We start from the raw sequence: 57,671 nt of genomic DNA, 5'->3' as shown, positions 1-57,671 counted from the left end.
GGAATGATGGCAGCAAGAAGAATGTGCGTCACCACGGCGGCGATTGCACTGCTGCTGGGAGCTAGCGCTTGCGGTGATTCCGATGTCCAGCTGAGCCAGGAGCAAACCACCGCGCCGGAGAGCTCGGTGGAACCGTCTGAAACTTCTGCCAGTGAAGTCAGCTCAAGTGCTCAGGAGAGTTCCGAGCCCACACCTTCTGAAGCAGAGTCGGCAACGCCAAGGGCCGCAGAACGCCCGAACCGCTCCCGAACGCTGTCACCGTTCAAGAAGCCGGTTACGGAGGGCCAGCCCGCTTCCATTGCGGTTCCCTGCCCTGACCCGGTGGACGGTCACGGGTTGGTGGTCTTGGCGGGGGAGATCTCTTGCGGAGAAGCCGCGCAGCAAATGGAAGAGTACCTCGCAGCGCCCGTGGGCGGGAACGGCAATGCGAACCACCATCAGATCAACGGGTATGACTGCTCGATGCCCACGTATGCAGCGTCAATGCAACGTGGCTATTCCGCTGGGTGCATAACCAGAGACGAGAGTCGCGCCATCGCTCTGACTCGTGGGGAAGCCGTGGAACCCCACGAGGGGATTCGCGTGGATGCTGCTCCCTACAAAGCGGAACGGGGCATGTACCGATTTGCAGCTCAAACCGGTCCCGCCCAGTGCGTGGTGTTCATCTCCGAAGAGGTCATCCTGGGCATGCCTACCGCGGTGCACTGCATTGGAAAATCGACCCAGGTGGATGGGGAAACTCATACGAGCGCTACTCTCACTTCAGACCAAGCCCAGTCACAGTGGGAGCCCTCAATGCCCGGTGCACCGCAGATCTTCGCCAAGGACCCTCCCACGTTGGCTCCCGGCGAGGTCATTGTCCTGGGCGAGTTCTCCTGTACCTCCGAACGCCCGGATCAATTGCGCTGCGGCAACAACACGCACTGGTTGGGGGTTTCAGACATCAAGGTCAACGCGGGGTAGCCCTTTAAAAGCCTGATGTATGAATCCAAAGGTGGAAGGCGGGGTGCGGATCATGACATCTCGGGCAGAGGTTAACAGGGCTGTACATCTGGGGTAGAGGTTCGCAGCGAAACCGGGGATGAATCTACGTCCCTCTGCCAATAATGTTCAGGGCACCGATAACGGCGCTAACCTCTACCCCAGATGTTCACCTGGAAGCCAGGAGCGCTAACCTCTGCCCCGGATGTTCACGGGCCGATACGTGGGGACTTGTACGCGAGCTCGGAACCCGGCGACCCGGTGCCAGAGGTTCCAAGCCCCATGGCTGGCCCCCTACACCATGCCCCATCCCCCGAGGCCGCCCCCGCCTCACCCACTTGACCAACGTCACTCGGCATGGTTCGGCGAGTTTCTGTATTCTTTTCTCCGTGACATCTCAACTCTCCCGGCACGCGGCGTACTTCGGTGTACCCGCCTCCGCCGATGACAAGGAGTCGGACAGTCCGAAGAGGCTCAGTCCTCTTCCCCGATCCGGCACAGCCCCCAGCCCGCGCTGCATTGCAGCACCCATGTCGAGTGAGGTGGGCTGGTGCTGACAGCCTGGTTCCTCCTTCTCGTTTTCCTTCTCTTGGTTCTGGCCAACGCATTGTTCGTGGCCGTGGAGTTCTCGTTCCTCACCGTCGATCGGCAAGCGGTTCAGCGCGCCGAAGCGGAAGGTGACAAGCGCGCCGTCGTCATCGAACGCAGCCTCAAGAAGACGTCGACCAACCTTTCCGGTGCCCAATTGGGTATTACCGTGACGAGTTTGATGGCCGGTTTCATCACCGGCCCCGGCATCGGTGAGCTCTTACGTGGTGGTCTCGGCTGGGCCGGTATGCCCGACGCCGCGGCCACCGGTGTCGCCACCACGGCCGCGTTCATCGTGGCAACCTTCACGCAGATGGTGTTCGGTGAGCTGGTCCCCAAGAACTGGGCCATTGCGGACCCGATGCGCGTGACCCACGTGGTGGTGTACCCGCAGAAAATCTTCATGGTCCTGTTCGGCTGGTTGGTCAAGGTCCTGAACGGATCCGCGAACGCCGTGTTGCGCTTCCTGGGCTTCACACCCACGGAAGAAGTGGCCAACGCCCGTACCGCCGCCGAGCTGGCAGCCGTGGTGAACCGCTCTGGCCGCGAAGGCACCCTGGAAGCCGGAACCGCCGAATTGGTGGCCCGCTCCATCGAGTTCGGTGAGCGCACCGCTGCTGACGTGATGCGCCCGCGCCCGCGAGTGACGTTCTTAGAATCCGATGACACCGTGGAGCACATGCTGCTCACCGCAGCGGAGACCGGTCACTCCCGTTTCCCCGTGATGGGTGAGTCAGTGGACGACATCGTGGGGATCGTGCACTACACCCACGCCTTGGCCGTGCCGTTCGAGGAGCGCTCGACCAAGCGCGTGGCCGATATTGCCGCCCCGGCGGATGTCGTCTCGGAGTCCATGACCCTGGACCCCCTCATGCGCAAGCTGCGCGGCAAGGGTCTGCAAATGGCCATCGTGGTGGACGAATACGGCGGCACCGCCGGCATCGTGACCCTGGAGGACCTCATCGAGGAAATCGTGGGCGAGATCGATGACGAGCAGGACACCCGGATCCAGCGCTTCCGGCGCACCCGTGACGGCGGCCTGGTGGTTTCCGGTCTGCTGCGCCCCGACGAACTCGGCGACGTGCTGCGGCTGGACATGCCCGAAGGTGAAGAGTCGGACACCCTGGGCGGGCTCATGGCCGAAGAGTTGGACCGGCTGCCTCACGTGGGGGACACCCTGACCTTGGAAGCTGTCGACCACACACACCGTGACGAGGACGACCTGCCCACCAAGGCCAACATCCATCTGGAAGTGGTCCGCATGGATCAGCACCGCGTGGACCGGATCCTGGTGCGCCGTGAAGGTGGCGACCCGGACGAGCAAGGTGGCTCCACAACCTCCACCGAGTGGAAACCCCCGGCGGGCAGGAATGATCCTCTGGGTGGCGAACCGCGGCAGCCCGAAACCGCCGAGGAATTCCAGGCGGCGCAGGCCGGACTGCAAGGCAACCCCTCGTTCCGTCGCGATGACGACGTCTCGGTCGAGGATCCCCGAGAGGAGCAGCAGCGATGACCACCAGCACCGCCATTATCGTTCTCATCCTGTTGCTCGCGGGCAACGCATTCTTCGTGGCCAGTGAGTTCGCCATGGTCTCGGCCCGCCGCGACCAGCTGGAACCCAAGGCCGCGGAAGGCTCCAAGACCGCTAAATATGCCCTCAAGGGCATTGAAAACGTGTCGACGGCGCTCGCGGCCACCCAGCTCGGCATCACCGCGTGTTCACTGCTGATCGGTGCCGTGGGCGAGCCCGCGATCGCGCACCTCATCGAGCAACCGCTCGAGTACTTCGGTGTGCCCGAAGCGTTGCTGCACCCGATTGCCCTGGTGATCGCGCTGTTGATCGTGACGTTCCTGCACATGGTGCTGGGAGAGATGGTTCCCAAGAACATCGCGATTGCTGTACCGGGCCGCTCGGCCATGGTGCTCGGGCCCATCCTGCACGGGTTCGTCATGGTGTTCCGCCCGTTTATCTGGATCATGAACGAGACGGCCAACCACCTGGTTCGTTGGTTCTTCCGCGTGGAGCCCAAGGACGAGGTCGCGTCGTCGTTCACGTCCGAGGAAGTTCGCGGGTTCGTGGCCGAATCCGGCCGCGAGGGTCTGCTCGACAACGACGAGATCCAACTGCTCACCGGCGCGTTGAACTTCGAGAACATGACCGCCAAGGATGTCGCGCTGCCCCTGAGCGGCATGCGCACCGTTCCGAGCGACATCACCGCCGCGGGTATCGAGTTGATGTGCGCGGAGACCGGCTTCTCGCGATTCCCGGTGCAGGACCAGAACGAGCGCCTCATGGGCTACATCCACACCAAGGACATTCTGGGATTGCCGGAGCAGATGCGTCACGTACCCATCCCGGCCGCATCGATCCGTCGGTTTGCGCGCGTGGCCCCGCAGGACAAGTTGCGCAAGGTCACCCGCACCATGCAGGCCGACGGCGCTCACTTCGCCCTGGTGGGCGAGGTCGCCAGGGATTCCCGCACCACGGACGAGTCGGTTGACATCGTGGCCCTCGAGGACGTGTTGGAGGAGCTCGTGGGTGAAGTCCGAGATGCCACGAGCAAGCCGGTCGCGGACTGACCTGCCACTCGAGAGCAATCCGAGCAACCGGGGCAGTCGAATCAATCGATCGGTGGATGACCCGTCCGCAACCGCACTTCCATAATGGTGTGACATCAGTTCTGTGATCCCAGGGAGAAACATGCCCAGCCAGTCAGCTTCAGCAGCATCCGGAGAGCGCGTGAACAACGCCGCGAATCCGAACACCAGCACGTCTCCGACCGACACGCCGCGCGTGAGCCCCCGGGGTCTCTACCGCGTGGTGGCCACCTCGGAGATGATCACGTGGGCGTTGCTGATCGCGGCCATGATCGGCAAGTACGCACTGGGTGCACCGGACTGGACCATGCGGATCGCAGGCAGCATCCACGGCTTCGTGTTCCTGTCCTACTGCGTGTCCACCGTGGTCGTGTGGACGGATCAGCGCTGGCCTGCGCCCAAGGGAATTCTGGGCCTGCTCCTGGCGGCCGTTCCGTTCGCAACGGTTCCCTTCGAACGTCACGTGGACCGTAAGGGTCTGCTGTCGTCGCAGTGGCGTGTGGCTCCGGCCGGTGGCGCACCGCAGAACGGCCAGGAACCCGCTCGCACTGCTGCCGAGCGGCTCCTGGCCGTGATCCTGCGCTGGCCGATTCTCTCGGCCGTGATCTTGGTGGTGTTCGTGGCCCTGTTGTTCACGATCTTGCTGAACGCAGGCCCGCCCACCGAGTGGTTCAACTAGGGATTACCCCGCCAGAGCTGCTGAGCGGCCCGGCACACTCCACGACTTGCCGTTGAGCGACACGCTGCGGTGGGTGTTGGTCGGGTTCACCAGTACGTAGCGGTTGTTGGACAGCTTGCGCACGAGCACCTGGTTCGAGGTGGAGCGCGCACCCGTTCCGTAGACCCCGTTGTTCACGGCGTCCCGCAGCTCACGGACGCCAGCGGCATTGGGGTTCACGGAGCGGTCCGTGACCCTCTCGGCCAGGCCGGTGTTGCGAGCGATCTGGTCCTGGCAGTTCTCGACCTGCGGGATCACGGCCTTCACGCCGCGCGCGCCCGAGTCGCGGGTCAGCAGGGTCTGCCCCAGCAGCATCCGGTAGTCGCGTTCGCGGCGAGTATCGGCTGCCCTGGCCACCGCGGTATTTCCCGCCTTGAGGCACTGTGCGCCACCGTTGATGGCCTTGCCCTGGCCGTAACCTGCGGCACCCACGGCCCGCTTCGAGACTGCGTAGTCATGGTTCAGGATCGGCATGCCCGCGGCGGTGAGTTGGCGATTCACGTCCGCGGACTTCCTCAGGTATGCGGTGGACAGGGGAGAGCCATTGCGGTCCTGCGTGCTGAACTCGCGCATCGCAAAGTCCACCGCACCGGTGCGCGCCAGTTCATTGGCGCGGGCCACGTTGGAGGGCTTCTCAGGGTAGATGCCGAGGTTCACGGCCAGGGGAACATCGCGCTTGAGGCGGTTGTCCAGCTGGCGATTGACGCTGTCGACCACGGCGGTTGCACGGCGCGCGTAAGCATTGTCATCCGCCCACGGACCCCACTTACCCACGTAATCCATGTCCTGGCCGTGTCCGGCGGTCATCGCGACGTCGTCGAAGAACACACCGTCGAACTTGGCCGGGCGCGCCTTGGTCACACGACCGGGCAACGACGGCGCTTGGAGCAGCTTGGCCGCGGCGGTTGCGCACGCGTCCGCGTACCCATTCGAGAGGTTGGAAATGGTCGAGTAGTTCCAACCGGGGTAGGTGGCCATACCCATCGAGTTGGTGGCCACGCGGGAGTTCCGGGGAATAACGCCGAACTTGCGGCCGTCCGACGAGGGGTCCGCACACGTGCGTTGGAAGGCGCCGTTCTCGGGACTGCGCTCGGACATGGCGCCCAGGTTCATGTAGGCGTAGAACGTGGTGCCGGGGTTGGCGGCCTTCATATCGGCCAGCGTGCACTCGCCGCGGCCACCGGCCACCGCAACGGTGGGATCGACGATGGCGTCGGAGACCTTGCCGACGAGCTGGCCACCGGGGCACAGCTGCTGTGGCTGTTGGAAACCGTGCAGATAGGCCGGCGCGGTGCCGGAGGGCGGTGTCGGCGCGGTGGGTGTGGTCGGAACCGGAGCGGCCTGAGCGGGCATGGTGGTTGCCACCAACGTGAGCAGGGCGGTCATGGTTCCGGCAATGGACAGGGATCGGCGCGAAGTACGCGAATGTTGGGATCTGAATCGCATGCCAAAAATGTAACGAAACAGTAACGAATGGGTGTGACTAGCAGGTATGTTGCGGATGTCTCTTTAGTACGCATTCTGATGAAAGCTCAATGAGCCCTTCATCAAGTCACTCATACTCGAGCACGACGACCCTTGGCACGAAAGCTCGCTACCCTCGGATCGATGGCACTCCACGTACGGCTCGCGCGCTGGGCAGAAGAACACCCCCACCTCAGTAATGCCCTGCTGATGGGTGGTGGGATCATCTTTTCGCTGTTCTTCATGACTGCCGGAGCGCTGGACGCAGGCAAGAGTTTTTGGTGTGCCGCGGTGGTGGCACTTCCGTTGTTCTTCCGGCGAGCGGCACCCGTGGCAACGGCCTTCGCCGTGGGGGTTCTGGCCCTCGGCGTGCTGGTGTTGTTCAATGTCGCCGCCATCGGGCTCTGCATGTGGGCCGTCCCGTGCCTGATGTACACGGTGGCGGTGCGTGCGTCCAAGAAGAAGCGACGCACGGTCCTGATCGCCGCGCTGTTGGGGTGCTTGGTGTTCGCCCTCATGTGCCGCAGATGGTTCTTCGTGTTCTTCGAAGACGGCACGGTCCTGGAATGGGTGCTGGCGTCCTTGATGTTCTTCGTGGTGAGTGCGTTGTTCGTGATCGTCGCGTTCCTCGCGGGAGATTTGGCGCGAAACCGCTGGCGCCGTCGTGAACAACTCGAGGACCGGGCCCGCCGCCTCGAGGTGGAGCGCGAGCAAGAAGTACGGATCGCCGCCCAGGATGAACGCACGCGCATCGCCCGGGAAATGCACGATGTGGTCGCGCACTCGCTGTCCGTGGTGATTGCGCAGGCGGACGGCGCGCGGTACGCGGCGGCGTCGAACCCGGACGTGGCCGCGCAGACTCTGGAGACGATCGCCGAAACTGCACGCGGGTCGTTGACCGAGATGCGCAAATTGCTGGGCGTGCTGCGTACCGATGACGAGACCGAGACCAAACCCGTGCCGCAGCTCGGCGACATTCCCGAACTGGTTCAGTCGGTGAAGGCCGCGGGTCTCCCCGTGCAGTTCGCTGAGAAGGGCACGCCCGCACTCAGCACCGGAGCGCAGCTGAGCCTCTACCGTGTGGTGCAAGAGGGGCTCACCAACGTCCTGAAGCACGCGTGGCAGGCTTCGTCCGTGCGCGTGTCCATTGAGCACCGCCCGGATTTTTCGTGGGTGGAAATCATCAATGACGGCGCGGGGGGTAACGATTCACCCCGCGCGCCGGGCGCCGGTCACGGGTTGCAGGGCTTGCGTGAGCGTGTGGCTCTGTACGGTGGGGAGATGACGGCGGGTCCACACGCGACTCGATCGGACGTATTCGTCGTTCAGGCCACCATTCCCACGGACATCCCCACGGAGGACGCGTGAGTTCCACCCCCGCAGAGCCCACCGCCGCATCGCGAGTGCTCATCGTTGACGACCAACCTCTCGTGCGCGGCGGTTTCCGCATGCTCGTGGATTCCCAGCCGGATCTCACGGTCATTGGCGAGGCCGGTGACGGTCAGGAAGCCGTGGACTTCGTCGCGGCTGCTCTGGGGACGGACCGCGTGCCGGACGTGGTGCTCATGGACGTACGCATGCCCCGGCTCAACGGCATCGAGGCCACTCAGGCCATCCTTGCGGCGCACTCACAGACCAAGGTCATCGTGCTCACAACGTTCGATCTGGACGAATACGCCCTGGACGGCATTCGTGCCGGGGCCAGCGGGTTTCTCCTCAAGGACGCTCGCCCCGAGGAGTTGCTCGAAGCCATTCGCACCGTCGCCCGCGGGGATGCGGTGATCGCGCCCTCCACCACGCGTCGCTTGCTCGACCATTTGATTGCCGATTCCTCCAACGACGACGCCGCTCCCGCAGACGCCGCGCATGCGTCACCTACGGGGGTGGCCGGGAACGCAACGAGCCCGGGGCAGGTGCCCGCGGCGGCGTCGAATCCGTGGGAGAACCCGCGACTGGCATCGCTGACCGCGCGCGAGCGAGAAGTCTTCGAGCTCGTGGGGCGGGGGCTGTCCAACGCGGAGATCATGTCCGAACTGTTCCTCTCCGAGCCGACCGTGAAAACGCACGTGTCCCACATCCTGGCCAAGCTGGGTGCCCGCGACCGGGTGCAGGCCGTGGTGATTACCTACGAAACCGGAGTGGTCACTGCCTGACGGTGCCGCCTGAAACGCTCATGTGAAACGCCCCGCAAATTCGAGATTCGCGGGGCGTTTCGTGGAGCTATGGGTTTAGTGCTCGTAGGTGTGCAGGTCGATGTTCTTGGACTCCTTGGTCAGCAGGATGGCGATGCCACTGATGGCCGTGAGGATGCCCAGGTAGAGCAGCACGCGGCTGATCTGACCGTCGGCGCCGTACAGGGTGGCCAGGATCGAGGGCGTGAAGCCCGCACCCAGCAGGGTGGCCATCTGGTAACCCACGGAGGCGCCGGTGTAGCGAGCCGCGGTGCCGAACTGTTCGGAGATGAACGCCGCCAGCGGACCGTAGATGGTGCTGTGGCAAGTGAGGCCCACCATGAAGGCGAAGAAGATCAACAGGATGTTGGAGGATGCAAGCCAGTTGAAGATGGGGAGCAGCAGGGCGATGAAGGCAACCATGCCGATCAACATCACCGGGCGGCGACCCAAGCGGTCGGACACCTTGCCCATCACGACCACCACGGCAACGGACAACAGTGAAGCGGTGGCAAACGCGTAGAGGACGGGCTGACGCTCGGCACCGTGGGACACCGCGTAGGTCACGGCGAACGAGGCCATGACCACCTGCAGGGCGAAACCGGCCGCACCGCCGAACATCACCAGCAGCAAGTTCTTGGGGCGGCGGATGACACTCCAAATGGGGAGAGCGGCCTTCTTAGGCGAGTTCTCATCTGCCTCAACGGCTGCGGCGAAAATGGGGCTCTCGGAGATCTTGGCGCGGATCACGAGGCCCACGATCAGCAGGGCGGCCGAAAGCAGGAACGGTACGCGCCAACCCCACGAGAGGAACTGATCTTCGGGGAGAGAGGCGAAGAGGCCCATGACAAAGGTTCCCAGTGCGGAACCGGTCGGTGCGCCGGCGTTGACGAAGGACGCCGCGAATCCGCGTTTCTTGGGCTCTGCGTGCTCCAGGGCCATGAGCGCGGCACCGCCCCACTCGCCACCGATGGCAACGCCCTGCATGAGGCGCAGCGTCACCAGGATGATGGCGCCCCACGAGCCGATGACGGCACCGGACGGGATCAGGCCGATCAACGTGGACGCCACACCCATGATCAGCATGGACAGGATCAGCATCTTTTTACGACCCAGGCGATCGCCGAAGTGACCGAAGATGACGCCACCGAGAGGGCGGGCGATGTAACCCGCGGCAAAGGTGCCGTAGGAGGCAACGGTTGCGGCCAGCGGATCCAGGCCGGCGAAGAAGACGTGCGGGAAGACCAGTGCGGCGGCGGTGGCGTACAGCAGGAAGTCGTAGAACTCGATGGTGCTGCCCAGGTAGCTGGACAGGACCACGCGGCGCGCTTCCTTGCGCTTTTCCTGCACGCTCAGCTGGTTCAGCTGAGGGGTGACTGTTGCGGACATGTGAACTCCTAGAAGGCGGCAAATGCGCCACGGCAGCGGGAACTGGAAAAGGTCTGCGGATCGAGCCATGACTGACGCAATCTGTGGTGCGCATCACGTTAGACAACTATCGTCCGTTAAGTCAATCAATTGTCAAAAGTCGTGAAATGGATATGCTTGATTCCGCACGAACGTGGGCGTTCATCTGTCCTCGGGAATGCCCGCCCCCGCTGCCAGAAGGACTTCATGAGCACTGACACCGCGCCCTCGGACCTCCCGGAGTTCGAAGGACCCACGGCGCAGACCGCCATCATGGCGCTGTTCGGCATGTACGTGGCGGTCGAGGACTTGTGGCTTACGACCAAGGGGATCATCGAAGTACTCAAACCTCTGGGCGTTTCCGAGGACGCAACCCGCATGACCTTGGCTCGGATGTCCAAGAAGGGGTTCATGACCAAGCAGCGTCTGGGCCGGGAAACGGTGTACTCCATTGGCGCTCGAGGCATGCCGGTTCTGCAGGAGGGATACGTGCGCGTGCACGACCCGGATGTGCTGATGCAGGATTGGGACGGTCAATGGACCCATGTGTTCTACTCGCTCCCCGAAAAGGCCAGAAATCTGCGGCGGCAATTGCAATCCGCGCTCGAATGGGGCGGGTTTGGACGCTTGCAGAACGGCGTGTGGGTCGCACCGGGTGTCCTGGACGTGGACCGCTTGGTGAGTGCCATCGAGGGCAGCGAGTGCGTCCGTGCGTTCACCAGTGTTCCGGCCGGTTCCACGACCCATGACCAGATCCTGCGGGAAGCTTTCGATCTGGCCGAGATCTCGCGCGGTTACGAAGAGTTCATCGAACGCTGGAGTCCCTTCGTCATGGACCACAACGCATCATTGCACCGCCGGTTGTTGGTGAACACGGAATGGTTGGAGATCACCCGGCGAACCCCCATGCTTCCCGCGGCGCTCGTACCCACAGACTGGCCGGCGCGCACAGCGCAGGATGTCTTCACCGAAGTGGACCGAGTGACGTCCGTAGACATCAAGTCCGCGGTCTCCTGACTGCTGCGAGGCTGAATTCTCATTCCCGAGCATGGTTTGGCGCGGCTGTCTCAGACCCCAGGATGAGGGGATGACCTGCGGGTTCGGTACCCCCGCCCGATGTGCTCGTGTCTTGAATTGGACAGAGTTGAAGCATGAACACGACTCGCACCGAAACCCAGCACTCGAAGGGCCTGCCGTGGGGGCAGCAGACCCAGCAGCCGACCGGCCAGACACAGGCAGGCTCCACCGCATCGTCACCCACGGACCAGAATTCTGCGCGGCACACGCAAGGCCAGCACCAGCAACACCGCTCGCTGGCCGTGGTCGCCGCGAACGTCTCCCGCACCTACGGAACCGGTGAGGCCTCCGTCAAGGCGTTGGACCGAGTGAGCATTGAAATCCCCGCGGGCACCCTGGTGGCCGTAATGGGTCCCTCCGGATCGGGTAAATCGACCCTGGTGCACTGCTTGGCCGGCTTGGACGTTCCGGACAAGGACCCCAACACGCGCATCGTGGTGGGCGGCCAGGACATCACCGGCCTGTCGGACGATCAGCTCACCCGCTTCCGCCGCGATCACGTGGGTTTCGTGTTCCAAGCATTCAACCTGGTGCCCACGCTCACCGCGCGGCAGAACATCGAACTTCCCCTGTCACTCGCCGGCAAGAAGGTCAACGCGCAACGGCTCGAGGCACTGGCTGACACACTGGGCATCCGCTCCCGGTTGGAGCATCGACCGGACGAGATGTCCGGAGGTCAGCAACAGCGCGTGGCGATCGCGCGTGCGCTGTTTCCCGAACCGTCGGTGATCATCGCGGACGAACCCACCGGCGCTCTCGACAGCACCACCTCCCACGAGGTCCTGGGCATGCTGCGCCGCAGCGTGGACGAGTTCAACCAGACCGTGGTCATCGTGACGCACGATCCCGAGGTCGCCAAGGCCGCCGACCGCGTGGTCCGGGTCAGGGACGGCCGCATCCAGGCCGACGACGCCGCGACGGGTGATCACTGATGCGCGCCGTCGTCCTGTCCAGACTCCGCCTGCAGTGGACTCGCTACCTGATGGTTCTTGCTGTGGTGGCGGTGTCCGCCGGATTCATGACTGCCGCACTCGGCCTGTCGAGCACGCTGACCGCCAGCATGACCAATGATGTGGTGGCTCAATACAAGAACGCGGATGCCGTAGTCACCACCAAGACAGACGCGACTTCCAGCTTCAGCGCCACCCCCCAGCAGATTGATGAAATCTCCCGCGTGGACGGGGTGGACTCCGTGTGGGCCCAGTACTCGACGATCGCCATCCCCAGCTCCTCCACCGTTGCCGCTGACGGTTCGGCCGCGCCGGTGGCCAACCTGCCGGATGACCCGTCGCTACTCCCGGCAAAGATCGAGCAGGGAACCTTTCCGAACTCAGCTGACCAGGCGCTGGTTTCGGAGTCCCTCGCGGAAAAGCTCAAGGTGGGAGTGGGGGACACCGTTTCCCTCCAGGAACTGGCCGGCGCACCCGCTGGGGACGGTGAGGCGGCCGGCCAAGGTGTGGGAGCGCCGTCGGCGGCCAAGAAATATTCGGTGAGCGGCCTGAGCGAAAATTCGGCCACGGGAGCGTTCGCGAGCCTGTGGCTCACCAACGACGGCCTGACCCGTTTCTCGCCCGGTCAGATGATGGGGGACCGCCCGTTGCAGGCAATCCAACTCACGCTGGATGGTTCCGCTAACGACGCCCGAATCCAGGGACTGAACACCGATGTGGCCAGGATTCTGGCGGCCGGTCAGGGGGAACAGCCAGAGCTCCGGGTGATTACCCCCGAGCAGTTGACCGAAGAAACCATCGATCAACTCGCGGCAGGATCCAACGTTCTGACCATGTTCTTGCTGGCTTTCGCGGGGCTGTCGATCCTGGTCGCCCTGCTGGTCGTGACCAACACGCTCTCGGTGCTGACCGCCCAGCGTGCCCGTGAACTCGCACTGCTGCGGTGCGTGGGTGCCACGAGCAAGCAGGTGCGTCGCTCGGTGCTCACCGAAGGACTGGTCCTGGGGATCGTGGGTGCCCTGATCGGCGTGGCCGTCGTCTGGGGGCTCGCCGTGGTTCTGAAAGCATCCGGTCTGATCAGCGTGGTGACCGTGACGGTGGCTCCTCGTGACCTCCTGGTGGGTTTCCTCACGGGCATCGTGCTCACCATGATTGCCTCGCTCGGTCCCGCCCGCCGCGCCCACGGGGCCTCGCCACTGGACGGCTTGCGTGGTTCTCGTGCCGCCGACGGCGTTCCCCGCGTTCGCGTGGTCCTGGGCGCCTTGATTCTCGTGGCCGGCGCCGGGACCCTGGTACTCGGGGTGGCTGTGCATGAACCCCTTCTAGGCATCGCCGGCGGTCTGGCGAGCTTCCTGGGCGTAGTGATGACCGCGCGGTTGTACCTACCCCCGCTCGTGCAGGGGGTGGGACGAATCCTTCCCGGTGGCCAGCCCTCCCGCCTGGCCGCGGTGAACGCCGCCCGCTATCCGGCGCGCACCGCAACCACAGCCACCGCGTTGTTGATCGGCGTGCTGCTGGTGGCCACCGTACTCACCGGCCAACACGTAGCCAGGGCCAACCTGCTCAGCGAACTGGATCAGCAACGTCCCGTGGACATCTCCGTTCCCGCAGGGGCGGGACAGGTGAGCCCGGATCAGATTCGTGAGATCTCGGAGTTGGACGGCGTGCTGGGCGTCAAGACCACCGACCCGGCCGCCGCGGACGGTGCAGTCGCCCAGATCGACGCTGTTCAGTCCCTGAATACGTCTGCCGCCGCGCAGTTGCAGGAAAAGGTCGCCGGCATCCTGAACGTGACCCCGGGCGATCTCCAGGGCGCGCTCCTAGAAAAGGCCAGTTACGTATCCATCCTGGAAGTGATGCTCGCGGTCACCCTGGGACTGCTGGCCGCAGCGGTGGTCGTGTCCGTGCTCGGTATCGCCTCGACCATGTCCCTGTCGGTGCTCGAACGCGTCCGCGAGAACTCCCTGTTGCGGGCGCTGGGCCTGACCCGCCGACAGTTGGCCGCCATGATCCGCCGCGAGGCACTCGTGATCTCACTGGTGGCCACGATCGTGGGCCTGGTGATCGGTTGGGCCTTCGGAACACTGGGCGTGATGTCCCTGGTGACCGAGGACATGACCGTGGAACTGACGGTTCCGTGGGCCGGCTTCCTGGCGATCATCCTGGCCGCCGTGGTGGTGGCGGTGCTGGCCTCGGCCGCCCCGGTGCGCCGGGCCACCCGAGTCTCTCCGGTGGAGGGTATGGCCCGGGTGGACTAGCCGCTCCCGTCGCCCCGGTTCGTCTCTCGCCGGCAACGGACTCACCGATTCATTTCAGCCGGTTCGTCCTCGGCTGTGACCGGCGGCGACCGGCCGTGACTGGCCGCGAAGAACAAGGGCCCGTCATCCGACCGACCATCGGATGACGGGCCCTGCTCCCCATCTGGTGGGGTGTTGGCGGCAGCGTGTGTACCGGCACCGCCGCGGAGCACACTACTCCTGTATCTGGATGATTTGGAAGGATGCCCCCTGGGGGTCTTGGACAGTTGCCAGGCGGCCGAAAGGTGAGTCCTCGGGGCCGTCCAGCACGGTGCCACCGAGCTCCTTGAGCTTCTCCAGCGACTCGTCAGTGTTGTCCACGCCGATGTACAGGCGCCAGTAGGAGGGCATATCGCCCCACGGGGAGGCGTCGCACAAACCGGCGGTGGCAGCGCGGTCCTCACCGTTGGTCACGTATCGGAACTCCTCGTCCCCGCCCATGGCGTGCGTATCCCAGCCGAGGGCCTCGCGGTAGAAAGGCAGGGCGGCGTCGAAATCGCTAACCATGGCTTCGAACCACACGGGCGAACCGTGCTTGCCCGTGAACTCGAAACCGTCGAACTGATTGGGCTGCCACAGTCCAAAGGCGGCGCCTGACGGATCCTCGGCGATCGCCATGGAGCCCAATTCGCCCACGGGCATGGCGGGGTAGTAAATCTTGCCACCCTGCTCCGTGATCTTGTTCAGGGTCGATTCGATGTCGTCCGAGTGCAGATAGACGGTCCAGGCGGTGGGGTTCTGGGGCTCCTCGGTGGGACCCTCCGGACCCATCAGGCTGCTCATGGCGCCGCCCACCGGGGCGCCGTTGTTGGTGATCATGTTGTAGTGGCCGAAGTCTTCACCCTGGTCGTCGAAACTCCAGCCGAACATTTCGCCGTAGAACGCTGCGGCACCGTCCAGGTCGTGGGTTCCCAGGTCCATCCACGTGGGTGAACCAGCGGGTTGAGTGCTCATAACCGTACTTCTTTCACGTGGGGCGCTTGGCGCGCCCGTGCACTGCCGAGCCTAGGACCACTTGAAAGTTGCCACCAGGGTGATTGAGTAGATTCCGAGCAAGCTAACGGCAACGCGGCGCGATGGCGCGCCCAGGAGGTTCATCATGGAAGTTCGACCCAACGACCAGTTGTCGTTCACGGTTCCCAACGAGCAGATCATCGAGTGGCGGCGTCAGATGCATGCCCATCCGGAGCTGTCGTTCAAGGAGGTCAACACATCCCAGTGGGTCGAGGACCTGCTCCAAGGTATGGGCATTGAGACCTCCCGTCCCACACCGACTTCCGTGCTGGGTGTGCTCAAGGGCACCGGTCAGGGTCCAGCCAAGAACATCGGGCTTCGCGCGGACATGGATGCGCTGCCCGTTCAGGAGGAAACCGGCGAGGAATTCTCATCCACGGTCGACGGCGTGATGCACGCCTGCGGCCACGACACCCACACCGCCATGCAGTTGGGCGCGGCCAAGGTGCTGTCCGAGAACACGGACCTGTTCGGCGGCACGGTGACTTTCGTGTTCCAGCACGCGGAAGAACTCAATCCCGGCGGCGCACAGGAAATGGTCAGGGCCGGTGCCATGGAGGGCTTGGACGGGATCTTCGCCCTGCACGTGATGAACGCTCCCGTGGGAACCGTGCAGGTGCGCCCGGGCCCCGCGACGTCGCTGGCCGGTGGCGGTTGGATCACCATCAAGGGCCAGGGCTCGCACGGTTCCATGCCGCAGAACAGTATTGATCCCGTTCTCGTCGCGGCACAGGTGGTCGTGGGGCTCAACACGATCGTGTCCCGCAGCGTGGACCCCTCGCACTTCATGGTGATCAACCCCGGCATGATCCAGGCGGGTCAGGCACCCAACGTAATTCCGGACAGCGCGACCATTGGCGTCTCGGTCCGCACCCGCACCGCCGAAGACACCGACCTCGCCTTCCGTCGCATTGAGGAACTCACCAACGGCATCTGCGCCGCGTACGGCGCCTCGGTCGAGTACGAGTGGGTGGACGCCTACGACATCGTCTACAACGACGCCGCTCTGGCCGCCCAGGCGCTCGAGTCCGCCAAGAAGGTGGCCGGGGACGACAACGCCTGGGAGGGCGAGATCTCCTCCGGCTCCGAAGACTTTACGGCCTTCGCCAACGAGGTGCCGGGCTGCTTCATCATCCTGGGCGGCGGCGACGCGGAGCAGGGCTTCCCCTTCCAGAACCACCATCCCAAGTTCAACGTGCGGGAGGACTGCCTGGCCATCGGTACGGCCCTGGAGGTCCAGCTGATCCTGGACCTACTGGGTCCCGACACCGCGGAGTGAGTCGGCCGCGCCACTGACCCGCCGGAGGGGTGGCGGGCGAGCGGCCCTACATCTCAGGCAGCGAGTCACGGCCGCGAACATTATTGGCACGGGGTTGCTGCGAACGAGGGGGTTCAGGCGCAATCCTGTGCCAGATATGTCCGTGGGGCCAGGCAGTTACGCAGTCAAGCGCTCCAGCGCGGCCATCAGTTGCTCGAGCGTCTTCTGTTTCTCCGCCGAGCTCTCCGGCAGCAGACCCATGGACGCCTGCTGATACAGCCCATCGCCCATGCACACCACTGCAGTAGCGACTACGGGGTCGCCAACATCCTCAAGGACCGCGGCCAACCAGTTTTTCTCGATGCGCGCATAGGCGGCGCGAGCGGCGTCGTCGCCGGCCTGGATGAGGCGAGAGGCGACGATCAGGGCGCGGTCCAGCGCGCTGTCCTCGTAGAGCGAGGTGGCGAGGAACTCGCGCGCGGCACCCCGGGGCGAGGCGGTTAGACGCTCGAGGTCCTCGGTCGCGAGTGACTCGAGGTTGACCAGCATGGCGTCCACCAGGGCCTGCCGGTGCGGGAAATGGTAGAGCAGGCCGCCCTTGGAGACCCCGGCGGCCGCGGCGACGGCGTCGAGGGTCGCGGCGCGCTCGCCGTCCGTGAGGACGATGCGCTCGAAGGCCTCGAGCAGCTTGTCCCGAGCCAGTGGTTTGCGTGGCATGTGAGCAAAACCTCTCCCCAACGGATCCGGGGAATATTGCCCCGCTTTCATTGTTAACTGTACCGTCTAGTCGGTACAGTAAGTAAATGGCCCGTGCCCACTACGGCACCGCCCGCGCAGTACGACGAAGTACTTTTCGCGAATCAATGTCGAACATTCGGCAGCAGAGAACCGAGGAGGTCTTCATCGTGTCCACCATGATCGATCAGCGACAGAAAGCTGGTGCCCGAGAGTGGGGCGCCCTGGCCGTCCTCATGTTGCCGGTGCTACTGGTATCCGTGAACAACACGGCACTCAGCTTCGCGCTGCCGGCCATTTCCCGGGCCCTGCACCCCACGGCTTCGCAATTGTTGTGGATCGTGGATGTGTATCCGCTGATCCTGGCGGCCCTTTTGATTCCCATGGGCAGCCTGGGGGACCGGATCGGACGGCGCAAGATCCTCATGATTGGTTCCACGGGTTTCGGGGTCATCTCTGCCTTGGCCGCCTTCGCGCCCACCGCCGGGTGGTTGGTGGTCGCCCGCGTGGGGATCGCCGTGTTCGGCTCCATGTTGTTGCCGGCCACTTTGTCCTTGATGCGCACTGTGTTCCGCGATGACCACCAACGACGCCTGGCCATTGCGATCTGGACCGCCGGCTTCAGCGCGGGTGCCGCCCTGGGCCCCATTGCCGGTGGCTTCCTGCTGAATCACTTCTGGTGGGGCTCGGTGTTCCTGCTGGCCATTCCGGTTCTCGTGGCGTTCTTGGTCGCGGGGCCCTTGCTGCTGCCGGAATCCCGTGACCCCAACCCGGGGCCGGTGGACCCGCTGTCCATCGTTCTCGCCATCCTCGCCATGGCCCCGGTCGTCTACGCCATCAAGTCCATGGCCACCGGAGGTTCCGTACTGCAGGGGCTGTTGATCATGGCGTTCGGTGTGCTCAGCGGACTGCTGTTCGCCCGCCGCCAGGTGGCCAAGAACTACCCGATGCTCGACCTCCGGTTCTTCCGCAGTTCGCGCTTCTCCGGTGGTCTCACCGTCAATGTGATGGCCAGCATCGCGCTGTTCGGTTTCCTGTTCTTCCTGACCCAGCACCTTCAGCTGGTGGGCGGTAAGGACCCCATGACCGCGGGTCTGTTGATGGTTCCCGGGCTGTTGCTGGCCATCGTGACCGGTATGGCTGCCGCGAAACTGGCCGTGAGGTTCGGTGTTCGCGCGGCGATCGTCGCGGGACTGTTGCTGATCGCGGGCGGTTTCATGATCGTGGCCTTCACCGATCAGCAAAGCTCTGCGGTTCCGGTGTTGGTGGGCTTTGCAGCCATGAGCGCCGGTGGCGGACTGGCCACCACGCTGTCGACCGACCTGGTCGTGTCTTCGGTACCCGAGTCCAAGAGTGGTGCGGCATCGGCCGTGTCCGAAACCGGCTACGAAGTGGGCGCCGTTCTGGGCACCGCCGTGCTCGGCGGTCTGACCACAGCTTTCTACCAATCGCGCTTGGACCTTCCCCAGGCACTCAACCCCGAGCAGGCCGACGCCGCTCACCAGACCTTGGGCGGCGCCGTGGAGGTGGCCCAGAGCGGACCGTGGGCGGAAAGCGTCATGGAAAGCGCGACCGCGGCTTTCTCCTACGGCATGCAGGGCAGCAGCCTGGTGGGAGGCATTGCGATGGTACTGGTCGCTGTCGTGATCTTCCGGGTCCTTCGCGCGGACCGAAAGGTCCGATTCCACGAACCCCTGCCCACGGACCGCATCGAGTTCAACTGATCTGGATTCGTTGGGTCCGGCCGACCTGCCCCGACTGTCACGGGACCGAAACCCCTTACGGGGCGAGCGGCGTCGTCGTAAAGTGACCAGCGGAAACGTCGAGGGAAAGGCAGCGAATTATGAGCGCGAACGAACTGTTGGTGGATGCGGCGCAGCGACCCGCGCAGGTGGCAGGCGAGGTACTGGACGGCATCACGGATGACGTGCTCAATTGCATGCCGGAGGGTAAACACAACTCGATTGCCTGGCTGATCTGGCATGCCGCTCGGCAGCAGGATATGCAGATCGCTCACCTTTTCGGGGCAGAGCAGGTCTGGACCGCGCAGGGTTGGGAGCGGAAGTTCGAGCTGGACCGGGGCGCGGACGATTTCGGCTTCGGTGACACCCCGGAGGACGTCGCGCGCGTCCACGTGACCGACCCAGATCTGCTGCAGGGTTATCTGGACTCCGTCACCGCGGCAACGGTCGACTATCTGCGTCTCCTGAGTGACGCGGACTTGGACGAAATCATCGACGAATCCTGGGATCCGCCCGTCACGCGCGGGGTGCGGATCGTCTCCACGATCGACGACGCCGCACAGCACCTCGGCCAGGCTGCGTACGTTCGCGGGCTGGTGCAGGACACCTGGCACGGAAAGTACTGAAATGTCGCGGAATTAAGCGGTTAAGTGGGCAAGGCGACACTGTTTATCAACCCTGGATTCATCTAGGATTGCTGTACTGACTATCGGTGTCGAGGGCAAACGTCATCGAGGTCAAGAATCTGGGGAGATTACAACTGATTATGGCTCGTTCACGTGCACGTCACACGGCGGCCAAGCGCCCATCCATGGCCTTGACCGCTTTCGCTTCGTTCTCTGCCTTGGTGGCGGTCAGCGTTGCGCTGAGCAACGGCTCAGCGCCGGCACCGTGGGAATCCGCGTACGCCAACGAGTCCTCGGGCGAGTCGTCCGAAAACCCGCAAGATCGCGGTACGTTCGGCCAGCCCCAGGCCGATGAACAGGGCGAATCCCGGCCCTCCTTGTTTGCCGCCGTGCCCGATGACGCACTCATTTCGGACGTTCAGGACACCCCCCAGGATTACGTGGCCAGCCAGGTGCATAACGTGTCCGACCGCGGAACCGGTTCCGCGCCGTCGTCGGTGGCTCCTGCCAAACGGGCCCCCGCCACGTTCGAGGGCGAACTTCCTTTCAACACGATCATTGCCCCTGCCCAGCCGCCCACGGTGCTGGACGGCGGTCAGTTCGGCTGGCGCGTAGCCCCGGACACCAAGGAACGCGAGTTCCACAACGGCACGGACATCTCCACCTCTGAGGGCACCCCGGTCGTCGCTGCCCTGGAAGGCACCGTCACCGCGGTGTTCTGGGACGAATGGGGTGGTAACCGCGTTGAGGTTTCCCATGCGGACGGAGTGAAGACCACTTACAACCACCTCAAAGACGTGATGGTTCAGGTGGGCGACCCTTTGAAGGCATCCGAGCAGCTCGGCACCATTGGTCAGACCGGCCTGCGGGTGACCGGCCCGCACCTGCACTTCGAGACCTGGGTCGAGGGTAAGGCAGTGGACGCACAGTCCTTCGATTGGGAGACCGGAGAAGGCATCATCCCCGCCTCCCGACCCAAGTATTCCCTGGAAGATCAGGCCCAGACCGATCAGGCCACCACCGACAACGGTTCCGTACCCGGCACCGACAACGGCCCCATGTCCGATGTCCCCGAGGATGAGCAGGAACGAATCATCGCGCTGAGCCGGGAAACGGCTCCGGCGGAGGATGTGCCGGCAGAGTCATCTGTCTCTGATTCCGGCGATGGCGACGGCGCGGGTGCCGGTTCCGGCGACGGTGCTGGTGCTGAGCCTGGTCCGGTCGCGGAGCGGCGCGCGGCAGAGGCACAGCCGAGTCAGTCACGTGAACCGGGGGATTCGGCCACTCAATCCCATTCCGCACGACCCGATCAGAGTGGCGGCTCGCAGTCTCCCTCGACTGAGTCCCGTTCCGCTCAGCCCAGCCCGTCTCGGAGCTCCTCCAGCTCCAACGACGACGCCGAGGGTCGGGTGAACGCGGGCAGCCCGTCCGGCGCTACCTCCGATGCCACGAAGTCCCGCCCGAGCGGCGGTCCGTCGCAGGGAAGCGGCTCCGGCGCGTCGTCGAACACGGCTGAAAAGGACAACGGTAAGAAGCCCGACGCGACCAAGAAGCCGAAGCCGAGTCAGCCTGCCACGACCTCCGAGCCCAGCGAACCTGCGTCAACGGGCGACCCGGTCAAGCCCGCTCCCGCCAACACCGGCAAGCCGAAGCCTCAGCCGACGCCGACTGAGACTGGCAAGCCCAAGCCCCAGCCGGTTCCTACTGAGACTGGCAAGCCCAAGCCCCAGCCGGTTCCTACTGAGACTGGCAAGCCGAAGCCTCAGCCGACGCCTACTGACACTGGCAAGCCCAAGCCGCAGCCGACGCCTACTGACACGAAGAAGCCGGCGCCGGTCGAACCCACTAAGCCTGCAGAACCGACCCAACCGGCCGATCCGCCGAAGGCTCCGAAGCCCGAGACCACCAAGCCGGCCGTCCCCGGTGCGCCGGTCGAACCGGGAACCCCGCCGGAAGACCCCAAGGGCGATACTCCGTCAAACGACAAGCCCGCAAAGCCCACGGTCAACCCGTACGAAGCAGATATCACCACGCTCACCACACTCGAGCAGCTTCAGCAGCGCACTCAGGTGTTCGTGAATCAGCAGCTAAGGCTGACTCCGGAGCAGCAGTTCGGCACGGGTTCGCAGTTAAACGCTCAGCTGCCGTTGTTGTCGCAGCAATTGGTCACTGTCAAGGTGGATCAGCAGGATCCGAAGTTCACGGCCCAGCTGACTGCAACGCAGGAGGCGGTCGAGAAGGCCGCAGCCGCCCCGAAGGACAAGAAGCTCACGGACGCGGCCACAGTGGAACTCACCAAGTTGCAGACGATGCTCGCTAAGGTCCCCACCTACGTGGACCCCGCCTCATCACCGGCTCGCTGACCCACCCGACTGGCACGCTCAGCTGATCGGCCTGACCGACCCACGTAGTGGATTTATGGTTCCCTATTCCCTTTTTGTACATGAAAATCGGGGATAGGGAACCTTAAAACTTTCGGGTAGGCGGGCCCAGGTTCCTGGCCAGGAAGTTGAGCCATGTTCGACGCCGCTCGGGCTCCCAAAGATCGCGCCAGACAAGCACTTGCACGTCCCAGCCGGAGTCGCGGATGAGCTGGATCCGGTAGTTTTCGTCCTCGTAATGAGATCGCTTCTTGTAGTGGACTTCCCCGTTGTACTCGATCGCGGTCAGTGAATCGGGCCAGGCCAGATCGATGTAGAAATGTCGTCCTTGCGGCGTCACATGGTAGTTCGTCCTGGGTGGTGGGAACCCGTGGCGTAGCGCGATGAGCCGGGTGAGCGTTTCGTTGGGTGACCACACCTGGTCGTATGCAGCTCGAAGAGCGGCGCGGACGCGACGTACCGACGGTGAAGTGGGTGGGAACAACTCGAGTGCATCCTCGATCACGTCCGCAGTGAAATCTCGCAGGGTCACTTTTTCATCGACAACGATTCTGCGTGACAGTAAAGCGTCAACACACGCAATGAGTCTCCACATCGACAGATAGGGAGCCGCCACGACCAGAGCCTCGACCGGATGCGCGACAAAACATCCCCAAGGGCCGTAATAACGGCTGAGACCGCGGGACTTGGTCATCCGAAGCTGACCGGCGAAAGTCCGAACGCGGGTTCCGCGCCACGACAGATGGGGAGTCAACTTTGCCGTCTCAAACTCAGACTCCCTCTCTCCCGCCCGGTGGCCCAGCAGCGGATTGACCCAGCTCTGTGTTTCCCCGATGGGCAGATCCAAGAGTTCGAGTGCGTTCAGTCCGGTGACACGCAGATGGTTATCGCGCGTCCGCAGGTGCTGCTGCAGAAGCGCCGCTCTCTGGAGGGGAGACAACGGCTCGGAACTTTGCGCCCAGACCCCTCTGGCGAGCAATTGCATGGCGGGGTCTCGAACGAGCTGCTCATTCCGGCGACCCCAGTCGGCGAAAGACTTCACCACTGGACGCTCACCCAGGTCAAGAGCGGGAACACGTTTCATGCCTGGAACCTACGCGAATACCCGCCAACGCGGATTTCGTTATCCACAGGCTGCGGTTCCGCCGTCTCTCAGGGCCTCGGTGACGGAACTGTGTCTGGACATTGGTGACGTTTTAAGGTTCCGTATTACCGGATTTCGCCTCCGAAAACGTAATAGGGAACCTTAACTCAGGCTGGTGGCTGGTGGCTGGAGGCGCGGTGGGGACAGCGGACTAGCGGCGGGGAGCTAGCGGCCCCTGCCGCGGATCCGCAACGACCGGGCGAAGACGATCGCCAACAGGCCCATAAGAGGCACGAAGAGGATGGCCAGTCGCAACCCCACGGAGTCCGCCAGAGCACCCACCAGCGGAGGCGAGATCAGGAAGATCACGCGCATGCTCCAGCTGACCAGGGTGAGTCCGGTTCCGGGTTTGAGCCCGGGAGCGCGGTCTGCCGCGGCGTAGGCGCTGGGCACCAGGGTCGCGCAACCGAAACCGGCCAGGCCGAAGCCCACCAGGGCCATGGGAACGTTGGCCGCGATGATCACGGTGCCCATGCCCAGGAAGATCAGGGCACCACCGAAGCGCGTGATGTTCACTTCCCCGAAGGCATTGATCATCCGGTCGCCCAGCAGCCGTCCGATGAACTGCGCACTCACCATCACCACGTAGGCGAAACCCATCACGGTCACCGGAGCGTCCAGAGTGTCACGAAGATACACGGCACCCCAGTTGTTGCCGATGTCTTCGACCAGCACCCCGGACATCGCAATCACAGCGAAAGGCACGAGCGCCAGCAGCGCCTTGCCCGCACCCGCGGGGATGATGGGCACACCAGCGGTATCCGTCATGACCTCCGCGGGAACTTCGTGACTGTCCGGGAGGGAGAACCGCATGGCACCCAGGGCCACCGCCGCGAACAGGACGCCGCTGAGCGCCAGGTGCAAAGGCAGCGGTAAGTGCAGCGCGATCGCCGCGGTGCCCATGAGCCCGCCCAGCACGGCACCCACACTCCACAAGGCGTGCATCGAGTTGATGATCGAGACTCCGGCCAAACGTTGCACCCGCAGACCCTGGGCATTTTGAGCGGTGTCGACAACGGCGTCCAACGCACCCGCCAGCAGCAGCCCCACGAAGAACACCGCCACGTGTGGAATGGAGGCCGCAAAAAACACTGAACCCGCCAGGAGTACGGATCCCACGGCGGCAGCTCGGGCGGTTCCGAAGCGTCGGATGATCGGCGCGGGTAACGGCCCCGCCACCACACCACCGATGGGCAGCGCGATCAGCACCAGCCCGTACATCGCGTTGGTCAGCTCGAACATGTCCTTGATCTCCGGAAGCCGCGGCAGCAGGTTCGCGTAAATCGCACCGTTGGTCAGGAACAGCAGCGACACGGCGATGCGGGCTTTGAGGATGCGCGATGGACTCACGGGAACCAGCGTATGGCCTGAGTCAATACGACGTGAAAGCGGGCCCGCACCTCACCTGGAGGTACGGGCCCGCTGGCCGTGCGGGGAGCTGACGGTAACGAGCTAGTTGTTCCGGAACTCCCAGGGGTTCTCCGACATGGCCTCGTCGTAGGCGGAGCTCCACTCTTCGCGCCAGTAGCGCATGTCCGCGCTGTCTTGCGCGCTCGCCGGCTCACCCGCAACGAACAAGCACGGACGGCCATCGGGCGCGGTTTCACAGGCGTCCTGGCTGGTCCAGGCGGTTGCGATTCCGTTCTCGTCACGCGCGGAGTTCGACGGCGCCGCGCTGGCCTTGCTCGAGGCCCCGGCGCTCGGCGACGCGCTCGCGGAAGCCGACGGGCTCACGGAAGGCGAAGGAGCGGCGTCGTTGTCGAAGCGCGAGTCAAACGAATCGTTCCACTGCCTGCGATCGGGGGTGACCGTCTCCGGGGAGCGCGGGTCGTCGAAGCCCTGCTGGGAGCTGGCCGGGTACCAGTAGTCGGCGGTGGGCAGCTTGAGCTCGTAGACCCCGGACTCGGCAGTCACTGAGCTCTGCTTCGGTGCCTCGCCGGTTGCCCGCACCGAGGTGAAGCCGTTGCGGGTGTGGGCGTCCAACCGGTCGCTGACCTCGATGCCGTCCAGCAGCACCTGACCGTTGGTGGTTCGGGCGTCAATCACTGAGGCCTTGACGGAATCCGCACTCACGGAGCCGAACTTGGACGTGGCGGTGATCTCATCGAACGCACCGGTCACATGCACCAGCCCGTGTTCCGCGGTGAGGTCGAGGGAGGTGTCAGTGTCACTCTCCGGCACCGTGATCTCGATGTTGTTGATGGCGCTGTTCCACCGCGAGGTCTGCTCGGCTGCGTCCACGCGGATCACGCCGTCGGATTCCTGGGGCGCACGCTGGTCGCCCAGGCCCCAGCCGAATTCCTGCCACTTGACCTCAACGTTCTCGACCGTGGGACTCGTGAGGACGCGAACGTTGGCGCTGTCCGAATCCACCACGATCTTCGAGGCCTCGGAGGAAGCGGTCCAGGTGTCGGTGCGTTCCTGGGTCATCACCGCGGCTGTTGCGGCACCCGCGCCGCCCACCAACAGGGTCAGCGCACCCAATCCGCCGATGATGCCGGTCGCTGTGTTCCAGCCGCGGCGCTGACCTCGGTTGATGGGCGGGTTGGTGGGGTGCGGTCCCGCAGCGCGCGAGGAATCGTAAGGCACCCGGGGTGAGGGTTCGGGCGATCCGTGGGGAGCGCCGTCGGGCTGGGAGGGAGGAAAATGTGTGCTCATGGCGGTGTCCTAAAGGGAGTGGTCCGGGTAGCCCAGGTACTTGAGAACGGCCAGCACACGGCGGTTGCCGGACGCTGACGTCACCCCGAGCTTCGTGAAGATCGAGCCGATGTGCTTTTCCACGGCCGATTCGGTCAGGTACAGATTCGTGGCGATGGACGCGTTGGACAGGCCCTGCGCCATCAGCCCAAGGACCTCGCGCTCGCGGGGCGACAGCAGTTCCAGGTCCTCACGCTGGCGGGAGCGCACCAGAATCTGGGTCAGCACCTCGGGGTCCAGGACGGTTCCGCCCTCGCCCACGGTCTGCACGGATTCCAGGAATTGGTCCACGTCCGCCACACGGTCCTTGAGTAGATAACCCAGGCCTTCGCGGCGCGAGGCAATCAGCTCGGACGCGTAACGCTCCTCCACGTACTGGGAGAGCACGAGCACGGCCACCTGCGGGTGCGCGGAGCGGATGAGGACCGCGGCGCGAATGCCCTCGTCCGTGAAGGACGGTGGGAGCCGCACGTCCACCAGCGCAAAGTCCGGCCGGTGTTCCTCCACGGCCTTCACGAGACCCTCGGCGGTGTCGGTTTCGGCGACCACTTGGTGGCCGGCGTCGGTGAGGAGACGGACCAGGCCGGCTCGCAGCAGCACGGCGTCTTCGGCGATCACGATACGCACGGGGTCACGCTCCTTGATTTTCGACGACGTCGCTCGCGGCCCGGCTGCCCGACCGCACGTTGCGGTCGGACTCGTTGCTGTCGGAGTCGTGACGGTCCGGTTGGTTGGCGTTGGCGCTGGTGCCGGTGCGAGCCGGTGTGTTCAGCGGGAGCTGCACGATGACCTCGGAGGGCCCACCCGTGGGGGAGTTCAAGAAGAACTGGCCGCCCGCGGAGCGGATCCGGTCTTCGATGCCGGACAGGCCACCACCGGGTACCACCCGTGCGCCGCCGCGGCCGTAGTCGCGGATTCCCGCCACCACGGTGGAGGTGCCTGGGATGTCACCGTCCTGGATGGAGACGGCCACGTCAGCGGTGCGGGCACCGGAGTGCTTGATGGCATTGGTGAGGGACTCGGAGACCGCGAAGTACACGGCGGCCTCGGTCTCGGGCGTCAGTCGGGGGACGTTCACGTTCACGTTGACCGGGAACGGGGCCTGAGCGGCAACCGCGGAGATGGCGGCGTCGAGCCCGCGATCCTCCAGAACCGCCGGGTGGAAACCGCGCGCCAGGCGGCGGAGCTCCGTGATAGCGGCCTTGGTGGTTCCGTGCGCCTCGCTCACGAGTTCCTTGGCGTAGGCGGGGTCGGTGTCGATGCGCGACTTGGCCATCGAGAGGTTCATGGCCACCGACACCAGCTGGGGCTGAACGCCGTCGTGCAGGTCGCGTTCGATGCGGGAGCGTTCGGTGTGGGCGCCGCGGACCGCGGATTCGCGGGCCTCGGTCGCGTATTCGACCTGGCGGCGAGCCTCGGCGGCCTCGCGGCGGAGAGCTGCCGACTCGCTCATCCGCAGCAGGGTAGCGGACAGGCCGCGGTGGGCCAGGGTGAGCAGGGCCAGTAGGACTACGCCGATCAGGAGGCCCAGAATGCTTGCCAGCACGCCGGTCCATTCGGGCCACCCCTGAACCGGGGTGAAGAAGCGCTGCGCAATGGAGTTCTCCGGAGCGAACAGCGGCGAGAACGCGCCCACGATGCCCGCGCCAATGGTCACGAGCGAGAACACGGCCAGCGCACCCAGGATGAACGTGAGGATCAGGTGCAGGAAACCCAGCCACATGGAGCTGTCGGTCGCGTCCAACCACAGTTGGTGGGGAACGCGCACCCAGTCCGTGCGCGGCGTGCGGCGCCGCTGCGGGTCACGCAGGTCCAGGCCGAACGACGACGCCGAGCGCCGCCGTTCCAGCCACACCGCCGCCCAGATCACGTACACGGTTCCGGCCAGGACCAGCAGGCCCAGACCCACCGCGGGGATCATGGCGACACCCGTGAAGATCAGGGTGCCGATCACGATGATCCAGAAGAAGTTCAGTAGTGCGTCAATGACCAGGTCCGTGGCTCCGAAGAACATGGTCTTGGGAGAGAAGGTGCTCCACTCGCGTACGGAGTCCTGGGAGACGGTAGAAGAGCCGCGTGAAGGAGCCGGAGACTGCGGCGGCTGTGGCGGCTGCGGAGTTCCGTGCGGCGGCAAGGGGCGGGTGTGCTGCGTGTCTGCCGGAATCGCTTCCGTGGGTTCCCACGGTGGAGTCGGGCGCGGGTCTGGAGTGGTCATGTCCATAACGCTACGGTTCTGCCCCTGTTTTCCGCGCCAGAGCTAGCCACCGAGTCGGGGTGGGGTTTTCCCCACCTCCGGCGTTCGGGCTCGCGTTGGAGGCGGCCAGTGAAGTCGAAGCGGGCGGCGTCATCTCACTCCACCAACGCGCGGCTTCCTCCAACACACGTGTGTACCTGCATACACTGATGCTCATGAGCGACGGCGTTCAGACCCACTCCGCCCCCACCCGGGCCAATGGCTCCGTGGCGCTCGCGGACCGTGACCTCGCCTCGGACGCTGCACGCGTGGGATGCGTGATCGCGGTGGTGTTCATTCATTTGCTCATGGTCACTCTCACTGCGGATCCGGACACCGGCGAACTCGTTTCCGTGCTGGTCCCCGAGGAACAGGCCTGGTACTGGTGGGCCACGTGGATCCTGCAGGTCATGCCGCTGTTCTTCGTGGTGGGCGGCGTAGCCACGGCGGGGGCGCTGCGGCGGCGTCGAGCCAGGGGAGCCGCACCGGCGGAATACGTGCGGGAACGCACGCTGCGACTCATGCAACCGGCGGCCGTGCTGTGGCTGGTCTTCGCGATCAGCGCCATGGCGGCCTTGGCGCTCGGGGTAGGCGAAGAGCTCGTGACGTTCGCGCTGTCCGGCATGGGAATGCCCCTGTGGTTCTTGGCGGCGTATCTGATCGCGCAAGCGCTGGCGCCCGCCTTCTTGGAATTGCACGAACGCATGGGCTGGGTGTGGTGCTGGTTCTTGCTCTCGTGCGTGGTCGCAGTGGATCTCTTGCGGATGGCCACGGATCAGCAGTGGTGGGGGCTGCTGAACATGCTGTTCGTGTGGCCGCTCATTCAGCAACTCGGGTTCTTCCGGGCGGACGGATGGTTTGCGACCCGCGGCACGCTCACGCTGCTTCTGATCGTCGCCGCTTGCTACGCGCTGCTGGCCGTGTGCGTGTTCTCAGGGCGTTATGCCCCGGACATGCTCACCAACCTGAACCCGCCCACGGTGTGCATGGTGTTGTTGGGGCTGGCCCAAGCGTGCCTGCTGCAGGTGTTCACCCCGGCCCTCAACCGACTCATGCACTGGCGGCCCGCTCAGGCGGTCACGTATGTGGTGGGAACCCGTGCCATGACCATTTACCTGTGGCACCTGCCGGTGATCATCCTGGTGATGGCCGCGTGGTTCTTCGCGGGCGGTTACGATCCGGTTCCCGGTTCAGCGCAGTGGTGGTTGTTGCGGATCCCGCTCGCTGTGTTGTGCTGGGTGGCCGTGCTGGTCGTGGCCACGGCGTTGCTCCGAGTGGAGCGAGCTTCGGCCAAGCCGTGGGGCAAGCTACGGCTGACACCGCTGGCCGTCCTCGTCGGGTTGATTTGCGCGGTGGTCCCGCCGCTGCTGGAGATCGTCACTCTGTTGACTCCGGCCCTGGTGCTCTGGGGTGCTGCGGGATCCGTGGTGTGCCTGGTCATCATGAAGTGGGGCGTTGTGCCGGGGCCACGAGGTGTTCGTTGACGTACCCGAGCAGGGTGGGCATCAGCGCGGGATGCAACTGATGACCCATGCCGGGGATCTCGATGAACGTGGCACCCGGAATGGCCTCCGCGGTCGCGGGCCCGCCATCAGGGCGCACGATCTTGTCCTTGTCACCGTGAATCACCAGTGTGGGCGCGGTGATGTCCGAGAGCACCTCCGCACGGTTTCCTGACGCACGGATCGCTCCGATCTGACGCCGCATGGCCGCCGATTCGCCGTGCGGGTTGAGCGATCGATCCCAGTGGGCCGCGGCCAACTGGGCCTCGTAGGCTTCATCGATGGGGTACCCCGGCCCCGCCAGGTGCCGTCCGATGATCGTGCGGCCCCTGATGTACACGGAACGATTGGGCGCTCCGGGGAGCATCAGCATCGCGGCGGTGGAGGTCGCGGTGGTGCCGACTTCGGGATCGCCGGTGGTTGAACAAATGGAGACGAGCCGGCGCACCAGCTGCGGATGATGAGCGGCCAAGGATTGCGCGATCATCCCGCCCAGGGAGAAACCGATCAGGTCCGCTCGCTCGATGTTCAGCGCTCGCATGGTGTCCGCGACGTCTTCGCTCATGTCCTCCACGGTGTACTGGTCTTCGGGGAGGTCGCCGCTCAGCAACTGTCGCGCGGAGGGCGCCTTGGAGGTGGCACGGAAGGACCTGCCCTCGTCCCGGTTGTCGATGCGCACCACGCGGAACCCCTCTGTGACCAGGGACTTCACGAACGAGATGGGCCACGCGGTGAGGTCGAAGGCCAGGCCGGTGATCATGATGACCGCGGGGCCGTCCACGGGCCCATCGATGCGAACGCACATGGTGCGGCCGTCACCGAGATCAATGATTTCCTCCGCGCCCGAATCTCCCGGCCCCGCGAGCAAGGTGGGCAGTTCCTGGAGAACGGGGGCGGCGGCGTCGTCGAACCGCAAGAACTCGTCGACCACGGGCCGGGACCGAAGTTCGCGACGGTCCGCCAGATAACTCATGGACATGAGCCATGGGCTGCGGGTGCCTTGCTTGGGGAGGCCGTCCAGGGCGCGTTGGACGTACCCGGCGTCGAAGTCGAGTAGTGGTTTGGTCTTGAGGCCCTCCGGCGCGAGCGGTCGCACGGAGGCGGCGCCAATTCCGTCCATGTGTGCGAGCAAGCGCGAGAACCAATCCACGAGCAAACCGATTTTGAGCGTCCAGGACGCGTTGGTGTACCCGATCGCGAACGCGAAATTGGGCATGTCGCTCAGCATCACCCCGCGGTAGGCGATTTTCTCGGTGAGGTCCGCGGGTACGCCGTCCAAGCTGAAGCGGGCCCCACCGAACAACAACACGTTGAATCCCGTGGCGGTGATCAGGATGTCCGCGGAGATGTCCTCACCGCTCTCCATGCGCACGCCGGTCTCGGTGATTTCGTCTATGGTGCCCGTGACCACGTGTCCCGCCTCGGACTTGAGGGCGCGGTAGAAATCCCCGCCCGGTGCCACGCACACGCGCTGATCCCACGGTTTATAGGGCGGGTTGAAGTGTTCCTTCACGGAGACGTCGTCGGGCAATTGCGACTTGTTGACCGCGGCAATTGCGCCCTTGACCAGGTGCGGCGCGATCTTGCTGGTCTTCCACAGGAACCGCTGCTGGCGGGTGGCCACCGCGCGCGCCAGATGCGAGGTCCGCTCCTCACCGAGTCTCGGCTTGAGCGCTTTGGCCAGCTGATTCTCCTTGGGGACGGGAATGATGTAGCTGGGCGTGCGCTGCACCATGGTCACGTTCGCGCCCCGCTCCACAAGCGACGGAAGCAGGGTGACGGCGGTGGCGCCGCTGCCGATGATCACCACGTTCTTGCCCGTCACCTCCGTGTCCTGGGGCCACAGCTGCGGGTGGATCACGGTGCCGCCGAACTGCCTCAGTCCCGTGATGTCGGGTTCGTTCGGCTGGTCATAGCGGTAGTAACCGGTCGCATTGAACAGCCACGTTGCGGTGACCTCCCGATACTTGCCCGTCCCGCTCGGTTCATTACTCGCCGACGACGCCGCACTGTCACCTTGCGTGGGCGCCGCCCGGGCGGTGCGTTCCGCGGTGACGCACCAGTGACTGTGTTCGGAGGACCAGTCGGCAGCGACCATGCGCTGGTTGAAGCGGATCAGCTCGTTCACGCCGTATTCGTGAGCGGTGTCGCGGATGTATTGCAGGATGGCGGGGCCTTCGGCAATGGACTGCGGTCCGGTCCACGGTCGGAACTCGTACCCGAAGGTGTACAGATCCGAATCCGCACGCACCCCCGGGTAGCGGAACAGATCCCACGTGCCGCCGGTGGCATCACGGGATTCCAGGATGCCGATGGTCTTGTGCGGATGCTCCTGCCGGAGTTTGCACGCAGCACCGATTCCGCTCAGACCTGCGCCGATGATCAGGATGTCGAAGTGCTCAGCGTCCGTGGACATGGTTCATGAATAGCAAGTGTTCCTGCGATTTACATGATCAGTCCAGGTGGTCCCATACGCTGAGGTCTTGCCAGCCGACTGTCACTGTGCGGAGGTACTTGGCTCCCTTGACCTCACGGGCAGCCTTCTCTGTGGCGAAGACTCCCAGGGGTGCCGGATTGCGATCCGCGGAGACGTGGGAGTGGCGAGTCCGTTTGCCCTCGAACACGATGAAGAGCTGATCGCCGTCCCCCACGGCGGGCGCGTCCGGAACGGTGAACCGTTCCCACATGACGCGGTACGTGGGGCGAACAGAGAGTTGTTGCTTTTCGATGGAGCGTGCATCGAACTCGGTGCGGGTCACTGCCACGAGCGGAGCATCCGAAGACTCCGGGTGCTGTTGGAAGACCAGGAACACCTCTGGATCGCTACTGCGGAAGTTGAGAATCTTCTCAAGAATGGATGTGAACGGACGGTTCATGAATTAACCATGACCGACATCCATGCCTTTGTCTGCACTGTTCGCGTTTGTGAAGGCAAATTCGTCAAGTGTTACCCAACTAGGAGCGATGCCTCAATACGTTTGCATGAGGCCGCCGGGACCGCGGACGTGACTGCTAGCATGAAGTGGACCTTATGTGATCCAAGTCACTTAGAAGCACATGCGTAGCTCATCAGGAGGATGATCCGTCATGGCCGACAATCGAGCCGTTGCTTACGAAGGTCCAGGCAAGGTTCAAGTCATCGACACTCCTTATCCGGAGTTCGAACTCAAGGATGGTCCGGGTGTGAATCCGGCCAACGTGGGGCGCAAAGTCCCCCACGGAGTCATTCTGAAAACCATCGCCACCAACATTTGTGGTTCCGATCAGCACATGGTGCGCGGTCGAACCACGGCGCCTCAGGATTTGGTCCTGGGCCACGAAATCACCGGTGAAGTCATTGAAGTGGGGCCGGACGTCGAATTCATCAAAGTCGGCGACATCTGCTCCGTCCCGTTCAACATTTCCTGCGGTCGGTGCCGCAACTGTAAGGAACGCAAAACCGGCATCTGCCTCAATGTGAATCCGGATCGCCCCGGTTCCGCCTACGGGTATGTCGACATGGGTGGCTGGGTAGGTGGTCAAGCGCAGTTCGTGCTGGTGCCCTATGCGGACTGGAATCTGTTGAAGTTCCCGGACCCGGAGCAAGCCCTTGAGAAAATCCTGGACCTGACCATGCTCTCGGACATTCTGCCCACCGGGTTTCACGGTGCCGTGACCTCCGGAGTGACGGTTGGTTCCACGGTCTACATCGCCGGCGCGGGACCCGTGGGACTGGCCGCGGCGGCGTCGGCGTTGCTGCTCGGTGCGGCCGTGGTCATCGTGGCTGACATGAACGATGACCGCCTGGCGCAGGCGCGCAGCTTCGGGTGCGAAACGATCAATCTCACGGAAGGCGACCCGCAGGATCAGATCGAGCAGATCCTGGGCGTGCCCGAGGTGGACTGTGCCATTGACGCTGTCGGTTTCGAGGCGAAGGGCCACGGCAAGGATGCTGAAGAGGCGCCCGCAACCGTGCTCAACTCCCTCATGGAGATCACCCGGGCCGGTGGTGAACTCGGTATCCCGGGGCTCTACGTCACCGGCGATCCGGGCGGTATCGACGAAGCCGCGCAGAAGGGCTCCCTGTCACTGTCGTTGGGCACCGGGTGGGCGAAGTCCCTGGCCTTCACCACTGGTCAGTGTCCGGTCATGAAGTACAACCGTCAGCTGATGATGGCCATCCTGTACGACCGCATCCACATCGCCAAGGCGGTCAACGCCAAGGCGATTCCGCTAGAGGACGCGCCCAAGGGCTACGCCGAGTTCGACCACGGCGCGGCCACCAAGTTCGTTCTGGATCCCAACGGATACCTGGGGGCGTCTGCGGCATAGGGAGCCGCCAGAACCTCGCGGTCGCACGCTGATCGACGTTACGACCCTTGCGTGCGCCACCTCGCAATCTGATCGACCTTGGGACCCGGATTTCCGGGTTTCAAGGCGTTAACGTCAATCAGTTTGCGGGCAGTGTTGGCAGGTGGTCGTAATGTCGACCAGGCTGCGCCCCGGGCCCGGCCTCAGATCCGCAGGTGCACCAGGCTCGGCCCGGAGATGCTCAGCGCCTGTTCCACGGTGGAGGCCAGGCTGTCCATGGTCGCGGACAACCCGGTCGCGCCGAAGGATTCCGCGAGCTGCACCCAGTCCGGCTGCTTGAGGTCCACGGCCAGCGGGTCGATGTCACGGTCGACCATGCCCTGTCGGATTTCGCCGTACCCGCCGTTGTCCACGCAGATGATCGGCAGATCCAGCTCGAGTTCCACCGCGGTCATCAGCTCCTGGATGCTGAACATCAGGGCGCCGTCGCCCAGTAGACACACCACCGGGCGGTCCGGTGCGGCTAACTTGGCGCCGATCGCGGCGGGCAGGCCGTAACCCAGCGTCGCGTACGTGCCCATGTACAGCAGCGAGTGCGGGGTGGGTGCGCGGAAGAACGTGGTGGATCCCATGTACGTCACCTGGGACGAGTCGCCGGCCATGATCGTGTTGTCCGGGACCACGTCCATGATGGTTTCGTTGAGCGCGGCCAGGTCGGGCGCCCACTGGCGCCCCTCGTTGTCCATGGCGTCGAAGACTTCGCGTAGGTCCGGTGCCTCTCGATCGCCGACGTCGCTCCCATCGTCCGCACGCAAGGCCTCCAGTAGCTGCGCCACCACGGCGGCCGAGTTGCCCGGTACCTCGATGTCCGGCGTGAGGTTGCACAGCATTTGGTCGCGCATGATGTCCACGCGGATGATCGGCCCCTGGGGTGTGATGTCGCCGCCCCACAGCTCGGCCTCGCCCACCTTGGAGCCGATGACCAAGAGCGCGTCGGCGGTGCGCAGGAATGAATGTGCCGTGGTCAACCTCAGATCCGCGCCCAGGGACAACCGGTGCTTCTCCGGAATCGCGCCCTTGCCGTTGGTTGTGGTGATGACGGGAGCTTCGAGTAGCTCGGCCAGTTCCAACAACTGAGAACCCGCGGCCAACGAGCCACCACCGGCCAGGACGACCGGACGAGAAGCTGCGGCGAGAGCAGCAGCCGCCGCGGCGACGTCGGACGCCGGTGCAGGCTGGGGCGCTCCCAGGGGACGCGGGGCCGTCGCGGACGCAGGCACGTCCGCCGGGCCCTCGAGGATGTCCAGCGGAATCTCGATGTGGATGGGCCGGGGGCGGGAATGGGCGAAGTCGCGCATGGCGTCGTGAATCATGGTCACGGCCTCGGTCCCGGACGTCACACGGCGGGACTGACCCACGATCGCGTTGACCGCGGCGGACGGGTTCTTGGTCTCGTGCAGCGAACCGATGTCCCGGAAGTCCTGACCCACCGGGCGGCCCGGTGACAGCAGGATCATGGGGCGCGATTCGGCGTACGCGGTGGCCGCGCCGGACAGCGAGTTCAGCAGCCCCGGCCCGGAGGTCGTGATGACCACGCCGGGCAACCCGCGCACCTGCGACCAGCCGTCCGCGCCGTAAGATGCGCCCTGCTCGTGCCGCGTGGTGATCGCTCGGATTCCCAGCTCGCGCAGCGGCCGGTAGAACTCAAGAGAATGGGTGCCGGGAATGCCGAACACGGTGTCGATCCCGTAGCCGCGCAGGGTCTCGAGGACCGCTCGGGCCACGGTGCGTTGGGGGTACGACGTCGCCTGGTTGCCTGGGTTTTCGCTCAAGACTTGGCCTCCTTGATCCGTTCCGACCACTCCGTGGAAATCTCGGCCGAGGTGCGCTTGGTCAGCAGCGACACCACCACGTACACGAGCGCGGAGGACAACAGGCCCAGGTAGATGGGGGCGTTGGCGAGCACGCCGAAGACCGCCATCGACACCAGGGTGACCAGAGAGCCCACGGCCATGGAGAGCGCGGCACCGATGGCGGTGCCGCGCTTCCAGATCAGACCGCCCAGGATGGCGACCAACAGGCCACCGACCAGCACGTTGTACGCAATGGTCAGGGCCACCACGGTGGATGGGACGAGCATGGAGATGAACGTGACCAGCAGTCCCACGACCACCACGTAGACGCGGTCCTTGAAGACGGAGGCGTCCTCGGAGCGGGCGCGAGCGACGTCGTCATGAGAAGCTCCGAACAGGCCCTTGAGGGTGGGGATCACGTCAACGCGAGCCACTGTGGAGGCCGCGATCATTGCGCCGGAGGCCGTGGACATCATGGCCGCCACGCCGGCAGCGAGCACCACACCGCCCAGGCCGGCGGGGACGTGCATCTGTGCCATGGCGGCGAACGCCTCTTCCGGAACGGACAGGTTGGGCAGTACGGCCGCCGCGGCGGTGCCGATCAGCGCACCCGCCACGCCGTACAGCGCAACGTAGGCGGCCGCGCCCAGGCCGGCCCAGCGCGCGACCTGCGGGGAGCGGGCGGTGAACACGCGCTGCCAGATGTCCTGGCCGATCAGCATGCCAAATCCGTAGACCACGAATTGCGTGATGATCGCCTGGAAGCCCATGGAACCCCAGTCGAAGTAGGTGGCGTCCAGGCGTTCGGTCAGCCCGTTGATGCCGCCGGCGGCGGAGAGTGAGAACGGCAGCAGGATCAGGAACATGCCGATGGTCATGAACACGAACTGCATCAGGTCGGTCAGGGTGATCGACCACATGCCGCCCAGCACGGAGTAGGCGATCACCACGGCACCGCCCAGCAGGATGGCCCAGGGGCGGGAAATGGGGAAGAGCACCGAGAAGATTGAGGCGTACGCGGCCGTGGACGTCACGGAAATCATGAGCGTGTACGCGAGCATCACGAATGACGAGGCGCTCGCACCGCCGCGGTCGCCGTAGCGCAACTGCAGCATCTGCGAGACCGTGAAGACCTTGAGCGACTGGATGCGTCCCGCGAAGAAGAGACTCAGCGCCGCCAAGCCTGTGGCGATCGCGACCACGAGCCACATGCCCGAAATGCCGTACTGGTAGCCCAGACCCACGCCGCCCACGGTGGACGCGCCACCCAGAACGACCGCCGCCATGGTGGAGGTGTACAGACCGGGGCCGAGTCGACGGCCGGCCACGCGATAGTCCGTGGCCGTCTTGGCTCGGCGTGCCGCCCACAGGCCGATGACCACCATGGCCACCAGGTACAGCACGATGACAAGCACATTCATGAAGGGGTTCTCCTCGAGAGATGGCGGGGGCAGCTGTTGCGTGAGGGGTTGATCTCGCGAAACGGGTACAGGGCATAGGGTTTATGCACTAGGTCACAAAAAATATCACTGCCGGGTCTCCGAGCCGACCACATCCTGGTTGCCCCCGGAGCGTGTGGTGTCCCGAGCGATCCTCGGGAAGAAGGGAGAATCCGTGGAACCGGAACGCATCGTGGAAACCACGGCTGACGGGCAAAAACGCGTGGGGCCGGTCAATGCGGCGCTCACTCCGCGGTGGGTGGGGCCTGCCACGTTCGCCCGACTACCGCGCACGGACCAGGTCGATCACACGGACATTGCCGTGGTGGGAATCCCGTTCGATTCCGGAGTGTCGTACCGTTCCGGCGCGCGCTTTGGGCCGAATCACGTGCGCGAATCCTCGCGGCTGCTGCGCCCCTACAATCCGGCTCAGAACCACTCGCCGTTCGCGCGCCTGCAGGTCGCGGATGCCGGCGACCTGGTCGGCAACCCGTTCGACATCAAGGACGCCATTTCGGCCATTGAAACCGGCGCGCTCGAGTTGATGGGTTCGGACACCAAGATCGTGGCCATCGGCGGCGATCACACCATTGCGCTACCCCTGATGCGTGCCGCGCATTCGCGGCACGGCAAGATCGCGCTGTTGCACTTCGACGCGCACCTGGACACGTGGGACACCTACTTCGGTGCAGAGTTCACGCACGGCACGCCGTTCCGCCGCGCGTTCGAAGAGGGCATTATCGACACGGACGCCGTCATGCACGTGGGAACCCGCGGTCCCCTTTACGGCACCAAGGACTTGGAGGATGATTCGTCCTTCGGTTTCGAGATCGTCTCCTCCGCGGACGTCATGCGCTCCGGTGTGGACGCCGTGGTCCAGGCCCTGCGCGAGCGCGTGGGCGACCGCCCGCTCTACGTGTCCTTGGACATCGACGTCCTGGATCCCGCCCACGCACCTGGCACCGGTACTCCCGAGGCGGGTGGCATGACCAGCCGCGAGGTCCTCGAGATCCTGCGTGGCTTGCGCGGTCTGGACGTGGTCGCGTGCGACGTCGTGGAGGTCGCCCCCGCGTACGATCACGCCGAGATCACCGGCATCGCCGCTGCTCACGTGGTCTACGAGTTGATCACGCTCATCAGCCTGGGTCCCGACGCCGCTCCGGACGGCCCCGCGTACGGCATCTCCGGCGCACGCTACGGCGAGGGGGAGTGACCATGGAATTCGCATCACGCGCGGCGGAGTTCCGGCCTTCGCCGGTGCGCGCCGTCTTTGAAACCGCTATGGACCCGTCCGTGGTCTCACTGGCAGGCGGCAATCCCGATCTGTCCGTGTTGCCGGGCGGGGACATCGGCGCGCTGGCTTCCTCCCTGTTGGCCGAACGGGCCGGGGAAATTCTGCAGTACGGTTCCGGCGCGGGGACGACGCCGCTGCGAGACCTGGTCGTGCACCTCATGTCCCGGGGTGGTTCGGACATCACCGCCGCTGACGTGCTTCCGACCACGGGATCGCAGGCCGGGCTGGATCTGGTGACCAAGCTGTTCTGCAATCCCGGTGACGTGATCCTCGCGGAAGGTCCCACCTATGTGGGCGCGCTGGGAGTCTTCGGCGCGTACGAGGTGGACGTCCGGCATGTGGAGCTCGACGACCACGGACTGGATCCCGAGCACGTGGCCACCGCGTTGGACGAGCTGGCTGCGGAGGGCAAACGGGTTCCGTTCGTGTACGTGATCCCGAGCTTCCAGAACCCGACCGGCGTGACCATGCCGACCGAGCGACGTCGTGAATTGGTGCGTGTCTGCGCCGAACGCGACGTGATGATCGTGGAGGACGATCCCTACGCCCTGTTGTCCTTCGACCGCTCCGGACCGCTGCCATCGATGCACGGCATGGACCCGGAACACGTAATTCACCTGGGCAGCTTCTCGAAGATCTTTGCCCCGGGGCTGCGCGTGGGATGGCTCGTGGCACCCCCGGAAGTCAGGGGGCGGCTGCAGATCGCCGCCGAATCCGTGGTGATCCACCCGTCCAATCTGGCGCAGTCGCTGGTCACCGCGTGGGTCGGGTCGGAGCAGTGGGAACCAGCACTGGGCCGGGCCGTGGAGTTCTACCGGGAGAGGTGGGAGGCCATGAAAACAGCGCTGGAGGAGTTCATGCCCGAGCGTGCCGACTGGACCGAGCCGACCGGTGGCTTCTTCACGTGGGTCAAGGTGCCCGGGTTGGCGGAGAAGGACGATCTGCTGCGGGACGCGATCGAGCAGGGAGTCGTTCTGGTGCCGGGTTCCGCGTGCTACTCGGACGGACGTCCCTCCGACGCCGTGCGGCTCGCGTTCTCCGGTGTCTCGCCCGTGCGCATCCGGGAAGGTGTGAAGCGGCTGGCGCAGATTTTGTAAGTCAGACCGCCACCTCCACCGCGATTCACCGGACCCTTGAGTCTGGTGTGAGGGAACTGCAGGCAGTAAGGCTTAGGGGAGGGAAATGCTGGAATCTTCGTCGATTTCAACACTTCCCTCCCACGAGATTTCCTGCTTGCACTTTCCTCACTCAGCGCTTCTTGGATCGCATGGCCGCTTTAACCGTGACCGGTTCACCCGCGGTGGCGGCGCTGTCCGGCGAGACGGTGATGAAGGTGTCGAAATAGCATCTGCTGTGCGAGGTCATGGCCACAATCTAGACCGCACGAGCCCCCTTGGGAACTTGCTACTTTCCGCAGAATAAGTTAGCTTAACTAACTATGGATAAGACTCCCGATGTTGAGAGCCAGTCCCTGGGCCGTGCGCCCCTCGAAAGTGCCGAGAAACTACGAACGGCGCTTCGTCACGGAGTGTTCTTCCTCCGGCGGATGGACAACACGCGGGAACTCACCAGTCAGCAGATCAGCCTCATGTCCATGTTGACAGACGGCGGGGTCCGCATGACGACTATTGCAGCGAACCTCGGAGTCCGTACCCCTACCGCAACGCAGAGCGTCGACCGCTTGATGAAGTCCGGCCTGGTGGAGCGTCAGCCAGACCCTGCCGATGCTCGCGCTGTTCTCGTGAAGCTCACGCGCCGCGGCCACAACGTGATCGCGGCAGAAGATCGCCACCGCAACGAGGTGGTTGCCAAGGTTCTTGCGCGGCTGGATGACAAAGAACTGGCCGCGCTCGACGCCGCCATGCCCGTTCTCGAGAAACTCGCCAGCCCGCGCGGCGGTATGACGGGGGAGCACCAGCCCCGCCCGGGAGTTCGCCGGGACTGATCTGGATTCAACGCATGATCTGCGCCGAAGACAAAACGAGCCGGACCCGCCTCAATGGCGGGTCCGGCTCGCTTTCTGCGTACTGAGAATCAGATGGTCTCGGTAACGTCCTCGGCGTCGAAGCGCGGGTTGCGTGCGTACTCGGGCTCAACCGGGGTGCCCAGGTTGACGACCACGATGGAGTGCTTGCCGGTGCCCTCGAAGAACTCCTCATCCACGCCGGCCGGGTTGAAGCCGGTCATGGGGCCGGCGGCCAGGCCTGCGATGCGGGCGGCAATGATGAAATAGCCCACCTGGATGTGGGAGTTGGCCTTGCCGCTGGTGATGCGCATGTCGTCGTTCTCGTCGTACATGCTCTTCATCTGCGGGGCGGCCGGCAGGAACTCGGGGAAGTGCTCGTGCCAGTTCTCGTCGTAGGACAGGATGGCGGTCAACGGAGCGTTGCGGGTCTTCTCTTGGTTGCCGCGGCTCATGTGCTTGACCAGGCGCTCGCGGGCCTCGGGGGACTCGACCCAGGTGATGCGCATGGGCTGGGAGTTGAACGCGGTGGGGCCCATCTTGGTGAGCTCGTAGATGGTGCGCTTCTGCTCATCGGTCACGGGGGCGTCCGTGAAGTGGCTCGCGGTGCGGGCATCGCAGAACAAGCGATCCACGGCGTCCTGGTCGATGGCCACGGTCAGATCAGCGGTTGCGGTCTCAGTCATCTAGCGTCCTCTCGTCGTTCTCTCGGTTCGGGTGCCCACGCCGACGACGCGCACACCTCCCGGGAAATTGTTTCGTCGGAAAGCATAACGGCGGAAACGTCCGACGTAGTCCCGATGTAAGGAAAGTAACTCCTGCACTCGCCCGCGCAGTAATTTGTGACTATGCATGCCGCAACTGGTTTCCGCCGGTCAGGGGCAGGGTCTAGTTTTGTCGAGTGACTTCCGTCTTCATCCCCGGCATGCTGACCGGGCTGGCCCTCATCGTGGCGATCGGTGCCCAGAACGCGTTCGTTCTGCGGCAAGGCATTCGTCGTCAGCACGTGTGGGCCGTGGTGCTCATCTGCATCGCCTCGGACGTGTTTCTGATTTCCGTGGGAACTGCCGGGATCGGGTTCCTGATTGAACGCGTGCCGTGGTTGCTGGAGATCTTCCGCTGGGGTGGCGTGATTTATCTGGTGGGCTTCGCGATTCAATCGTTCCGCTCGGCCATGAAGCCCCAGGGCCTACAGGCAGCCGAGGAAGGCGGTGGGTCTCTCAGGACAGTGGTCCTGACGACCTTGGGGCTGACCTGGTTGAACCCCCATGTGTACCTGGACACCGTGATCATGCTGGGCAACCTGGCCAATCAACAGGGCGATCAACGATGGGTCTTCGCAGCAGGAGCCATCATGGGGTCCGTCATCTGGTTCATCGCACTGGGTGCGGGCGCCAAAGCGCTCTCGCGGGTCTTGAATACCCCTCTGACCTGGCGCATCGTGGACATCATGGTGGGCGTGGTCATGCTGGCCATTGCCTCAAAGTTGGCGCTGAGCCCGGCGGTTTAATCATCGGGACTGGGCCACGGGGTCAAACTTTCCCCTTCTGCGGTTGTCGAGGCGTAGTAGTCAGTCATCCCGATTCCGCCGCACGGCGGCACGGGCAGCCTCACGGTTCACGGCACTGATGGCTGACAGGGGAATGCCCGCGGGGCAGACCTCTGCGCATTCGCCGTAGACCGAGCACGGGCCGAACTCTTCCTCGGCGGACTCCACCACGCCGCGGGCACGTCGTCCGCGCTCCGGCTTGCCCTGGGGAAGCGTGGCCAGGTGAGTGAGCAACGAGCCGGTGAACAAGTGCGACGACCCGTTCGGGCAGGCTGCAATGCACGCGCCGCAGCCGATGCACGCCGAGAAATCCAGGGCTCGCTCCGCCATGTCGAACGGGATCTGGCGGGTGTCCGCATCCGGGGCCGTGCCGGCGTCCACGGATACGAATCCGCCCGAAGCCACCACACGGTCCATCGCGGAACGGTCCACCACCAGATCGCGCACCACCGGGAACGCAGAGGACCTGAACGGTTCCATCCGAATATGCGCACCGTCCGAGAAGGACCTCAGGTGCTGACGGCACATGGGCGTGTGCGGCTCCGGACCGTGCGGAATCCCGTCCACCGTGATGCCACACGTGCCGCAAATTCCCTCGCGACAGTCCGTGTCGAAGGCAATGGGGTCTTCACCCTCCTCGACCAGTTGCGAATTGAGTCGATCCAGCAGCTCCGGCAGGGACATCTCCGCCGCGGCGTCGTCCACCGTGTACGAGACGAATCTGCCGTCGGTTTCGTCGGAGGCTTGCCGCCACACATCAATGGTCAGTTTCACAGTCGGTCTCCTCGCATGCTGCTGGACAACGCGAATCGGAAGCGTTCATGGGCGGACATCACTTGTAGTTCCTGGTCTGCAGCGGAACTGTCTCGAACGACAGTGGTTCCGCGTGCCGTATGGGCGTGCCCGGGTGCTCGGGCGTGCCGGGCACGTGCTCCCACGCGGATACGAACGCCCAGTTCTCGTCATCGCGCTGCGCTTCGCCGCCTTCGGTCTGGTGATCCTCACGGAAGTGCGCGCCGCAGGACTCGTCGCGGTCCAAGGCATCCAGGCACATGAGTTCGGCCATTTCCAGATAGTCGGCCACGCGACCCGCGCGCTCGAGTTCCTGGTTCAGCTGCCGCCCCGTTCCCGGAACTCGCAAGTCATTCCAAAATTCCGAACGCAAGGAGCGGATCTCGTTGAGGGCAGTTTCCAATCCGGACACCGTCCGGGACACTCCACAACCCGTGTACAAAATGTCGCCGAGTCGCCGGTGGAAGTCGTCTGCACCGCGGGTTCCACCGATGGACAGCAGCTGCTCCGTGCGGGCCTTGACGTCGTCGACCGTGGCGCGCACGGCGTCGTCGTCAAGCGACAGGGGAGCGGTCCCGAGATGCGAAGCCAGGAAGTTGGGCACCGAGAACGGGAGGGTGAACCAGCCATCCACGCACGCCGAGAGCAGTGAGTTGGCGCCCAACCGGTTGGCGCCGTGATAGCCCCATCCGGCCTCGCCACCCACGAACAAGCCGGGTACTGAGGTCATCATGTCGTAGTCGCTCCACAGCCCACCCATCGCGAAGTGCGCGCCCGGAGCGATGCGCATGGGCTGGGTGTAGGGGTCCTCACCTGTTGCATCGAAATACATGGAGAACAGGTTTCCGTAGCGCTCCTTGATGGTCGGCTTGCCCAGCCGTTCCATGGCGTCTCGGAAATCCAAGTACACGCTGTTCTTAAGCGGGCCCACGCCGTGGCCCGCCTCGATCTGTTCGCGCGCCGCCCGAGAGGAGATGTCTCGCGGGGACAGGTTGCCGTACGCGGGGTACTTGCGCTCCAGGTAGTAGTCGCGCTCGTCCTCGGGAATCTCGTTGGGTGGGCGGTCGTCACCGGCCCGCGCCGGAACCCAGATGCGTCCGTCATTACGCAGCGACTCACTCATCAGCGTGGTTTTGGACTGCCAGTGCGAACTCACCGGCAACGCGGTCGGATGGAACTGGATGAAGGACGGGGACGCGAAATACGCTCCGCGCCTGTGCGCCCGCCAGGCCGCGGTCACGTTCGAATTGTGCGCGAGCGTCGAGCGGAAATACACGTTGCCGTAGCCGCCCGTGCACAGCACCACGGCGTGAGCGGTCTCCGCCTCGATCTCGCCGGTGTACAAGTTGCGGCACACCACGCCCTGCGCGCGACCGTCCTTGACGATCAGATCCAGCATCTCGCGATGCGTGCGCAGATCCACGCTGCCCGTGCCCACCTGACGTTGCAGCGCACGGGACGCCGCCACCTGCAGCTGCTGACCCGTCTGGCCACGCGTGTAATAGGTGCGCGAGACCTGCACGCCACCGAACGACCGGGTGCGCAATTGCCCGCCGTACTCTCGGGCGAACGGTGCGCCGATCGCGTCCATATGGTCGATGACGCGCACGGATTCCTCCCCGAGACGGAAACAATCGGCCTCGCGCCCGCGGAAATCCCCGCCCTTCACGGTGTCCTTGACGAACCGCTCGAGTGAATCGTTGTCCACCTTCTTCGCGCGGGCCGCGTTGATACCGCCCTGGGCCGCCACCGAGTGGGCACGGCGGGCGGCGTCGTGGAAGGTATAGACGACGACGTCGTAGCCCAGCTCCCCGAGCGCGGCAGCACATCCCGCCCCGGCCAGTCCCGTACCCACCACGATCACGCGGAACTTACGCCGGTTGAGCGGGCTGACCAGTTTGTAATCGAGTTTCCGGCGAGCCCATGCGGTGGCCGGATCGCCGTCGGGAATGCGGCCGTCCAGGGGTTCGGAGGCGCGGTCGGTCAACGGGGAGCTCATGAAATCAGTCCTGTCAGAACAGCCACGGGAATGGTGATGTTGCCCAGAGCGACCACCAGGGCCACCAGAAGGGCCACCGCGGCCAGAATGTTGCGGGCCTTGGAACCCACGCCGATGCCCAGGTCGTACACCGAACTCACCAGGCCGTGGAGCAGGTGCAGGGCCAGGGCCAGCATGGCCACGATGTAGATCAGAGAGGCCGGCCAGCGGCTGAACGAGTCCACCAGGTTCGAATACGCGTAGGACGATTCGTGCGTGGCGGCTTGGAAGCCGTCCGGGGCCGCGGGGGAGGTGCCCGTGGTCAGATCCAGGATGTGGAAGATCACGAACAGCAACAGCACCACACCGGTGACCAGCATCGATCGGCCGGCGAACACGGAAAGGCCCAGGCCGCGGCGTCGGCGAATGCTGGGCGCGCGGGCACCGCCGCGGGCGCGCCGAGCACGGGATTTCAGAATGAGGGCGCACACGATGTGGGCGATCACGCTGACCAGCAGCACCACGCGCAGGATCCAGAGCAGACCCTCGTAGGGGAGCACGGGGTAGAACGCGTTACGCAGCCAGTGCGCGTACGAATTGAAGGCCTCGGGGCCCTGATAGACCTTGAGGTTGCCGATCATGTGGACCAGGACATAGGCCGAGAAAATCAGACCGGTGATGGCCATGATGTATTTGGCAGCCACGGATGAGAACCGGCTGCGGTGACCGGCGCGCGTGACGGGCGCGGATCCACTCGGACGGGCAGGGGCGGGTGCTGACATGGCGGCTCCAGCTTCGTAGACGGAAGCTGCGGACGCAGCTCCCGGCGACCTCTCACCCCAGCTTATCCGGGGTGTCCTCAGCATTGGGGGTATGACGCGCTGTATCCACAGGTGCTTTCGTGAGTGACAATGGGGGATGTGAGTGCCGAACGTATGGCGGCGGACGGCCCCGCGGGGGCCCCGACTGCGAACCAGTGCCCGGTGACAGGGCGGAGCGACAGCCAGGATATGGATCAGCGAAAAGCCACCGACGGTGAATGGAACACCGGCATCCCCATCGAGAGGGTGGGTGACGGTTGGCGCATCAGTTCGCTGAACCTTGCACGCCAGGTACTGCGGAACCAGAAGACTCTGCAGGCTGGTTTCCGCGCCGAACAGGTGCGTGCGGGACTGCGCAAGTCACGCCATCCCGTCCTGTTCTCGGACGGCCCGGAGCACCGCGAGCAGCGCTCCATGATCGCTCGCTTCTTCGCGCCCACCACCGTGGACACCACTTACCGCGAGCTCATGGACCGCTACGCCAAAGAGACCTTGGCTGAGCTGGACCGCACCGGGTCGCTCGACCTGGGCGAGGCGGCCATGGGGTACTCCGTTCGGGTGGCCGCGCACATCGTGGGCCTGGACGGCACCGATCCGGACGCCATGGGGCGGCGCCTCATGAAACTTTTCGGCAGCGACGCCGATCCCACCGAGACACCTCGCAACGCTGTGCACAAGGTGTGGTTCACGATCCGCTCGTCCCTGAACAGCCTCCCGGTGGCCACATTCACATGGCACGACGTTCGCCCGGCGGTCAAAGCTCGCAAGAAGGAGCGCCGAGCAGACGTGATCTCGCACCTGCTCGATCAGAATTACACCCTGACGGAAATTGCGACCGAGTGCCTCACCTACGCCGCGGCGGGCATGGTCACCACGCGCGAGTTCATTGCCATGTCTGTGTGGCACTTGCTCGAGAACAAGCCGCTGCAGGAGCGGTTCATGGTGGCGGGTAAGGGTGAGCGATATGCGATCCTGCACGACATCCTGCGCTTGGAACCCGTGGTGGGCCTGCTCTACCGCCGCGCCACCGAGGACATCGAGGTCGAACACGACGGCCAGAGCTACACGATTCCCGCCGGTGACATGATCACGATGTCCGTCAAGGACACCAATGTGGACACCGAGGTCTTCAACCAGCCCCGCGAGGTCTGTCCCGAGCGCAAACTTCCGCGCGGGGCTCGTCCCGAAGGCGCAGCCTTTGGCGACGGTGCCCACCGCTGCCCGGGTCACTTCGTCGCCATCCAGGAGACCGACGTGTTCTTGCGCGAACTATTCAGCCGCGAGGTGGAGCAATTGGCCGCGCCCGAGCTGTTCACTGACGCGTTGATCGCCGGATACAGGGTGGAGGGGCTGCGCGTGGGGCTTTCCTCAGCTGGTCAGAGCGGTGTGCTGAAATAGGGGCATGAAGAAGTACTCCTCGTACACACAGAGCGGCACGGGCCGGCCCGTGGAGGAGTTCACCGCATCCAAGTCCCTGCAGGGGTTCCTGAACAACGCCATTGAGCGCGCGGAGCAGGTCAATCCTCGGTTCGCCGAGCTGTGGCGGGAGATCGCCCGCGTGGCCAACGGGGGCAAGGGTGTGCGGCCGCAACTGCTGCACATGGCCACCCATTCTTATCCGGCCCGTCCCGTGCACCCGGTCATCAACGCCGTGGGTGCAGGGTTCGAATTGCTCCACACCGCCCTGCTCATTCACGACGACGTGATAGACCAGGACGAGCTGCGCCGTCACCAACCCACGGTCAACGCGGCGGCCGAACGGCGCGCGGCGACCCGGATGGCGTTGGGTGCCCGAGCGACGTCGGCGGGGGGAACCGAACACGCGAAACAGTATGGGCGCAGCGTGGGAATCCTGGCCGGTGACCTCGCGCTCACGGGCGCGTACCGGCTGATCGCCACGTCGCATGCGCCGGAATCGCGACTGCTGCGGCTGCTTGCGATCCTGGACGAAGCGGTGTTCCGGTCTGCAGCCGGCGAGTTCCTGGACGTTGAGCACGCCTTGCCCGGTTTGACGGTGTCCAATCAGGAAATCCTACTGGCCACGCGTCTGAAGACCTCCGCGTACTCATTTGAAGCCCCATTGACCGCAGGTGCCGTGCTGGGTGGTGCTCCCGTGGCGGACGTCAACGTGCTCGGCGATGTCGGCCGGGCCATGGGTACGGCCTACCAGCTCGCGGACGATGTCCTGGGCGTTTTCGGCGACCCCGAACGGACCGGCAAGTCGGCTCAATCGGATCTGCGCGAGGGCAAACGGACCATGCTCATCTCCCTCGCCGAACACGGGCCGTACGGACCCAAACTGCGGGAGATTCTGGACCGGGCCGCGGTAGAAGGTCTGAGCGATGAGGACGCCCACGCAGCCAAGGACCTGCTGGAACGCTGCGGTGCCCGCGCCGGCGTGGAGCGCATGGCGGAGCAGGCTGCTCAACGGGCCAAGGACCTGCTGGAAGATTCGCAGCTGCCGACCACGCTCGTGGAGCAGCTGTCGGAGACCACGGACGGCATCGTGCGGCGGACCAAGTAGGTCCACCGCACGATGCACTGCCGCCGGAAGTAAGGCGCCGGCCGGTACCCGAGCCGCTACATCCGCAAGAACGCGCTGGTCGGGTCCTCCACGGCGTCGGCCACGAAGCGCAGGAACCCGCCCGCGGAACCGCCATCGCACACGCGGTGGTCGAAGGCGAGGGTCAGTGTGGTGACCTTGCGGACCGCGAGTTCACCGTTGACGACCCAGGGCTTGTCGATGATGCGTCCGATACCCAGGATGCCCACCTCGGGGTGGTTAATGATGGGCGTGGCGCCGTCCGTGCCGAACACGCCGTAGTTGTTGAGCGTGAACGTGCTGCCCGACAGCTCCGCTGGGCTCGCCTTGCCGGAACGGGCCACTTCGATGACCTCGCGCATGCGCTGGTTGAGCTCCACGGTGTTGAGCTGATCCGCGTTGCGCAGGTTGGGAACCAGCAGTCCGCGCTCGGATTCCACGGCCAGGCCCAGGTTCACACCGTCGAAGCGCACGATCGAGCGCGTGCCGTCCTCGTGGGTCTCGAGCCGCGAACACAGTTGCGGGAAGGCGCGCAGCCCGGCCAGCGTGAAACGAGCCAGCAGTGCGAGCAGACTCGGCGCGTTCTCCGGGTCCTTGGCCTTGTAGCTCGCGCGCAGATTCAGCAACTCGGTCGCGTCCACATCCACCCAGATGGTGGCCTCGGGAATCTCGGTGCGCGAGCGCGTCATCGCATCGGATATCGCCTTGCGCACGCCCTTGACGGGTTCGCGCTGCGCCACGGCCAGGCCGGTTCGCGAGTCCACATTCTGCCCGTGCGTGCCAGCGACATTCGCCGACGCCGCCGTTTCCGCCCCTGCCTCGCCTGTCCTCTTCCCGCCGCGGGCCGCGCTCGCATGGGGAGGAAGGGTCGAGTGGCCCGGGTCCGCGGCGGTGGCCGGCCACCCCTTGCTGGGCGTGGGCGGAACCGACGTGTGATGCGCCGCTGAGCCGGGAGCTGCCGGCGCGGCCGGAGCCGGGGGAGCGGGAGGTGGCGTCGCGAGACCGGTGGGCGCGGGGCCGGCCGCATCCGAGCGGCGTCGTTGATCGTCCACCTGATCCAGAGCGGCCCGGATATCCTGACGCATGATCAGTCCGCCCGGACCGGTTCCGATGAGCCCGGTGATGTCCACGCCATGCTCCTTGGCGAGCTTGCGCACCAGCGGCGAGATGACCGTGGGGGCCATGCGCGGTGCCGCGGTGAGCGCGTCGTGGGTGTGGGACGCGGCACCGGACTGGCCGGTCGCGGAACCGCCGGACGTGCGCGCGGACTTGCCGCGGCGGCGTCGGCGGGACGAACCACCCGAGGTGGTTCCGTAGCCGATCAGTACGTTGCCGGAGGACTCGTCGGAACTGTCGTCCGCTGACTCCTCGGCGGAGGGCTGCGTTCCCGCGCGCTCCTCCTCGCGGTAGCTCGCGCCCTGGGTGGGTGCGGGAGAGTCCTCGGATTCGGTGGCCGAAGCCTCCGTGGCGGGTGCCGGGGCGTCCTCAGAGGCCGGGGTTTCGGCGCCGTCGGAGACCGAGATCAGCGACTGGCCCACCGTGAGCGTCTCGCCCTCCGCGCCGTGCAACTTGTGGACCGTGCCCTCGAAGGGGCTGGGGATCTCGACCGCTGATTTGGCGGTTTCGACCTCCACGATCGGCTGGTCCATGGCCACGGTGTCACCCTCGGCGACCAGCCAGTGCAGGATGTCCGCCTCGGTGAGACCTTCGCCCAGGTCGGGCAGATGGAACACATTGATGCTCACGGGTCAGTCCTCCCACTGCAGTTCGTCCAGGGTGTCGAGGATCCGCTCGACACTGGGGATGTGATGGTGTTCGAAAGCCGGCGAGGGGTAGGGGATGTCGAATCCCGTGACCCGTAGGACCGGCGCGGCCAGCGAATGGAAGCAGCGCTGCTGGGTGCGCGCCACGATCTCCGAGGCCACGGACGCGAAGCCCTGTGCCTCGGCCACGACCACGGCGCGGCCGGTTTTGCGCACGGATGCGGCGACCGTTTCGTCGTCGTAGGGCACGATGGTGCCCAGGTCGATGACCTCCACGCTCATCCCGTCCTGCGCGGCTTCTTCCGCCGCGGACAAGCACACGGGAACGGACGGGCCGTAGCTGATCAGGGTCGCGTCCGTGCCTTCACGGGCGACGACGGCGTGTCCCTCGCGTTTCGGCGCGCTCCCGTTGGCGTACTGCTCGCGCAGTACGTCCAGGTCGATCTGGGCGGTGGACCAGTACAACCGCTTGGGCTCGAAGAACACCACGGGGTCCGGGGAGTCGATGGCCTCGCGCAACATCAGGTAGGCATCGGTGACGGAGGCCGGGGTGAAGACCTTCAGGCCCGGGGTGTGCGCGTAGTAGGACTCCGAGGAATCACAGTGGTGCTCCACACCTCCCACGCCGCCGCCGTAGGGAATGCGGATGACCATCTGCATTCCCAGCTTGCCGCGGGTGCGATTGTGCATCTTGGCCACGTGCGAGGCGATCTGCTCGAACGCGGGGTAGGCGAAAGCATCGAACTGCATCTCGACCACCGGGCGCATGCCGTTCATGGCCATGCCCACGGCGGTGCCGATGATCCCGGACTCCGCCAGGGGAGTGTCGAAGCAACGCTCGCGGCCGAACTTGGCGGTCAGGCCGTCGGTGATACGGAAAACGCCGCCGAGGGTTCCCACGTCCTCACCGAAGACCAGCACGCTCGGATCGGTTTCCAGGGCGTCCGCGAGAGCGGTGTTCAGCGCCTTGGCAAAGCTGACTTTCTGGACGCTCATCACGCCTCCTCTCGGGACAGTTCGTCGGCCAGCAGATCGGACTGCTCGCGCAACTGGGTGGTGGGTTCGCTGTAGACGTGGCGGAACAGATCCTGCGGGTCCAGTTCCGGTTTGGTCGCCATGGCTTCGCGCAAGCGCTTGGCCATGTCCTCGGCGTGCGTGGAGATCTGCTCCGACGCGGCGTCGTCCAGGGCGTCCTGATCCGTCAGGTAGCGCTGCATGCGCGTGATCGGATCCTTGGCGACCCATTCGGAGACCTCGTCGCGCTCGCGGTAGCGGGTGTCATCGTCCGCGTTGGTGTGCGCCTGCATGCGGTAGGTCATGGCCTCGACCAGCAGCGGGCCCTTGCCCTGGCGGCACAGGTCGACGCCGCGGCCCAGCACGGAGAGCAGCGCGGCCAGGTCGTTGCCGTCCACGCGCTCGCCGGCCATGCCGTAGCCGACCGCCTTGTGCGCGAGCGTGGGGGCGTGGGTCTGGGAGGACAGCGGCACGGAGATCGCATAACCGTTGTTCTGCACCAGGAACAGGACGGGCAATTGGAATACGGCGGCGAAGTTGAGGGCTTCGTGGAAGTCGCCCTCGGAGGTGGCGCCGTCGCCGCACATCGCCAGGGTGACGGTGTCCTCGCCGCGCAGCTTGGCCGCGTGTGCCACGCCCACTGCGTGCAGGAGCTGGGTGGTGAGTGGGGTGGCCTGGATGCTGACCTTGTACTCGCGCGGATCGAAGCCGCCGTGCCAGTCACCGCGGAACGTGCTCATGACCTCGAGCGGGTCCACGCCGCGGGACATCACGGCCACCGAGTCGCGGTAGGTGGGGAACAGCCAGTCGTTATCGCCCAAGCACATGGCCGCGGCGACCTGGCAGGCTTCCTGACCATGGCTCGAAGGGTAGACGGCCATACGGCCCTGCCGGACCAACGCCATGTTCTGGTCGTTGATGCGACGACCCACCACGAGTTTCTCGTAGGCCTTGAGCAACTGCTCGGTCGAGGGCAAGGGGTACTCGTGACCCGGTTCGGGGCCCTGCTCGCTGTCCGGGACGGGCTGTCCATCCGGGGACAACAGCTGGATCTCGCTGGTTGCCGGAAGCATGTAGGCCTCCGGGGTGATGCCGAAATTCTTGGACGCTTCCACCGCCGGGATCACGGGTGCGGTGTCCTCTGCGGGGGTTTCGTCGACTGCGCCGGGCGCGGTCTCCTGAGCCGCGGCGTTCTCCGGTGATTCCGGTGTCGTGGAGTTCGTCGTGGGGGTTTCGGCTGCGGGATCGCCGCCGGGTGAAGTGGGCTCGCTCATGGCCGACCCCTTCCATGGTTGGTTCAGACGTTTCGTGATCCAAGTATGAGAACTATTGGTCAGTTGTCTCCCCACTTCGGGGATGCACTGGACAAAAGTGCACTCCAGGGACTCATCGTGGACAATATGATCTGATGTGACGTACGTCATGACGGTTTGTCGGATGGGTCACAGCCGTCCGAGTGGTGAGGGCTGCGGGCGGAGTCCTACCGTCCGACGGCTGATGTGAGCGGACGATCGGTTCCGATGCTCAGTTGCCGCTGCAGCGGACGCTGGCTGGCGGGCGTCGTCGTCGTCGGCGAAATATGAATTGAAAGAGGAGCGAGATGGCGGAGAAGCGGCGGGCGGATCTGGACGATACGGATGGGCGGATCCTGGACGAATTGACCCGGGACGCGCGGCAATCGGTCACGGCGCTGGCGAGTCGGGTGCATATTTCGCGTGCGCACGCCTACGAGCGGATCAAGAAGCTCCATGATCAGGGCGTGATTCTGCGGTACACGGCGGTGATCGATCCGGTGCGGGCGGGCCTGGAAGCGTCCGCATACGTGACCGTGCGGCTGAAGCAAAACACGTGGCCATCCCTGTGTGCCAAGCTGCGCCAGATTTCTCAGGTGCAGCACGTGGCGCTGGTGGGTGGCACGTTCGATGTGATGCTTCTGGTGCGGGCGAGTGGCACCACGGAACTGCGTGACGTGATTTTCGAGATGATCCAACCCATGCCCGAGGTGGTGGACACCCAGACGTTCCTGATCTTTGAGGACGTGGATGCGCGGGGTTAGTTAGGTCGTTTGCGGCGAGTGCTGCTCGCTGATCGACGGTGAAGCCATGCCCGGCCCGGCTCTGCAAACTGATCGACGGTAAAGCCAGAAGTCACAAGTTCTAGGGACGCAACGTCGATGGATTTACAGGGCGCCAGAAATTTGGGTCGCTACGTCGATGAAAAGGCACGGCTTTCCTTGTCGTGGTCGTTACGTAGATCAGAATGCGGCGCACACAGCAGATCTCCAGGTGTGGGACCACGGAGAGCCGCTGATCAGTGCGATGCTCAGTAGGCGAACTACTGCGCGGCGACGTGTCCGCGCCAGGTCCATCAGAATGAGGGGTTCTCATGAGTGACACCACACGATTGGCGCTGGTCACCGGTGCCACGGGGTATATCGGCGGCAACGTCGCGCAGGAACTCCTTGACCGGGGTTGGCGGGTCAGACTGCTCAGCCGCAGCGCGGACAAGGTCCGCGACCTACCGTGGGGTGACCGCGTGGTAGCGGATGGCCAGGAAGCCGGCCCGGGTCAGGCAGAGGTTGTCGAAGGGGACGCCTCGGATGCCAAGGACATCGCTCGCGCCATGGAAAACGTGGACGCCGCTTGGTACTTGCTCCACTCGATGGGTGACTCGGAGGACTTCGTGGAGGAAGAGAAGTCCATGGCGGACACCTTCGCCACGGCCGCACACAACGCGGGCGTCAACAGGATCATCTACCTGGGCGGGCTGCACCCCGCAGACACTGCCACCGAAGACCTCTCGGATCACCTGCGTTCCCGCGTGGAAGTCGGCAAGGTGCTCATGGATTCCGGTGTTCCGACCGCGGCACTGCAAACCGGTGTGGTGATCGGGGATGGGTCCTCATCCTTCACCATGATCCGCCACCTGTCCGAGCGGCTTCCCGGTGCCATTGCCCCCAAGTGGGTGCGCAACCACATTCACCCGATCGCCGTGGCCGACGTGATGCACTATCTGGTGGGGGCCGCGGACCTGCCCGAGGACGTGAATCGCACCTTCGACGTGGGCGGCCCCGAACCTCTTGAGTACGCCGACATGCTCAAGGAGTACGCAAGCGCGTTGAACAAGATCCCGCGCTTCATGCTGACGGCACCGGTCACCACTCCGGAACTGGCCGCGTACTGGATCGGTCTGGTCACTCCCGTGAAGTCGAATTTGGTGCGCCCGCTCATCGGTAGTCTCCAGCACGACACCGTGGTGCGCGAGCGCGACCTGGACGATTATGTTGGCCCGCCGCCGGGTGGCCACACCTCGTTCCACGATGCCGTGCGCGCCGCGGTCAAGAACCTGGACACCTCCCGATGGAACAAGATTTTCTGGGCGACCACCGCGGGAGTGGCCGCGACCGCCGTCGTCGGATCGCTCGCAACCAAGCCGAACTCGACGTGGTACAAGACCCTGAAGAAGCCCGCGTTCCAGCCGCCCGCGTGGCTGTTCCCCGTCGCGTGGACGGCGCTCTATGCAGATATCGCGGCGATCGGCTCGCTGTCGATTGCCGACCTGGGAGAGCAGGGCCGCACCAAGGAACAACGGGCATACGTAGCAGCCCTCGCGACCAACCTGGTGCTCAACGCCGGGTGGAGCATTCTGTTCTTCGACCGCAAGCAGCTGGGCCCCGCAGCCGTAGAATCAATCGCGCTGGCCGCGAGCACGGCGGACCTGGTGCGCAGGTCGGGCAAGGTGTCCATGGAAAAAGGCGTGGTGCTCGCGCCGTACGCCGGGTGGACTGCCTTCGCCGCGGTGCTCACGGGAACCATCCGGGCATTGAACCCGCGCCGGGACTGACACTCGCACGCGCGCTCCGGCACAGCAGAGACCCGAGCATCAACCCTTTTGAAAGGCAGCACCGTGAGGGATTCCGAAGCACTGTCCACCGATGCACAGCCGGTACTGCCCGGAGGGGCTTCTCGAGTGGCCGTCATCATCACCGGAGTGCTGGCCGCCGCCGCCCTCGCGTGGTCCTTGCGCATCGAGGCGGGCGATCCGTGGTTCTACCCCGCCACTTTCATTCTGGCGGCGATCTATATCGTGGGCAGCCTCGTGGCGGTCCGGTTGGTGGGCAGCAAGTTTCGGTGGCACGCCTCCCGGCGCGGGATTCGCGACGCCGTGGTGGGCGGTGTGCTCCTGGCTCTCGTTTTCTTCGCGGGTGCCTTCTTAGTGCGGTTCATCCCCTTCCTCCGCGACCCCGTGGACGAACTCTTGGACTACGCCCGCGTGGGCAGCCTGGTGTTCGTGCTGATCACCACCGCGGTCAATGGCGTTGCGGAGGAGATGTTTTACAGAGGCGCCCTGTGGAGGGCCGTGAAGCCGGGATACCGAATGGTCGTGACCACGGTGCTGTACACCGCAGTCACCGCCCTGGCCGGGGTGCCGCTGCTGGCGTTCGCGGCCGCCGCCATGGGTGTGATGGTCGCCGTGCTGCGCGAGCGGACCCAGTCGCTGACGCCGCCGATCATCGCCCACCTGATCTGGTCGCTGACTATGCTTTTGGTGTTGCCGCAGGTTGTTTAACGAGCTATCGGCCACTTAGGCTCCGGAGCAGGTTCGCATATCTTTGACGAGCAACAGCCGAAAGCTGGCTTACAGTGAGATCTCGACCAAGTACCCCGTTTGCGCGATCAAAGCTCTCTGGGTTGTCCGCATCGAAGGCTCCCTGGCGTGAGTCCCCCGTTGCGTGGGATTCCGGGTCGTTTGTCATCTCATAAGGCTGCCAAATTTCTGCGTCCGCGGATAGACGGTCGAATAGTTACCTCGACGGAACATACTCAGGCCGCGGGTTCAATCCAATTCCAATGACCTCATCACCCCGATTCGCTCGATAAAGCTGTCGTCGTGGCTGACCACCAGCAGGGCACCCTCGAACGCGGTGAGTGCATCCACCAGCTGATCCACCGACCGCAGATCCAGGTTGTTAGTGGGCTCGTCCAGGATGAGCAGTTTGGGAGCGGGTTCCGAGGTCAGCACCCGCGCCAACGCAACGCGCAGCAGTTCACCGCCGGATAGTTCACTCATCTGCTTGTCAGACTGCGCGCCGCGGAACAGGAATCGCGCCAGGGTCTCGCGGCACGCATGCTCGGATGCCGCCGGGTTGGCCAGCTGCAGCTCTTGAACCAAAGTGAGCTCCGGACGTTCCACGGTTAATCGCTGCGGGATGTACCCCACGGGTGATAGCTGGTAGCGCACGGTCCACGGGGCGACACCCGCTAGATCCGCATCGCGTGGCCCCTCGGCGGAATCGGCGGAATCGGCCGTCCACGCGACCACTCGTTCAAGCAGCGTGGTTTTCCCGGAACCGTTCCGACCGGCCAGCCGCACCCGTTCCGGGCCGGCCATATCGAACCGTTCGGTGTCACCATCGGTAAGGGATCGCTCCAACTCCAGCACCTTGGTCCCATTGGCCACCGCGGTCTGGGGTAGCTGAACGCGGATGTGCCGATCCGCACGCAAGGCATCCCGAGCTTCAGCTGCCGCAGCAGCGGCCGTCTTCTCCCTGTCGGCAAGGATGCCGCGTAACTTACCCGCCTGAACCTGAGCCGACATCGCATCGTTGCCCATGGCCATGCCGGGCTTACGCTTTTGACGCTTGAACTTCTCGCCCCGGGTCGCCCGATGACTCAGCTTGGTCTCCTCTTCGATCCGCTCCCGCTTCTGCTTCTTGGCCTCAGCCTCCGTGCGAGACACTTCGCGCAGCGCCGCCTCCTGCTGGGTGGCCAGGTAGGTCTCGTATTCGCTGTACGTGCCACCGAATTCGGTGAGCTGCCCGTCCCGCAGTTCCACGATCTGATCCACGAGCTCCAGCAGTTCCCGGTCGTGGCTCACGATCAACAGCGACACCTTCCACCCCCGCACGGTCGCGAGCAGGTCCTCGCGCGCGGCGGTGTCCAAGTTGTTGGTGGGCTCGTCCAGCACGGTCAGTTGCGCTCGCCGCAGCACCGCCCCGGCCAACGCCGCCCGCACGATTTCGCCGCCGGACAGCTCCGCAACGCGCCGTTCCAGATCGGTCGGGAGCCCGCGCGTGGCCAGTTCCGCTCGCGCGCGTTCCTCGATATCCCAGTCATCGCCGACGACGTCGTACTCCGCCTCGTCCACACTGCCCGCCTCGATCGCGCGGAGACTTTTCAGGATGTGGTCAATACCCAGAAGCTGGGACATCGTGGATTCGGATTGGGCGGTGATGTCCTGCGGGACGTACGCGATGCTGGCTGCGCGGTGTAACGACCCAGTCGTCGGGGCGAGTTGTCCCGTGAGGACTCGCAGCAGCGTGGATTTACCGCTTCCGTTGTCTCCGATCAGTCCCGTAACCCCTCGGGGGATTGATCCGGAGAGATCGTTGAAGCACTCGGTGCCGTCAGCCCAGGTGACGGTGAGGTCGTTAAAGGTGATGAGTGTCTGTTGTGAATGGGGCATGTGGATCTCCTGAAAGAACACAAAGGATGATCCGCTGCCGCGCCATGAAGCGACCCAAAAGCTGCCGCCTACGAGAGGTGGCGGGAAAGGAGACGGGTCAGAGCGGCGTCGTCAATTAAAGAACGAAGGCGTGAAGAAGCGCGTGCAGCGGCGGGCTCAGAGAGAACCGGCAAGCTTCACAGCGCACACCTTTCGTGGACAACAAGACCCGAGCAGCTTAACCCCGGACCGCTCAGAAAGCTAGGGCTCGACGAGACTCAGCTAAAAGGTCCGGGAACGGGAGCGGGTGCCTCACGTAAGAATGTCCGCGTAGTTCCCTGGGGTG

General features: G+C 64.8%; 45 protein-coding genes. 24 read left to right on the top strand and 21 right to left on the bottom strand.

Features of this window, described 5'->3' with window-relative positions; genetic code table 11:
- Window positions 1-558 precede the first annotated feature (558 nt).
- From EWV37_RS14130 to EWV37_RS14115, 4 genes are all read left to right on the top strand, one after another.
- On the top strand, window positions 559-963 hold the full coding sequence (locus EWV37_RS14130) for a hypothetical protein (protein ID WP_129702332.1): 405 nt from the start codon (window positions 559-561) through the stop codon (window positions 961-963).
- 568 nt (window positions 964-1,531) lie between these two features.
- Window positions 1,532-3,082, top strand: coding sequence for a hemolysin family protein (locus EWV37_RS14125; protein ID WP_129702331.1), 1,551 nt, complete (start codon window positions 1,532-1,534; stop codon window positions 3,080-3,082).
- Complete coding sequence (locus tag EWV37_RS14120) at window positions 3,079-4,149, top strand: hemolysin family protein (RefSeq protein WP_095798482.1); 1,071 nt, start codon at window positions 3,079-3,081, stop codon at window positions 4,147-4,149. The genes EWV37_RS14125 and EWV37_RS14120 overlap by 4 nt, the downstream gene beginning before the upstream one ends.
- Before the next feature lie 121 nt (window positions 4,150-4,270).
- Window positions 4,271-4,846, top strand: a complete 576-nt coding sequence (locus EWV37_RS14115) for a DUF3817 domain-containing protein (protein ID WP_311198964.1) — start codon at window positions 4,271-4,273, stop codon at window positions 4,844-4,846.
- A gap of 3 nt (window positions 4,847-4,849) precedes the next feature.
- Here the strand turns inward: EWV37_RS14115 and EWV37_RS14110 are convergent, their stop codons facing one another.
- Window positions 4,850-6,331 (bottom strand): hypothetical protein, encoded by a 1,482-nt coding sequence (locus EWV37_RS14110; protein ID WP_129702330.1) that lies wholly within the window; start codon window positions 6,329-6,331, stop codon window positions 4,850-4,852.
- A 162-nt stretch (window positions 6,332-6,493) separates the two neighbouring features.
- Between EWV37_RS14110 and EWV37_RS14105 the strand changes: the two genes are divergently transcribed.
- Entirely contained in the window at window positions 6,494-7,717 is a 1,224-nt protein-coding gene (locus EWV37_RS14105) for a sensor histidine kinase (RefSeq protein ID WP_129702329.1), read from the top strand.
- Between the two features lie 80 nt (window positions 7,718-7,797).
- Window positions 7,798-8,502 carry a response regulator gene (locus EWV37_RS14100; RefSeq protein WP_238663308.1) on the top strand — a complete coding sequence of 235 codons (705 nt, stop codon included), beginning with the start codon at window positions 7,798-7,800 and terminating at the stop codon, window positions 8,500-8,502.
- A gap of 75 nt (window positions 8,503-8,577) precedes the next feature.
- On the opposite strand, the gene EWV37_RS14095 is transcribed toward EWV37_RS14100, so the two are convergent.
- Window positions 8,578-9,909: an MFS transporter gene (locus EWV37_RS14095; protein ID WP_129702327.1), complete on the bottom strand. Its 1,332-nt coding sequence runs from the start codon at window positions 9,907-9,909 to the stop codon at window positions 8,578-8,580.
- Between the two features lie 225 nt (window positions 9,910-10,134).
- On the opposite strand from EWV37_RS14095, the gene EWV37_RS14090 reads away from it, so the two are divergent.
- The 3 genes from EWV37_RS14090 to EWV37_RS14080 all read left to right on the top strand — a co-directional run bounded on the left by EWV37_RS14090 (window position 10,135) and on the right by EWV37_RS14080 (window position 14,212).
- Window positions 10,135-10,944: a PaaX family transcriptional regulator gene (locus EWV37_RS14090; protein ID WP_095798487.1), complete on the top strand. Its 810-nt coding sequence runs from the start codon at window positions 10,135-10,137 to the stop codon at window positions 10,942-10,944.
- 134 nt (window positions 10,945-11,078) lie between these two features.
- The gene (locus EWV37_RS14085; protein ID WP_238663304.1) at window positions 11,079-11,936 is read left to right on the top strand and encodes an ABC transporter ATP-binding protein; all 858 of its coding nucleotides are present in this window, start codon (window positions 11,079-11,081) and stop codon (window positions 11,934-11,936) included.
- Window positions 11,936-14,212 carry an FtsX-like permease family protein gene (locus EWV37_RS14080; protein ID WP_129702326.1) on the top strand — a complete coding sequence of 759 codons (2,277 nt, stop codon included), beginning with the start codon at window positions 11,936-11,938 and terminating at the stop codon, window positions 14,210-14,212. The genes EWV37_RS14085 and EWV37_RS14080 overlap by 1 nt, the downstream gene beginning before the upstream one ends.
- A 213-nt stretch (window positions 14,213-14,425) precedes the next feature.
- Here EWV37_RS14080 and EWV37_RS14075 read toward each other — a convergent pair whose 3' ends face one another.
- Complete coding sequence (locus EWV37_RS14075; protein WP_129702325.1) at window positions 14,426-15,205, bottom strand: VOC family protein; 780 nt, start codon at window positions 15,203-15,205, stop codon at window positions 14,426-14,428.
- 145 nt (window positions 15,206-15,350) lie between these two features.
- Here EWV37_RS14075 and EWV37_RS14070 point away from each other — a divergent pair, with 145 nt between their 5' ends.
- Window positions 15,351-16,544: a M20 metallopeptidase family protein gene (locus EWV37_RS14070; protein WP_129702324.1), complete on the top strand. Its 1,194-nt coding sequence runs from the start codon at window positions 15,351-15,353 to the stop codon at window positions 16,542-16,544.
- A 156-nt stretch (window positions 16,545-16,700) separates the two neighbouring features.
- Here EWV37_RS14070 and EWV37_RS14065 read toward each other — a convergent pair whose 3' ends face one another.
- The gene (locus EWV37_RS14065) at window positions 16,701-17,240 is read right to left on the bottom strand and encodes a TetR/AcrR family transcriptional regulator (RefSeq protein WP_129702323.1); all 540 of its coding nucleotides are present in this window, start codon (window positions 17,238-17,240) and stop codon (window positions 16,701-16,703) included.
- 197 nt (window positions 17,241-17,437) lie between these two features.
- On the opposite strand from EWV37_RS14065, the gene EWV37_RS14060 reads away from it, so the two are divergent.
- The 3 genes from EWV37_RS14060 (at window position 17,438) to EWV37_RS14050 (ending at window position 21,989) form a co-directional block, all read left to right on the top strand.
- Window positions 17,438-18,982, top strand: a complete 1,545-nt coding sequence (locus tag EWV37_RS14060; RefSeq protein WP_238663306.1) for an MFS transporter — start codon at window positions 17,438-17,440, stop codon at window positions 18,980-18,982.
- A 119-nt stretch (window positions 18,983-19,101) separates the two neighbouring features.
- Entirely contained in the window at window positions 19,102-19,626 is a 525-nt protein-coding gene (locus tag EWV37_RS14055) for a mycothiol transferase (RefSeq protein WP_129702322.1), read from the top strand.
- Window positions 19,627-19,766: 140 nt separating this feature from the next.
- Complete coding sequence (locus EWV37_RS14050) at window positions 19,767-21,989, top strand: M23 family metallopeptidase (protein ID WP_129702321.1); 2,223 nt, start codon at window positions 19,767-19,769, stop codon at window positions 21,987-21,989.
- Between the two features lie 103 nt (window positions 21,990-22,092).
- On the opposite strand, the gene EWV37_RS14045 is transcribed toward EWV37_RS14050, so the two are convergent.
- The 5 genes from EWV37_RS14045 to EWV37_RS14025 form a co-directional block, all read right to left on the bottom strand.
- Entirely contained in the window at window positions 22,093-23,091 is a 999-nt protein-coding gene (locus EWV37_RS14045) for a hypothetical protein (RefSeq protein WP_129702320.1), read from the bottom strand.
- A gap of 225 nt (window positions 23,092-23,316) precedes the next feature.
- The gene (locus tag EWV37_RS14040; RefSeq protein ID WP_238663302.1) at window positions 23,317-24,501 is read right to left on the bottom strand and encodes an MFS transporter; all 1,185 of its coding nucleotides are present in this window, start codon (window positions 24,499-24,501) and stop codon (window positions 23,317-23,319) included.
- A 102-nt stretch (window positions 24,502-24,603) separates the two neighbouring features.
- Entirely contained in the window at window positions 24,604-25,809 is a 1,206-nt protein-coding gene (locus tag EWV37_RS14035) for a DUF4097 family beta strand repeat-containing protein (RefSeq protein WP_129702318.1), read from the bottom strand.
- A gap of 9 nt (window positions 25,810-25,818) precedes the next feature.
- The gene (locus tag EWV37_RS14030; RefSeq protein ID WP_129702317.1) at window positions 25,819-26,475 is read right to left on the bottom strand and encodes a response regulator transcription factor; all 657 of its coding nucleotides are present in this window, start codon (window positions 26,473-26,475) and stop codon (window positions 25,819-25,821) included.
- Window positions 26,476-26,479: 4 nt separating this feature from the next.
- Window positions 26,480-28,063 (bottom strand): sensor histidine kinase, encoded by a 1,584-nt coding sequence (locus EWV37_RS14025; protein WP_129702316.1) that lies wholly within the window; start codon window positions 28,061-28,063, stop codon window positions 26,480-26,482.
- Between the two features lie 194 nt (window positions 28,064-28,257).
- Here EWV37_RS14025 and EWV37_RS14020 point away from each other — a divergent pair, with 194 nt between their 5' ends.
- Entirely contained in the window at window positions 28,258-29,565 is a 1,308-nt protein-coding gene (locus tag EWV37_RS14020) for an acyltransferase family protein (RefSeq protein WP_238663300.1), read from the top strand.
- On the opposite strand, the gene EWV37_RS15515 is transcribed toward EWV37_RS14020, so the two are convergent.
- The gene (locus EWV37_RS15515) at window positions 29,522-31,999 is read right to left on the bottom strand and encodes an alpha/beta fold hydrolase (RefSeq protein ID WP_165189448.1); all 2,478 of its coding nucleotides are present in this window, start codon (window positions 31,997-31,999) and stop codon (window positions 29,522-29,524) included. The genes EWV37_RS14020 and EWV37_RS15515 overlap by 44 nt on opposite strands.
- Before the next feature lie 37 nt (window positions 32,000-32,036).
- Window positions 32,037-32,459 (bottom strand): hypothetical protein, encoded by a 423-nt coding sequence (locus EWV37_RS14010; RefSeq protein WP_095798500.1) that lies wholly within the window; start codon window positions 32,457-32,459, stop codon window positions 32,037-32,039.
- 211 nt (window positions 32,460-32,670) lie between these two features.
- Between EWV37_RS14010 and fdhA the strand changes: the two genes are divergently transcribed.
- A complete protein-coding gene (fdhA, locus tag EWV37_RS14005) occupies window positions 32,671-33,894 on the top strand; it encodes a formaldehyde dehydrogenase, glutathione-independent (RefSeq protein ID WP_129702315.1) in 1,224 nt (407 codons plus the stop codon).
- Between the two features lie 182 nt (window positions 33,895-34,076).
- Here the strand turns inward: fdhA and EWV37_RS14000 are convergent, their stop codons facing one another.
- On the bottom strand, window positions 34,077-35,705 hold the full coding sequence (locus EWV37_RS14000) for a thiamine pyrophosphate-binding protein (RefSeq protein WP_129702314.1): 1,629 nt from the start codon (window positions 35,703-35,705) through the stop codon (window positions 34,077-34,079).
- Window positions 35,702-37,147 carry a sodium:solute symporter family protein gene (locus tag EWV37_RS13995; RefSeq protein ID WP_129702313.1) on the bottom strand — a complete coding sequence of 482 codons (1,446 nt, stop codon included), beginning with the start codon at window positions 37,145-37,147 and terminating at the stop codon, window positions 35,702-35,704. Before EWV37_RS13995 ends, EWV37_RS14000 begins: the two co-directional genes overlap by 4 nt.
- A 193-nt stretch (window positions 37,148-37,340) precedes the next feature.
- On the opposite strand from EWV37_RS13995, the gene speB reads away from it, so the two are divergent.
- The 3 genes from speB to EWV37_RS13980 all read left to right on the top strand — a co-directional run bounded on the left by speB (window position 37,341) and on the right by EWV37_RS13980 (window position 40,404).
- On the top strand, window positions 37,341-38,378 hold the full coding sequence (gene speB, locus EWV37_RS13990; RefSeq protein WP_095798558.1) for an agmatinase: 1,038 nt from the start codon (window positions 37,341-37,343) through the stop codon (window positions 38,376-38,378).
- Between the two features lie 2 nt (window positions 38,379-38,380).
- On the top strand, window positions 38,381-39,556 hold the full coding sequence (locus EWV37_RS13985; RefSeq protein ID WP_095798504.1) for an aminotransferase-like domain-containing protein: 1,176 nt from the start codon (window positions 38,381-38,383) through the stop codon (window positions 39,554-39,556).
- 341 nt (window positions 39,557-39,897) lie between these two features.
- Entirely contained in the window at window positions 39,898-40,404 is a 507-nt protein-coding gene (locus EWV37_RS13980; protein ID WP_095798505.1) for a MarR family winged helix-turn-helix transcriptional regulator, read from the top strand.
- An 89-nt stretch (window positions 40,405-40,493) separates the two neighbouring features.
- Here the strand turns inward: EWV37_RS13980 and EWV37_RS13975 are convergent, their stop codons facing one another.
- Entirely contained in the window at window positions 40,494-41,108 is a 615-nt protein-coding gene (locus tag EWV37_RS13975; RefSeq protein ID WP_129702312.1) for a malonic semialdehyde reductase, read from the bottom strand.
- A gap of 239 nt (window positions 41,109-41,347) precedes the next feature.
- Here EWV37_RS13975 and EWV37_RS13970 point away from each other — a divergent pair, with 239 nt between their 5' ends.
- Window positions 41,348-41,932 carry a LysE/ArgO family amino acid transporter gene (locus EWV37_RS13970; protein WP_129702334.1) on the top strand — a complete coding sequence of 195 codons (585 nt, stop codon included), beginning with the start codon at window positions 41,348-41,350 and terminating at the stop codon, window positions 41,930-41,932.
- 60 nt (window positions 41,933-41,992) lie between these two features.
- On the opposite strand, the gene EWV37_RS13965 is transcribed toward EWV37_RS13970, so the two are convergent.
- From EWV37_RS13965 to EWV37_RS13955, 3 genes are read right to left on the bottom strand one after another with little or no spacing between them, the layout of a single operon-like run.
- Window positions 41,993-42,745: a succinate dehydrogenase/fumarate reductase iron-sulfur subunit gene (locus EWV37_RS13965; RefSeq protein ID WP_095798507.1), complete on the bottom strand. Its 753-nt coding sequence runs from the start codon at window positions 42,743-42,745 to the stop codon at window positions 41,993-41,995.
- A 58-nt stretch (window positions 42,746-42,803) separates the two neighbouring features.
- A complete protein-coding gene (locus tag EWV37_RS13960; RefSeq protein ID WP_095798508.1) occupies window positions 42,804-44,762 on the bottom strand; it encodes a fumarate reductase/succinate dehydrogenase flavoprotein subunit in 1,959 nt (652 codons plus the stop codon).
- Window positions 44,759-45,523 carry a succinate dehydrogenase cytochrome b subunit gene (locus tag EWV37_RS13955; protein WP_095798509.1) on the bottom strand — a complete coding sequence of 255 codons (765 nt, stop codon included), beginning with the start codon at window positions 45,521-45,523 and terminating at the stop codon, window positions 44,759-44,761. The genes EWV37_RS13960 and EWV37_RS13955 overlap by 4 nt, the downstream gene beginning before the upstream one ends.
- Window positions 45,524-45,751: 228 nt before the next feature.
- Here EWV37_RS13955 and EWV37_RS13950 point away from each other — a divergent pair, with 228 nt between their 5' ends.
- The gene (locus EWV37_RS13950) at window positions 45,752-46,960 is read left to right on the top strand and encodes a cytochrome P450 (RefSeq protein ID WP_158222950.1); all 1,209 of its coding nucleotides are present in this window, start codon (window positions 45,752-45,754) and stop codon (window positions 46,958-46,960) included.
- Between the two features lie 4 nt (window positions 46,961-46,964).
- Entirely contained in the window at window positions 46,965-48,086 is a 1,122-nt protein-coding gene (locus tag EWV37_RS13945; protein WP_095798511.1) for a polyprenyl synthetase family protein, read from the top strand.
- 56 nt (window positions 48,087-48,142) lie between these two features.
- Here the strand turns inward: EWV37_RS13945 and EWV37_RS13940 are convergent, their stop codons facing one another.
- From EWV37_RS13940 to pdhA, 3 genes are read right to left on the bottom strand one after another with little or no spacing between them, the layout of a single operon-like run.
- Window positions 48,143-49,849, bottom strand: coding sequence for a dihydrolipoamide acetyltransferase family protein (locus EWV37_RS13940; RefSeq protein ID WP_095798512.1), 1,707 nt, complete (start codon window positions 49,847-49,849; stop codon window positions 48,143-48,145).
- Between the two features lie 3 nt (window positions 49,850-49,852).
- On the bottom strand, window positions 49,853-50,863 hold the full coding sequence (locus EWV37_RS13935; protein WP_129702310.1) for an alpha-ketoacid dehydrogenase subunit beta: 1,011 nt from the start codon (window positions 50,861-50,863) through the stop codon (window positions 49,853-49,855).
- Window positions 50,863-52,155: a pyruvate dehydrogenase (acetyl-transferring) E1 component subunit alpha gene (gene pdhA, locus EWV37_RS13930; protein WP_095798514.1), complete on the bottom strand. Its 1,293-nt coding sequence runs from the start codon at window positions 52,153-52,155 to the stop codon at window positions 50,863-50,865. Before pdhA ends, EWV37_RS13935 begins: the two co-directional genes overlap by 1 nt.
- 326 nt (window positions 52,156-52,481) lie before the next feature.
- On the opposite strand from pdhA, the gene EWV37_RS13925 reads away from it, so the two are divergent.
- From EWV37_RS13925 to EWV37_RS13915, 3 genes are all read left to right on the top strand, one after another.
- Window positions 52,482-52,937: an Lrp/AsnC family transcriptional regulator gene (locus tag EWV37_RS13925; RefSeq protein WP_129702309.1), complete on the top strand. Its 456-nt coding sequence runs from the start codon at window positions 52,482-52,484 to the stop codon at window positions 52,935-52,937.
- 329 nt (window positions 52,938-53,266) lie between these two features.
- Entirely contained in the window at window positions 53,267-54,724 is a 1,458-nt protein-coding gene (locus EWV37_RS13920; protein WP_129702308.1) for a tryptophan-rich sensory protein, read from the top strand.
- A 63-nt stretch (window positions 54,725-54,787) separates the two neighbouring features.
- Window positions 54,788-55,450 (top strand): CPBP family intramembrane glutamic endopeptidase, encoded by a 663-nt coding sequence (locus tag EWV37_RS13915; RefSeq protein WP_238663297.1) that lies wholly within the window; start codon window positions 54,788-54,790, stop codon window positions 55,448-55,450.
- Between the two features lie 267 nt (window positions 55,451-55,717).
- Here the strand turns inward: EWV37_RS13915 and EWV37_RS13910 are convergent, their stop codons facing one another.
- Window positions 55,718-57,346 carry an ABC-F family ATP-binding cassette domain-containing protein gene (locus tag EWV37_RS13910; RefSeq protein ID WP_129702306.1) on the bottom strand — a complete coding sequence of 543 codons (1,629 nt, stop codon included), beginning with the start codon at window positions 57,344-57,346 and terminating at the stop codon, window positions 55,718-55,720.
- Between the last annotated feature and the right edge of the window lie 325 nt (window positions 57,347-57,671).

Source organism: Kocuria carniphila (genome assembly GCF_004136555.1).
Taxonomy (GTDB): Bacteria; Actinomycetota; Actinomycetes; order Actinomycetales; family Micrococcaceae; genus Kocuria; species Kocuria carniphila.
Note: the sequence above shows the minus strand (reverse complement) of the source record. Positions and strands in the feature narration are given on the sequence as shown.

Bases quoted from the DNA above. Each gene is read 5' to 3' on its own strand.
- EWV37_RS14120 (WP_095798482.1), top strand. From the start codon at position 3,079: ATGACCACCAGCACCGCCATTATCGTTCTCATCCTGTTGCTCGCGGGC.
- EWV37_RS14115 (WP_311198964.1), top strand. From the start codon at position 4,271: ATGCCCAGCCAGTCAGCTTCAGCAGCATCCGGAGAGCGCGTGAACAAC.
- EWV37_RS14110 (WP_129702330.1), bottom strand. From the start codon at position 6,331: ATGCGATTCAGATCCCAACATTCGCGTACTTCGCGCCGATCCCTGTCC.
- EWV37_RS14105 (WP_129702329.1), top strand. From the start codon at position 6,494: ATGGCACTCCACGTACGGCTCGCGCGCTGGGCAGAAGAACACCCCCAC.
- EWV37_RS14100 (WP_238663308.1), top strand. From the start codon at position 7,798: ATGCTCGTGGATTCCCAGCCGGATCTCACGGTCATTGGCGAGGCCGGT.
- EWV37_RS14095 (WP_129702327.1), bottom strand. From the start codon at position 9,909: ATGTCCGCAACAGTCACCCCTCAGCTGAACCAGCTGAGCGTGCAGGAA.
- EWV37_RS14090 (WP_095798487.1), top strand. From the start codon at position 10,135: ATGAGCACTGACACCGCGCCCTCGGACCTCCCGGAGTTCGAAGGACCC.
- EWV37_RS14085 (WP_238663304.1), top strand. From the start codon at position 11,079: ATGAACACGACTCGCACCGAAACCCAGCACTCGAAGGGCCTGCCGTGG.
- EWV37_RS14080 (WP_129702326.1), top strand. From the start codon at position 11,936: ATGCGCGCCGTCGTCCTGTCCAGACTCCGCCTGCAGTGGACTCGCTAC.
- EWV37_RS14075 (WP_129702325.1), bottom strand. From the start codon at position 15,205: ATGAGCACTCAACCCGCTGGTTCACCCACGTGGATGGACCTGGGAACC.
- EWV37_RS14070 (WP_129702324.1), top strand. From the start codon at position 15,351: ATGGAAGTTCGACCCAACGACCAGTTGTCGTTCACGGTTCCCAACGAG.
- EWV37_RS14065 (WP_129702323.1), bottom strand. From the start codon at position 17,240: ATGCCACGCAAACCACTGGCTCGGGACAAGCTGCTCGAGGCCTTCGAG.
- EWV37_RS14060 (WP_238663306.1), top strand. From the start codon at position 17,438: ATGATCGATCAGCGACAGAAAGCTGGTGCCCGAGAGTGGGGCGCCCTG.
- EWV37_RS14055 (WP_129702322.1), top strand. From the start codon at position 19,102: ATGAGCGCGAACGAACTGTTGGTGGATGCGGCGCAGCGACCCGCGCAG.
- EWV37_RS14050 (WP_129702321.1), top strand. From the start codon at position 19,767: ATGGCTCGTTCACGTGCACGTCACACGGCGGCCAAGCGCCCATCCATG.
- EWV37_RS14045 (WP_129702320.1), bottom strand. From the start codon at position 23,091: ATGAAACGTGTTCCCGCTCTTGACCTGGGTGAGCGTCCAGTGGTGAAG.
- EWV37_RS14035 (WP_129702318.1), bottom strand. From the start codon at position 25,809: ATGAGCACACATTTTCCTCCCTCCCAGCCCGACGGCGCTCCCCACGGA.
- EWV37_RS14025 (WP_129702316.1), bottom strand. From the start codon at position 28,063: ATGACCACTCCAGACCCGCGCCCGACTCCACCGTGGGAACCCACGGAA.
- EWV37_RS14020 (WP_238663300.1), top strand. From the start codon at position 28,258: ATGAGCGACGGCGTTCAGACCCACTCCGCCCCCACCCGGGCCAATGGC.
- EWV37_RS15515 (WP_165189448.1), bottom strand. From the start codon at position 31,999: ATGTCCACGGACGCTGAGCACTTCGACATCCTGATCATCGGCGCAGGT.
- EWV37_RS14010 (WP_095798500.1), bottom strand. From the start codon at position 32,459: ATGAACCGTCCGTTCACATCCATTCTTGAGAAGATTCTCAACTTCCGC.
- fdhA (WP_129702315.1), top strand. From the start codon at position 32,671: ATGGCCGACAATCGAGCCGTTGCTTACGAAGGTCCAGGCAAGGTTCAA.
- EWV37_RS13995 (WP_129702313.1), bottom strand. From the start codon at position 37,147: ATGAATGTGCTTGTCATCGTGCTGTACCTGGTGGCCATGGTGGTCATC.
- EWV37_RS13985 (WP_095798504.1), top strand. From the start codon at position 38,381: ATGGAATTCGCATCACGCGCGGCGGAGTTCCGGCCTTCGCCGGTGCGC.
- EWV37_RS13980 (WP_095798505.1), top strand. From the start codon at position 39,898: ATGGATAAGACTCCCGATGTTGAGAGCCAGTCCCTGGGCCGTGCGCCC.
- EWV37_RS13975 (WP_129702312.1), bottom strand. From the start codon at position 41,108: ATGACTGAGACCGCAACCGCTGATCTGACCGTGGCCATCGACCAGGAC.
- EWV37_RS13970 (WP_129702334.1), top strand. From the start codon at position 41,348: ATGCTGACCGGGCTGGCCCTCATCGTGGCGATCGGTGCCCAGAACGCG.
- EWV37_RS13960 (WP_095798508.1), bottom strand. From the start codon at position 44,762: ATGAGCTCCCCGTTGACCGACCGCGCCTCCGAACCCCTGGACGGCCGC.
- EWV37_RS13955 (WP_095798509.1), bottom strand. From the start codon at position 45,523: ATGTCAGCACCCGCCCCTGCCCGTCCGAGTGGATCCGCGCCCGTCACG.
- EWV37_RS13950 (WP_158222950.1), top strand. From the start codon at position 45,752: ATGGATCAGCGAAAAGCCACCGACGGTGAATGGAACACCGGCATCCCC.
- EWV37_RS13945 (WP_095798511.1), top strand. From the start codon at position 46,965: ATGAAGAAGTACTCCTCGTACACACAGAGCGGCACGGGCCGGCCCGTG.
- EWV37_RS13935 (WP_129702310.1), bottom strand. From the start codon at position 50,863: ATGAGCGTCCAGAAAGTCAGCTTTGCCAAGGCGCTGAACACCGCTCTC.
- pdhA (WP_095798514.1), bottom strand. From the start codon at position 52,155: ATGAGCGAGCCCACTTCACCCGGCGGCGATCCCGCAGCCGAAACCCCC.
- EWV37_RS13925 (WP_129702309.1), top strand. From the start codon at position 52,482: ATGGCGGAGAAGCGGCGGGCGGATCTGGACGATACGGATGGGCGGATC.
- EWV37_RS13920 (WP_129702308.1), top strand. From the start codon at position 53,267: ATGAGTGACACCACACGATTGGCGCTGGTCACCGGTGCCACGGGGTAT.
- EWV37_RS13910 (WP_129702306.1), bottom strand. From the start codon at position 57,346: ATGCCCCATTCACAACAGACACTCATCACCTTTAACGACCTCACCGTC.